The organism is Mycobacterium sp. BMJ-28 (genome assembly GCF_054404835.1).
This window is the reverse complement of sequence record NZ_CM136783.1, coordinates 6233366-6290153: the sequence shown is the minus strand read 5'-3', so window position 1 is coordinate 6290153 and position 56788 is coordinate 6233366. Positions and strand designations below refer to the sequence as shown.

At 67.6% G+C, this 56788-nt stretch carries 56 protein-coding genes (2 of these 56 cut by a window edge); 34 read left to right on the top strand and 22 right to left on the bottom strand.

The genetic code is table 11. From position 1 onward, the window contains the following. Positions 1-506, bottom strand: partial view of a cutinase family protein gene (locus tag ACXPWS_RS31050; RefSeq protein WP_458710324.1) — the 5' portion only. Its footprint begins 223 nt before the window's first position; only the first 506 of its 729 coding nucleotides appear in the window; it begins with the start codon at positions 504-506; its stop codon lies beyond the left edge, outside the window. 91 nt (positions 507-597) lie between these two features. Then, positions 598-3132, bottom strand: coding sequence for a DEAD/DEAH box helicase (locus ACXPWS_RS31045; RefSeq protein WP_458710323.1), 2535 nt, complete (start codon positions 3130-3132; stop codon positions 598-600). A gap of 63 nt (positions 3133-3195) precedes the next feature. Between ACXPWS_RS31045 and ACXPWS_RS31040 the strand changes: the two genes are divergently transcribed. Next, on the top strand, positions 3196-5070 hold the full coding sequence (locus tag ACXPWS_RS31040) for a serine/threonine-protein kinase (RefSeq protein WP_458710322.1): 1875 nt from the start codon (positions 3196-3198) through the stop codon (positions 5068-5070). Positions 5071-5090: 20 nt separating this feature from the next. After that, complete coding sequence (locus ACXPWS_RS31035; RefSeq protein WP_458710321.1) at positions 5091-6311, top strand: DUF7373 family lipoprotein; 1221 nt, start codon at positions 5091-5093, stop codon at positions 6309-6311. 18 nt (positions 6312-6329) lie between these two features. On the opposite strand, the gene ACXPWS_RS31030 is transcribed toward ACXPWS_RS31035, so the two are convergent. From ACXPWS_RS31030 to ACXPWS_RS31020, 3 genes are all read right to left on the bottom strand, one after another. Next, positions 6330-7541 (bottom strand): acyl-CoA dehydrogenase family protein, encoded by a 1212-nt coding sequence (locus ACXPWS_RS31030; protein ID WP_458710320.1) that lies wholly within the window; start codon positions 7539-7541, stop codon positions 6330-6332. Positions 7542-7566: 25 nt separating this feature from the next. Beyond that, positions 7567-8178, bottom strand: coding sequence for a TetR/AcrR family transcriptional regulator (locus ACXPWS_RS31025; RefSeq protein ID WP_458710319.1), 612 nt, complete (start codon positions 8176-8178; stop codon positions 7567-7569). A 70-nt stretch (positions 8179-8248) separates the two neighbouring features. After that, the gene (locus ACXPWS_RS31020) at positions 8249-9133 is read right to left on the bottom strand and encodes a hypothetical protein (RefSeq protein ID WP_458710318.1); all 885 of its coding nucleotides are present in this window, start codon (positions 9131-9133) and stop codon (positions 8249-8251) included. A gap of 195 nt (positions 9134-9328) precedes the next feature. Between ACXPWS_RS31020 and ACXPWS_RS31015 the strand changes: the two genes are divergently transcribed. The 9 genes from ACXPWS_RS31015 (at position 9329) to ACXPWS_RS30975 (ending at position 16004) form a co-directional block, all read left to right on the top strand. Continuing rightward, a complete protein-coding gene (locus tag ACXPWS_RS31015; protein WP_458710317.1) occupies positions 9329-9949 on the top strand; it encodes a DUF3159 domain-containing protein in 621 nt (206 codons plus the stop codon). A 54-nt stretch (positions 9950-10003) separates the two neighbouring features. Next, positions 10004-11005, top strand: coding sequence for an AAA family ATPase (locus ACXPWS_RS31010; protein ID WP_458710316.1), 1002 nt, complete (start codon positions 10004-10006; stop codon positions 11003-11005). 16 nt (positions 11006-11021) lie between these two features. Continuing rightward, positions 11022-11894 (top strand): DUF58 domain-containing protein, encoded by an 873-nt coding sequence (locus ACXPWS_RS31005; RefSeq protein ID WP_458710315.1) that lies wholly within the window; start codon positions 11022-11024, stop codon positions 11892-11894. 13 nt (positions 11895-11907) lie between these two features. Beyond that, positions 11908-12357 (top strand): hypothetical protein, encoded by a 450-nt coding sequence (locus ACXPWS_RS31000; RefSeq protein WP_458710314.1) that lies wholly within the window; start codon positions 11908-11910, stop codon positions 12355-12357. Then, positions 12348-13307, top strand: coding sequence for a hypothetical protein (locus ACXPWS_RS30995; protein ID WP_458710313.1), 960 nt, complete (start codon positions 12348-12350; stop codon positions 13305-13307). Before ACXPWS_RS31000 ends, ACXPWS_RS30995 begins: the two co-directional genes overlap by 10 nt. After that, a complete protein-coding gene (locus ACXPWS_RS30990; RefSeq protein WP_458710312.1) occupies positions 13304-14206 on the top strand; it encodes a vWA domain-containing protein in 903 nt (300 codons plus the stop codon). Before ACXPWS_RS30995 ends, ACXPWS_RS30990 begins: the two co-directional genes overlap by 4 nt. Then, positions 14203-14889 (top strand): hypothetical protein, encoded by a 687-nt coding sequence (locus ACXPWS_RS30985; protein ID WP_458710311.1) that lies wholly within the window; start codon positions 14203-14205, stop codon positions 14887-14889. Before ACXPWS_RS30990 ends, ACXPWS_RS30985 begins: the two co-directional genes overlap by 4 nt. Before the next feature lie 118 nt (positions 14890-15007). Continuing rightward, positions 15008-15568, top strand: a complete 561-nt coding sequence (locus ACXPWS_RS30980; RefSeq protein WP_458710310.1) for a hypothetical protein — start codon at positions 15008-15010, stop codon at positions 15566-15568. 34 nt (positions 15569-15602) lie between these two features. Further along, on the top strand, positions 15603-16004 hold the full coding sequence (locus tag ACXPWS_RS30975) for a hypothetical protein (protein ID WP_458710309.1): 402 nt from the start codon (positions 15603-15605) through the stop codon (positions 16002-16004). Here ACXPWS_RS30975 and ACXPWS_RS30970 read toward each other — a convergent pair. Further along, positions 15990-16541, bottom strand: coding sequence for a chorismate mutase (locus tag ACXPWS_RS30970; protein WP_458710308.1), 552 nt, complete (start codon positions 16539-16541; stop codon positions 15990-15992). The genes ACXPWS_RS30975 and ACXPWS_RS30970 overlap by 15 nt on opposite strands. 4 nt (positions 16542-16545) lie before the next feature. Further along, positions 16546-17136, bottom strand: coding sequence for a TetR/AcrR family transcriptional regulator (locus ACXPWS_RS30965; RefSeq protein ID WP_458710307.1), 591 nt, complete (start codon positions 17134-17136; stop codon positions 16546-16548). A 177-nt stretch (positions 17137-17313) separates the two neighbouring features. Between ACXPWS_RS30965 and ACXPWS_RS30960 the strand changes: the two genes are divergently transcribed. From ACXPWS_RS30960 to ACXPWS_RS30935, 6 genes are all read left to right on the top strand, one after another. Then, positions 17314-17745, top strand: a complete 432-nt coding sequence (locus ACXPWS_RS30960) for an MmpS family transport accessory protein (protein ID WP_458710306.1) — start codon at positions 17314-17316, stop codon at positions 17743-17745. Beyond that, positions 17742-20648 carry an MMPL/RND family transporter gene (locus ACXPWS_RS30955; RefSeq protein ID WP_458710305.1) on the top strand — a complete coding sequence of 969 codons (2907 nt, stop codon included), beginning with the start codon at positions 17742-17744 and terminating at the stop codon, positions 20646-20648. Before ACXPWS_RS30960 ends, ACXPWS_RS30955 begins: the two co-directional genes overlap by 4 nt. Then, on the top strand, positions 20645-21004 hold the full coding sequence (locus tag ACXPWS_RS30950; RefSeq protein ID WP_458710304.1) for a DUF732 domain-containing protein: 360 nt from the start codon (positions 20645-20647) through the stop codon (positions 21002-21004). Before ACXPWS_RS30955 ends, ACXPWS_RS30950 begins: the two co-directional genes overlap by 4 nt. An 11-nt stretch (positions 21005-21015) precedes the next feature. Then, complete coding sequence (locus ACXPWS_RS30945) at positions 21016-21477, top strand: DUF5078 domain-containing protein (RefSeq protein WP_458709925.1); 462 nt, start codon at positions 21016-21018, stop codon at positions 21475-21477. A gap of 146 nt (positions 21478-21623) precedes the next feature. Further along, on the top strand, positions 21624-22838 hold the full coding sequence (locus ACXPWS_RS30940; protein WP_458713765.1) for an MCE family protein: 1215 nt from the start codon (positions 21624-21626) through the stop codon (positions 22836-22838). A 26-nt stretch (positions 22839-22864) separates the two neighbouring features. Next, a complete protein-coding gene (locus ACXPWS_RS30935; protein WP_458710303.1) occupies positions 22865-23449 on the top strand; it encodes a hypothetical protein in 585 nt (194 codons plus the stop codon). Here the strand turns inward: ACXPWS_RS30935 and ACXPWS_RS30930 are convergent. Next, the gene (locus ACXPWS_RS30930) at positions 23446-25284 is read right to left on the bottom strand and encodes an NAD(P)-binding domain-containing protein (protein WP_458710302.1); all 1839 of its coding nucleotides are present in this window, start codon (positions 25282-25284) and stop codon (positions 23446-23448) included. The genes ACXPWS_RS30935 and ACXPWS_RS30930 overlap by 4 nt on opposite strands. Positions 25285-25423: 139 nt before the next feature. On the opposite strand from ACXPWS_RS30930, the gene ACXPWS_RS30925 reads away from it, so the two are divergent. The 3 genes from ACXPWS_RS30925 to ACXPWS_RS30915 are packed head-to-tail and all read left to right on the top strand — an operon-like array spanning position 25424 to position 28621. Further along, on the top strand, positions 25424-26470 hold the full coding sequence (locus ACXPWS_RS30925) for a 2,3-butanediol dehydrogenase (RefSeq protein WP_458710301.1): 1047 nt from the start codon (positions 25424-25426) through the stop codon (positions 26468-26470). Positions 26471-26481: 11 nt separating this feature from the next. Further along, a complete protein-coding gene (locus ACXPWS_RS30920; protein ID WP_458710300.1) occupies positions 26482-27294 on the top strand; it encodes an acetoin reductase in 813 nt (270 codons plus the stop codon). 46 nt (positions 27295-27340) lie between these two features. Further along, positions 27341-28621: a GAF domain-containing protein gene (locus tag ACXPWS_RS30915; protein WP_458710299.1), complete on the top strand. Its 1281-nt coding sequence runs from the start codon at positions 27341-27343 to the stop codon at positions 28619-28621. 7 nt (positions 28622-28628) lie between these two features. Here the strand turns inward: ACXPWS_RS30915 and ACXPWS_RS30910 are convergent, their stop codons facing one another. The 3 genes from ACXPWS_RS30910 to ACXPWS_RS30900 form a co-directional block, all read right to left on the bottom strand. Further along, positions 28629-29435, bottom strand: coding sequence for a serine hydrolase (locus tag ACXPWS_RS30910; RefSeq protein WP_458713764.1), 807 nt, complete (start codon positions 29433-29435; stop codon positions 28629-28631). A gap of 61 nt (positions 29436-29496) precedes the next feature. Next, the gene (ygiD, locus tag ACXPWS_RS30905; protein WP_458710298.1) at positions 29497-30282 is read right to left on the bottom strand and encodes a 4,5-DOPA-extradiol-dioxygenase; all 786 of its coding nucleotides are present in this window, start codon (positions 30280-30282) and stop codon (positions 29497-29499) included. Continuing rightward, entirely contained in the window at positions 30279-30917 is a 639-nt protein-coding gene (locus tag ACXPWS_RS30900) for a TetR/AcrR family transcriptional regulator (protein WP_458710297.1), read from the bottom strand. The genes ygiD and ACXPWS_RS30900 overlap by 4 nt, the downstream gene beginning before the upstream one ends. Positions 30918-31047: 130 nt before the next feature. Between ACXPWS_RS30900 and ACXPWS_RS30895 the strand changes: the two genes are divergently transcribed. From ACXPWS_RS30895 to ACXPWS_RS30880, 4 genes are all read left to right on the top strand, one after another. After that, positions 31048-32337 carry a cytochrome P450 gene (locus tag ACXPWS_RS30895; RefSeq protein WP_458710296.1) on the top strand — a complete coding sequence of 430 codons (1290 nt, stop codon included), beginning with the start codon at positions 31048-31050 and terminating at the stop codon, positions 32335-32337. Continuing rightward, positions 32334-32525, top strand: coding sequence for a ferredoxin (locus tag ACXPWS_RS30890; RefSeq protein ID WP_458710295.1), 192 nt, complete (start codon positions 32334-32336; stop codon positions 32523-32525). Before ACXPWS_RS30895 ends, ACXPWS_RS30890 begins: the two co-directional genes overlap by 4 nt. A 10-nt stretch (positions 32526-32535) precedes the next feature. Then, complete coding sequence (locus tag ACXPWS_RS30885; protein ID WP_458710294.1) at positions 32536-33390, top strand: SDR family NAD(P)-dependent oxidoreductase; 855 nt, start codon at positions 32536-32538, stop codon at positions 33388-33390. A 96-nt stretch (positions 33391-33486) separates the two neighbouring features. After that, positions 33487-34833 carry an FAD-dependent oxidoreductase gene (locus tag ACXPWS_RS30880; RefSeq protein WP_458710293.1) on the top strand — a complete coding sequence of 449 codons (1347 nt, stop codon included), beginning with the start codon at positions 33487-33489 and terminating at the stop codon, positions 34831-34833. Here the strand turns inward: ACXPWS_RS30880 and ACXPWS_RS30875 are convergent. Together ACXPWS_RS30875 and ACXPWS_RS30870 are read right to left on the bottom strand one after the other, a co-directional pair. Beyond that, the gene (locus tag ACXPWS_RS30875; RefSeq protein WP_458710292.1) at positions 34830-36062 is read right to left on the bottom strand and encodes an HNH endonuclease signature motif containing protein; all 1233 of its coding nucleotides are present in this window, start codon (positions 36060-36062) and stop codon (positions 34830-34832) included. The two genes, ACXPWS_RS30880 and ACXPWS_RS30875, sit on opposite strands and share 4 nt — an antisense overlap. A gap of 37 nt (positions 36063-36099) precedes the next feature. Continuing rightward, positions 36100-36861, bottom strand: coding sequence for an alpha/beta hydrolase family protein (locus ACXPWS_RS30870; RefSeq protein WP_458710291.1), 762 nt, complete (start codon positions 36859-36861; stop codon positions 36100-36102). A 77-nt stretch (positions 36862-36938) separates the two neighbouring features. Between ACXPWS_RS30870 and ACXPWS_RS30865 the strand changes: the two genes are divergently transcribed. Beyond that, positions 36939-37820 carry a mycobacterial-type methylenetetrahydrofolate reductase gene (locus ACXPWS_RS30865; RefSeq protein WP_458713763.1) on the top strand — a complete coding sequence of 294 codons (882 nt, stop codon included), beginning with the start codon at positions 36939-36941 and terminating at the stop codon, positions 37818-37820. A 7-nt stretch (positions 37821-37827) separates the two neighbouring features. Here ACXPWS_RS30865 and ACXPWS_RS30860 read toward each other — a convergent pair whose 3' ends face one another. Beyond that, entirely contained in the window at positions 37828-38304 is a 477-nt protein-coding gene (locus ACXPWS_RS30860) for a hypothetical protein (protein ID WP_458710290.1), read from the bottom strand. 103 nt (positions 38305-38407) lie between these two features. On the opposite strand from ACXPWS_RS30860, the gene hrpA reads away from it, so the two are divergent. Beyond that, complete coding sequence (hrpA, locus tag ACXPWS_RS30855) at positions 38408-42307, top strand: ATP-dependent RNA helicase HrpA (protein WP_458713762.1); 3900 nt, start codon at positions 38408-38410, stop codon at positions 42305-42307. Here the strand turns inward: hrpA and ACXPWS_RS30850 are convergent. Together ACXPWS_RS30850 and ACXPWS_RS30845 are read right to left on the bottom strand one after the other, a co-directional pair. Next, positions 42304-43119 (bottom strand): thioesterase family protein, encoded by an 816-nt coding sequence (locus ACXPWS_RS30850; RefSeq protein WP_458710289.1) that lies wholly within the window; start codon positions 43117-43119, stop codon positions 42304-42306. The genes hrpA and ACXPWS_RS30850 overlap by 4 nt on opposite strands. A 30-nt stretch (positions 43120-43149) precedes the next feature. After that, the gene (locus tag ACXPWS_RS30845; RefSeq protein WP_458710288.1) at positions 43150-43593 is read right to left on the bottom strand and encodes a DUF4383 domain-containing protein; all 444 of its coding nucleotides are present in this window, start codon (positions 43591-43593) and stop codon (positions 43150-43152) included. A 108-nt stretch (positions 43594-43701) separates the two neighbouring features. Between ACXPWS_RS30845 and ACXPWS_RS30840 the strand changes: the two genes are divergently transcribed. Further along, on the top strand, positions 43702-44811 hold the full coding sequence (locus ACXPWS_RS30840; RefSeq protein ID WP_458710287.1) for an FAD-dependent oxidoreductase: 1110 nt from the start codon (positions 43702-43704) through the stop codon (positions 44809-44811). A 7-nt stretch (positions 44812-44818) separates the two neighbouring features. On the opposite strand, the gene ACXPWS_RS30835 is transcribed toward ACXPWS_RS30840, so the two are convergent. Genes ACXPWS_RS30835 through ACXPWS_RS30810 form a run of 6 tightly spaced genes read right to left on the bottom strand, consistent with a single transcriptional unit; the run spans position 44819 to position 51130 of the window. Beyond that, positions 44819-45589 carry a DeoR/GlpR family DNA-binding transcription regulator gene (locus tag ACXPWS_RS30835; protein ID WP_458710286.1) on the bottom strand — a complete coding sequence of 257 codons (771 nt, stop codon included), beginning with the start codon at positions 45587-45589 and terminating at the stop codon, positions 44819-44821. A 4-nt stretch (positions 45590-45593) separates the two neighbouring features. Continuing rightward, a complete protein-coding gene (gene pdxA, locus ACXPWS_RS30830; protein ID WP_458710285.1) occupies positions 45594-46604 on the bottom strand; it encodes a 4-hydroxythreonine-4-phosphate dehydrogenase PdxA in 1011 nt (336 codons plus the stop codon). Continuing rightward, on the bottom strand, positions 46601-47701 hold the full coding sequence (locus ACXPWS_RS30825) for a four-carbon acid sugar kinase family protein (protein WP_458710284.1): 1101 nt from the start codon (positions 47699-47701) through the stop codon (positions 46601-46603). The genes pdxA and ACXPWS_RS30825 overlap by 4 nt, the downstream gene beginning before the upstream one ends. Beyond that, entirely contained in the window at positions 47698-48387 is a 690-nt protein-coding gene (locus tag ACXPWS_RS30820; RefSeq protein WP_458710283.1) for an SDR family NAD(P)-dependent oxidoreductase, read from the bottom strand. The genes ACXPWS_RS30825 and ACXPWS_RS30820 overlap by 4 nt, the downstream gene beginning before the upstream one ends. Beyond that, positions 48372-49547, bottom strand: a complete 1176-nt coding sequence (locus ACXPWS_RS30815) for a sialidase family protein (protein ID WP_458710282.1) — start codon at positions 49545-49547, stop codon at positions 48372-48374. The genes ACXPWS_RS30820 and ACXPWS_RS30815 overlap by 16 nt, the downstream gene beginning before the upstream one ends. Further along, on the bottom strand, positions 49547-51130 hold the full coding sequence (locus tag ACXPWS_RS30810; protein ID WP_458710281.1) for an ABC transporter substrate-binding protein: 1584 nt from the start codon (positions 51128-51130) through the stop codon (positions 49547-49549). The genes ACXPWS_RS30815 and ACXPWS_RS30810 overlap by 1 nt, the downstream gene beginning before the upstream one ends. Positions 51131-51349: 219 nt before the next feature. Between ACXPWS_RS30810 and ACXPWS_RS30805 the strand changes: the two genes are divergently transcribed. The 7 genes from ACXPWS_RS30805 to ACXPWS_RS30775 form a co-directional block, all read left to right on the top strand. Then, on the top strand, positions 51350-52285 hold the full coding sequence (locus ACXPWS_RS30805; protein ID WP_458713761.1) for an ABC transporter permease: 936 nt from the start codon (positions 51350-51352) through the stop codon (positions 52283-52285). Beyond that, entirely contained in the window at positions 52282-53223 is a 942-nt protein-coding gene (locus ACXPWS_RS30800) for an ABC transporter permease (protein WP_458710280.1), read from the top strand. Before ACXPWS_RS30805 ends, ACXPWS_RS30800 begins: the two co-directional genes overlap by 4 nt. Position 53224: 1 nt before the next feature. Continuing rightward, positions 53225-54037, top strand: a complete 813-nt coding sequence (locus ACXPWS_RS30795; RefSeq protein WP_458710279.1) for an ABC transporter ATP-binding protein — start codon at positions 53225-53227, stop codon at positions 54035-54037. Continuing rightward, the gene (locus ACXPWS_RS30790; protein ID WP_458710278.1) at positions 54034-54864 is read left to right on the top strand and encodes an ATP-binding cassette domain-containing protein; all 831 of its coding nucleotides are present in this window, start codon (positions 54034-54036) and stop codon (positions 54862-54864) included. Before ACXPWS_RS30795 ends, ACXPWS_RS30790 begins: the two co-directional genes overlap by 4 nt. Then, the gene (locus ACXPWS_RS30785) at positions 54864-55820 is read left to right on the top strand and encodes an aldo/keto reductase (protein WP_458710277.1); all 957 of its coding nucleotides are present in this window, start codon (positions 54864-54866) and stop codon (positions 55818-55820) included. Before ACXPWS_RS30790 ends, ACXPWS_RS30785 begins: the two co-directional genes overlap by 1 nt. A gap of 7 nt (positions 55821-55827) precedes the next feature. Then, positions 55828-56592 (top strand): HpcH/HpaI aldolase family protein, encoded by a 765-nt coding sequence (locus tag ACXPWS_RS30780; protein ID WP_458710276.1) that lies wholly within the window; start codon positions 55828-55830, stop codon positions 56590-56592. A gap of 65 nt (positions 56593-56657) precedes the next feature. Then, positions 56658-56788 carry the start of a CaiB/BaiF CoA transferase family protein gene (locus ACXPWS_RS30775; protein ID WP_458710275.1) on the top strand. The gene runs 1090 nt beyond the window's last position, so 131 of the gene's 1221 nt are visible here — the first part of the coding sequence; the start codon lies at positions 56658-56660; the stop codon falls past the right edge of the window.

The window sequence follows — 56788 nt, the reverse complement described above, 5'->3', positions numbered from 1 at the left end:
TAGATCATCTGCAGGAACCCGCTGGACGGCTTGCCGAACAGTGCCACGGCGGCGACCTTGTCGGCGACGTCGGCGGGCATCGGGCCGCTGAGACCCGGCGGAAGCGCGAAGCCCTGCGGCACGGCGTCGGCCGTGATGTACGCGGCCACCGCGGCACCCTGGGAGTAGCCGCCGAGCACGATCTTGGTGTTCGGGCAGGCCGCCGTCGTGGCGCGGACCTTGTTACTGGCGTCGATGACACCGTCTGCGGCGGTGGCGAAGTCCAGCGACGCCGGGTAGTTCACCGCATACTCGTCCACCGACTTGCCCGGCGCCTTCGCCCGCACCGAATCCACGAACGCCCGCCCGACGGTGCCCACGCCCGCCGGTTCGAACGTCCCGCGCGCGAACACCACCTGGACGTCCGGACACGGATCTGCCACAGCCTGACCCGCGGTCACCAGCGAACCCGCCGCCACGAACACCGCCGACGCCGCAACACCCATCCAACGATCAATCTGATTCATCACAACCGCCTAAATATGTCCCCGACCCGCGGTGGCGCCGGTGCCCCGCGATAAGCACGGTGCGTATACCCAGGAACCGCACCTCTGAATCTCAGTCGAGACGGCCGGCCCCAGTCATCCGCACCACCGGTGATCCTTCCTCATCCGATGCGCCGAGGTCCACCTCGATATCGAAACCCCAGTCGTGGTCGCCGGCCGGATCATCCAGAATCTGGCGGACCCGCCACGTTCCGGGTTGCCGGTCGAAGATCAGCATGGCCGGGCCGCGCGCGTCCGCGCCGGTGCCCACCTCGTCGTGCTCGGCGAAATACGCCGCACCGGCGTCGGCCCAGCGTTGCGCCGGCCAGCCCGAGCCGGCGTCCAGGGCGCCGAGGTCGGCCCACCGCTGCCGGGCGAACAGCTCGACCCGCCGGAACAACGCGTTGCGCACCATCGCCGTGAACGCGCGCTCATTGGCGGTCAGGGCCCGCACCGGCACCGTCACCGGGACCGCCTCGGGCTGATCGCCGCTGGTGAGCAGTTCCCACTCGTCGAGCAGGCTCGAATCGACTTGGCGGACAAGCTCTCCCAGCCACTCGACGATATCGCTGAGCTCCTCGGTGCGGGCCGCAACCGGAACCCCGGAGCGCAGCGCCTTGAACGTGTCCGACAGATAACGCAGCACGGCTCCCTCCGAGCGGGTCAGGCCGTACTCGCTGACGAACTCGCGGAACGTGTGTGCCCGCTCCCACATCTCACGCACCACCGATTTGGGGGACAGCTTCCCGTCGGCGGCCCACGGATTCGTGCGCAGGTACACCTCGAAGGTGTACTCCAACATCTCCTGCAATGGCTTGGGGTAGGTCACCTCGTCGAGCAGTTCGATGCGTTCGTCGTACTCGATACCGTCGGCCTTCATCTGCGCGACGGCCTCGCCGCGGGCCTTGTTCAGCTGCGCGGCCAGGATCTGGCGAGGATCCTCCAGCGTCGCCTCGATCACCGAAACCACGTCCAGCGCATAGGTCGGGGCTTCGGTGTCCAAGACATCCACTGCGGCCAGCGCGAAGGTGGACAACGGTTGGTTGAGCGCGAAGTCGGGCGGCAGGTCCACGGTGAGCCGGTATCGGCGGCCGTCGGGTTCCGATTCGGGAAGCCGTTCCAGGATGCCGGCCTGCAGCAGGGACCGCGCGATGCCGACCGCCTCCAGGATGAGCTTGAGCTGGCGTTTGCGCGGCTCATGGTTGTCGGTGAGCAGCCGTCGCATCGCGATGAACGGGTCGCCGGGCCGGTCGACGACGTCCAGGACCATCGCCGTGGACACCCGCATGTGGCTGGTCAACGGTTCGGGGGTGGCCTGCACCAGCCGCTCCATGGTCGACTCGCTCCACGGCACCATGCCCTCGGGCACCTTGCGGCGCACCAGTTTCCGCCGCTTCTTCGGATCGTCGGCAACCTTGGCGAACTGCTTGAGGTTCTCCACTTCGTGGTCGGGTGCCTGCACCACGACGGTGCCCGCGGTGTCGTACCCGGCGCGCCCGGCCCGGCCGGCGATCTGGTGGAACTCACGGGCGTTGAGCAGCCGGGTGCGGGTGCCGTCGTATTTGGACAGCGCGGTGAACACCACCGTCCGGATCGGCACGTTGATGCCGACACCGAGGGTGTCGGTCCCGCAGATGATCTTGAGCAGGCCGGCCTGGGCCAGCTGTTCGACGAGGCGCCGGTACTTGGGCAGCATGCCCGCGTGATGGACCCCGATTCCGTGGCGCACCAGGCGGGACAGCGTGCTGCCGAAGGCCGTGGAGAAACGGAACGCACCGATATGCGTGGCGATCGCGGCCTTCTCCTCCTTGCTGCACACGTTGACACTCATCAGCGCCTGGGCCCGTTCCAGTGCCGAAGCCTGGGTGAAGTGCACGACGTAGATCGGTGCCTGTTTGGTGTCCAACAGGTCGCCGATGGTTTCGTGCATCGGTGTGGTGGCGTAGGAGTAGAACAGCGGCACCGGACGCTGCGCTCCGGCCACCAGTGCCGTCGGCCGGCCGGTGCGGCGGGCCAGATCGTCGCGCAGGAAGGTGACGTCGCCGAGGGTGGCCGACATCAGCAGGAACTGGGCGCGCCGCAGTTCCAGCAGCGGTACCTGCCACGCCCATCCGCGGTCGGGGTCACCGTAGAAGTGGAACTCGTCCATCACCACCAGCCCGATATCCGCGGCCGCCCCTTCGCGCAGCGCGACATTGGCCAGCACCTCGGCGGTGCACGCGATGATCGGCGCACCCGCATTCACGGCCGCGTCACCGGTCAGCATGCCGACATTGGCCGCGCCGAACACATCGCACAACGCGAAGAATCTCTCGCTGACCAGCGCTTTGATCGGGGCGGTGTAGTAGCTGCGACGATCCGCGGCCAAGGCGGCGTACAGCGCGCCGGTGGCCACCAGCGACTTACCGGACCCGGTGGGCGTGGCCAGCACCACGTTGGCGCCACTGACCAGTTCGATCAGCGCCTCTTCCTGTGCCGGGTACAGCGGGGTGCCGCAGCGCTGGGCCCAATCGGCGAACGAGACGAACAGTTCGTCGGGGTCGGCACCGAGCGCCCGCAACGCGGACAGGTCGGTGGGGTCCTCGAGCAGGGCGGGGGCGGTGGTCATGTCCCGTCCAGCCTGCCTGACAGACGTGGCACGCCTGCACGACGGGTCGCATACGATTTGCCCGTGTCGCTCACCGAGGGCCAGGTCTTTGCCGGGTACACCATCCGGCGACTGCTGGGCGCCGGCGGCATGGGCAGCGTGTATCTCGCCGACCATCCGCGGCTGCCGCGCCAGGACGCGGTGAAGGTACTGGCCGCAACGCTGACCACCGATCCGGAATACGGTCCGCGGTTCCGGCGCGAGGCGGACCTGGTGTCCACCCTGTCGCATCCCAACATCCTCGGCGTCTACGACCGCGGCGAGGTCGATGGCCAGCTGTGGATCTCGATGGTCTACGTGGCGGGCACCGACGCATCCCACCTGTTGCGCGATCACTACCCGAACGGGATGCCGGCGCACGTCGCGTTGCCGATCATCTCCGCCGTCGCCTCGGCGCTGGACTATGCGCATCAGCGTGGGCTGCTGCACCGAGATATTAAGCCCGCCAACATCTTGCTCGAATCCGACACCTCGCGGATCTACCTGGCGGACTTCGGCATCGCCCGGCCGATGGACGACTCGACGAAGCTGACCGCGACGAACATGGCGGTCGGCACCGTGGCCTACGCGGCACCGGAGCAACTCCGCGGTGATCCGATGGACGGGCGAACCGACCAATACGCGCTGGCGTGCACCGCATTTCATCTGCTGACCGGCACCACACCGTATGCCGACACCAACCCGGCGGTGGTGATCACCAAACACGTCACCGCGCCCGCCCCCTCGCTGGGTGAGCGCCGCCCGGAACTGCGCGGGCTGGATCCCGTCCTGGCCAGGGCGATGGCCAAGACCCGGGAGGCCCGGTACCCGAGCTGCCAGGAGTTCGCGAACGCGCTGCAGTACCAGTTGGCCGCGCCGGCCGAAGACTTCCGCAGCCACCCGACGCTGGCCGCCACGCCGCCGCCACAGCTCGCGAAACCACCTGCGGCCAAGCGGAAACCGGGTGCCAAGACGGTGCTCGCGGTGCTCGTGGCGCTCGCCGTGCTACTGGGTGCCGGCGTGTTCGCCGGCGTGCGGTTGCTGGCCGGCGACAAGGCACCCACCGCGGCGCCGCCCACCACCGCGGCCCCTGCAGCAATGGCCACCGGGGCCGGCTTCACCGGCCTGTACCGGGCCGACTACGGCCCGGGCACCGACCTGGAGGGCAATCCGATCCCGGGTGCGCCCGCGATGACGGGCACCTGGGATGTGCGCTCGGCGTGCACATCGGGCGGCTGCCGCGGGAACGCCACCTACGTCGGCAACAGCGGCATCGTGCTGGTCTCGGACCTGACCTTCGATCAGGTCGCCGGCGACTGGGTGGCCGTGGCCACCGGCTCGGTGCAGTGCAACGACATGACCACCGAAGCCTGGGTGGTGTTCACGCTGACCCCGCAGCCCGACGGCACCCTGACCGGGGAGACCATCCGGGCCGCAGCCAACGGGTGCAGCAGCAACAAACGAACGGTGACGTTCACCCACACCGGCGAGAACGAACGCAGCCGGGTACCCGACCCCGCCACCCTGCCCGCGCGCACCACGTCGCCGGCCACCGCGCTGCACGGGCGGTATCACGAGTCGATCGTGTACACCCACGGCGGATTCGCGCCGGGCTCACCCGATCTGCAGGCGCGCACCTACTGCCTGCGTACCGGTGACCGGTGCATCAGCCTGCTGCACGCGATGGACGGCGTCGTGACGCTGGTGTTCGCCGACGGCAAGTGGACCCGCAACGAGGCGGGAATGGTGCCGTGCGCCCAGGGCGGCACCACGAATGTCAAGATCACCGCCGAGTACCCGATGCCCGCCGACCTCCAGGATCCGATCCCGGTGCTCAACGGCCACGGCCAGAACATCTCGACCGGCAGCGAATGCCAAGGTGGGGAATTCACCGACAAGTTCGTCCGCACCGGGGACTAGCGCGCTAGGGTCGGAACGCAATGACTACCTCAGATGCGTTGCGGCGCATGACCAAGCACGCGCTGGTCATTGCCAGCGTTGGCATTCTTTCGGCATGTGCGCACACCAGCGACACCCCGGTGTCTTCCAGTTCGGTTGCGGCGCCCACGGCTTCGGCGCCGCCGATCGTCAGCCCCACCCTGCTCGACGTCGGCAACTACCCGACGACACCGCGGCCCCCGCTGGGTAACGCCGGATCCACCGAGGCCGGTGTCGCGGCAGACGCCAGGCGGATGGCCGAGTTCGTGATCGGGCCGTGGGACGTGGACAAGACCCTGATCAATCCGTATCTGAACGCGTATTACATCCTCACCAACCCACTGCTGCTGGCCCAGCTCGGGCCCGAAGCCATCGCCGCGGCCGCCCAGGAGCACGGTTTCGTCAACGGCTTCGCGTCCGCGCGCAACGCGGATCAGGCCGTGCTGGTGAACGCCGTGCTCCGGTTCCCGGACCCGGCGGCCGCTACTGCCGCCGCGACGGCAATGGCCGGTGCCGCCGCCGCCAGCCCGATCGGCGGCACCCGGCCCGAACACACACCGATCCCCGGCCACCCCGAGGCCGCCGCCGTCAGCTACCCGTTCACCCCGCACGGATCGGATCACCCGTGGTCGGTGGTGCGCTCGTTCAGCCCGCACGGAACGTTCGTGTTCATGCAACTGGCTCAACACTCCGGCGGTCTGGACGCCGCCACCGGCCTTGTCGCCACGGCCATCGACACGCAGGGCCCGGCCATCGACGGGTTCACCCCGGCGGATATGTCGGCCTTCGCCGAGGTGCCGCTGGACCCGACCGGCCTGCTGTCCCGCACCGTGCCGCTGACCGGCGATATCACGCCGAGCAAGAACGCCGTGTATCCGGCCAAGGGCGCGATGCACTTTCAGACCGATCCGGTGTCGTCCAAGACGCTGTTCTCCGATACCGGCGTGAGTGCGGTCGCGATGGGCAAGGCCAACGTGTACCAGGCCCGTGAACCTCTGACGGCGCTGATGATCACCAACGGTTTCAACACCGAGGTGTTGTCGGAGGGGGCGAAACCGGCCGACCCGGTGCCCGCCCTGCCCGAGAGTCATTGCGCCGCGCGGGAGAAGAGTTTCTATTGCGTGGCGCCCGCCGGCAAGTACGCGATCGAGGCCAACGGGGTGGCGCTGCCGGATGTGCAGCAGCTGGTGGCAGCCCAATACGTGTTGCTCACGGCGAAGTGAGCGCCGGGTTTTCGGGGTCTAGCGGATCGCCAGCCCGGTGATCGCACGCGAGATCACCAGGCGCTGAATCTCACTGGTGCCTTCGAAGATGGTGAAGATCTTGGCGTCGCGATGCATGCGCTCCACCGGGTAGTCCCGCGTGTAGCCGTTGCCGCCGAGGATCTGGATGGCCTCGTCGGTGACGTACACCGCGGTCTCACTGGCGACCAGCTTGGCCATCGACCCCTCGGCACTGTCGAAGGCCTGGTTGTTGCGGGCCATCCAGCCGGCCCGCCAGACCAGCAGGCGGGCCGCGTCGATCCGGCATTTCATATCCGCCAGCTTGAACGCGACGGCCTGGAACTCACCGATCTTGCGGCCGAACTGCTCGCGCTGGCTGGCGTAGTCGAGGGCGTATTCGTAGGCGGCGCGGGCCACGCCGACGGCCATCGCGCCGACGGTCGGGCGGGTGCGTTCGAAAGTCTTCATCGCGGCCTGGCCGCCGGCGGAGGCGCCGGACTTGACTCGGGCCACCCGTTCCTCGAACTTCTCCCGCCCGCCCAGGATCATGTCCTCGGGCAGCCGGACGTTGTCCAGCACCACCTCGGCGGTGTGCGAGGCCCGGATGCCGTGCTTCTTGAATTTCTGGCCCTGGGTCAGGCCGTGGATGCCCGGCGGGATGATGAAGGTGGCTTGTCCGCGCGAACCCAGTTCGGGATACACGGAGGCGACCACGATGTGCACGTTGGCGATACCGCCGTTGGTGGCCCAGGTTTTGGTGCCGTTGAGCACCCACTCCCGGGTGGCCTCGTCGTAGCGGGCCCGGGTCCGGATGGCGCCGACGTCGGAGCCGGCGTCGGGCTCGGAGGAGCAGAACGCGCCCAGTTGCGGTTCGCCGGGGGTGCCGAACATCGCAGGCAGCCATTGGCCGATCTGTTCGGGAGTTCCGTTGCCCGCCAACGCCGCGGCTGCCAGCCCGGTGCCCAAGATGGACAGCGCGATACCGGCATCGCCCCAGAACAGTTCTTCGAAGACGGTGATGAAGCCAAGACCGGTCGGCTCGGCGGCCTGGGTGCCGAAGAACTCGGGCGAGTACAGCCCGACCTTGGCGGCCTCGGCGATGATCGGCCACGGGGTCTCTTCGCGCTCGTCCCACTCGGCGGCGGCGGGGCGCACCACCTCGGCGGCGAATTGGTGCACCCAGTCGCGCACCTCGATGACGTCATCGGACAGTTGCAGTGAGAATGTCATGGTGACTCCTGAATTAGGTTGTCGCTCAAGGTTTCTTGGGGATGGTGTGGCGTTCGAGCATGCTGGTGATCTGGTCGACCCAGGCTTCGAAATACCGGTCGTCGTCGACATTGCCTGGGGTCCGGTTGGTCAGGGCGCGCAGTGTGGAGAAGTAGCTCAGTGAGGCGATCGCCACGGCGGCCGCCGCCTCGGGATCGGGGATCTGGGTGCGCCCGGATGCGTTGGACCGGGTGAGCTCCTCGGCGAACCGCGCATAGGCGTTGTCGGTGATGATCTGCCAGGTCTTCTCGTCGAGGTCGCCGAGTTCATCGGGCTCGCGGAGCATCACCCGCAGCAGTTCCTCACTTTCGGTGAGGTTGCCCCAGATGAGTTGGCCCGCCGTCCGCACCGAGGCCACCACGCCTTGTGGTTCGCCCGAGTCGTACTGCTCACGGGCGGTCACGATCTTCTCGATGCGGCTGGTCACCGCCGCTTCCAGGAGGGCGCGTTTGGAACTGAAGTGCTTGTAGAGCGCACCGGAACCGGGTGCCAGTCCGGCCGCCTGCTGAATATCGGCCACCGACGTCGCCGCATAGCCCTTCGCCGCAAAGAGTTGCAGCGCGGTGGCCATGAGTTGATCGCGACGGGAGGCGGTCACGAGGTGAGAGAGTACTCACTCACCTCGTGACCGGCAAATCGACCACGGTGGGCACCGCCGGCAGCTGCGGCTAGATCGTGCCGGCCGGGAACATGGTCTTGACGGCCTGGGTGATGGTGTCGCGCGCGGCGGCGGCGTCATCGGCTTCCAGCGAGCTGATCACCATCACGTAGCGGTGATCGGGCCCGATCGCACCGGTGGACACGTGCAACTGATTGGCGCCGTTCCAGCAGCAGAACCAGCCCTGCTTGACCGCAACCGGCTCGGCATACAGTCCGTCGGGGATGCCGAACCGTTGCGGGTAGCCGTCGGTCCCCGTCGCGGTGGATTGCGCCAGGTCGCCGATGATGACGCCGGCCTGTTCGGGCGGCAGGCCGCCGCTGCCGTCCAACAACTTGGCGTAGTAGCGGACCAGATCGGTTGCGGTGCTCAGCGTGACATCCCAGTGTCCGTTGGGCGGGGCCGTGGTACCGGTCAACCCGTACCGGGACACGACCCGGGAGATGACGGCGTTGCGGCCGCTGCGTTCCCAGAAGGTCTGGGCCGCACCGTCATCCGAGGAGCGCAGCATGATGTCCAGTGAGCTGCGATCGGCAGGCGACAGTTGCGTCTTGCCCTGCGACTCCTGCAGCAGCAGATCATCGGCGATGAACAGCTTGGCCACGGACGCGATCGGGAATGGTCTGTTGGCTCCGTTGGTGACGACTTGGCCGGTGTCGCGGTCGAGCACCACGGCCTCGATGTTGGCGCCGGAGGCGGCCGCGGTGGCGGTGGCTTGACGGACGCGGGCGTCGAGTCCGTCGAACGGCGCCCCGGACTGGTTGGGTGGGGATTGCGGCGCGGGCCGGGCAACCTGCGGTGCACCCCATGCCATGGCCGCGCCACCGTTCACCAGCAAGGCCGCGCAGACGACGGCCATGCAGCTGACCGCCCGTTTCGGCAGATGTCGACGCATGAATCTCCTTCGTGCTGGTCCCGAACCAGGGGAGTGGGGCAACGCTGCGCCCAACCTCACCCTATTTGTTGGATACGGACCGCATCTAACAGGACTTTCGCCAGGCGGGCAGCGCGGACCGGGCTGGGCTTCGCGCCGGCTACGTATTGCTCGGGAGAAGTGGGACCACGAGCATGCCCCGTACCCTCGGTGGGTATGACGGACACCGGATCCCCGGCCACCGCGCTGCTGGCCCGTGCAGGCGGGGTACGCGGGCTCATCCACACTGCACTGCCGGTCACCGTGTTCGCCGCGACGTCCGCGCTGGCGGGACTCGTGTCCGCCGTCATCGCCGCTGTCGTGGTCGCGATGGTGATCCTGGCCTGGCAATTGGTGCGCCGGGAATCCACTCGTCCCGCGCTCTTCGGATTCGCCGGGGTACTGCTGTGCGCCGGGCTCGCGTTCGTCACCGGCGAAGCCAAGGACTTCTACCTCCCCGGCATCTGGATGTACCTGGGGATGGCCGTCGCGTTCACGGTATCGGTGCTCATCCGCCGCCCGCTGGTCGGCGTCGTGTGGGCCCGCGTCACCGGCCGCGACGACAGCTGGCGCAGGAACCGGCGGGCCCGGCTGGCTTTCGACACCGTCACCGTGGTGATGGCGCTGGTCTCCTGGACCCGCTTCCTCGTCCAGTACCACCTGTACGACACCGACCAGGCCGAACTGCTCGCGCTCGCCAGGGTCGCCATGGGCTGGCCCGTGTTCCTCGTCACCTCCTCGCTCATCTACCTGTCGATCCGCACCGCGATCAGGGCGGTACCGCGCCCGGCCGACTGACGTCAGCAACGTCGGGCGGGCTTGAAGTGCGTGCCGGGCGGGTATCAGACCGGGATGACGACGGCGGGCGTGCGGCTCAGTGATCGCGATTTGGCCGACGCCCAGCACCTCGTCGGGGCGGTGGCCGCGGCGTTCTCGGCGAAGGTGGTCGGCCAGGACCATTTGCGTGAGTCGATCCTGCTCGGCCTGCTCGCCGGTGGTCACCTGCTGGTCGAGAGCGTGCCCGGACTGGCAAAGACCACGGCGGCCCGCGTCGTCGCCGAGTCCATCCACGGCAGCTTCCGGCGCATCCAGTGCACCCCGGACCTGCTGCCCAGCGACATCATCGGCACCCAGATCTACGACGCGGCCGCCAACACCTTCGTCACCCAGCTCGGGCCGGTGCACACCAATATCGTGCTGCTCGACGAGATCAACCGCTCCAGCGCCAAGACGCAGAGCGCGATGCTGGAGGCGATGGAGGAACGGCAGACCACCATCGCCGGCGTGGAGTACCCGATCCCGGAGCCGTTTCTGGTCATCGCCACCCAGAACCCGGTGGACCAGGAGGGTACCTACCCGCTGTCGGAAGCCCAGACCGACCGCTTCATGCTCAAGGAGATCGTGCGCTACCCGACGGTCGAGGATGAAGTCGAGATCATCACCCGGATGGACACCGGGTTGTACGAGAAGGACCACCGCACCGCCGCGGTGGTCGGCGCCAACGACATCCGCCATGTCCAGCAACTGGTCGGCGCGGTGCACCTGGACCGGGCCCTGGTGCGCTACGCCAGCACTCTGGTGGCCGTGACCAGATCGCCGGAAGGTCAACTGCCCGCGAACATGTCGCGCCTGATCGAATACGGAGCCAGCCCGCGCGCCACCATCGCCTTCTGTCGGACGGCACGGGCGCTGGCGGTGCTGCAGGGCCGAGGCCATGTGGTTCCCGAAGACATCGCCCACGTGGCCCACCGGGTGCTCCGGCACCGCCTGATTCTCGGCTTCGAGGCGGCCAGTGCCAGGATCACTCCCGATTCGGTGATCGACGCGGTGCTGCGCGCCGTCCGGGTGCCCTGACCCGCCGGGGCCGACGATGGGTCAGCATTTGGACCGCGCCAGAGCGCATTTCGGTCGCGACGCCGGTGACCTGCTCGACGGGGGCCGCTACGCGTTGGTGCACACCCGCAGTCTGGAACTCGATGATCTGCGCCCGTACGTACCCGGCGACGACGTGCGCGACATCGACTGGAAGGCGACGGCTCGGTCGGGTCACACGCTGATCAAACGGTTCGTCTCGGAAAAGCATCACAAGATTCTGGTGGTCGCCGACACCGGCCGCAACGTCACCGCGCTGGCTCCCTCGGGTGAGCTCAAACGCGAGGTGGCGGTGAACCTGATCGGTGCGGTCGGCCTGATCACCTTGCCGAGGTCCGATCAGATCGGGATGGTGCTCGGGGATGCCCGAGGCTGTGTCGACATCCGGCTGCGCCGCGGTGAGACGCACATCGAGTATCTCCTGCACCGCTACCACCAGCACAGCACGACCCAACCTGCGGCCAGTGATGTTGCGGTGCAGCTGAATTGGGTGGCGCGGCACTATCGGCACCGGCTGCTGCTGGTGGTGGTGGCCGATGAGCCCGACCCGCATCCGCAACTCGGGGAGGTGTTGACCCGGCTGACCGCCCGCCATGACGTGATGTGGGCGATGGTGTCCGATATGCCCGCGGTGTCCGCCGGAGATAACGAGATCGCCGGCTTCGACATCGCGGACGGACGATACGTGGTCAGTGGCGCCGAACTGGGCGCCGGTGTGGTGGCGGCCTACCGGGACTCCGAACAGCGGCGGCGGCAAGAGGTCTCGGACTTTCTCACTTCACACGCCGTCGTGCATACGGATTTCGCGGGTAGTGCCGGAATCAGAACGGGATTGGCCACCATGACGGGGGTGTACGCCCGTGCCCGATGATCTGCTCCGGTTCGTGAGCGAGCCCGCGCCGTATACCCAACTCTGGATGTGGATCGGCGGGCTCTGCCTGGTCATCCTGATCGTCTGGTACGCCGCGATTTTCGTCCTCACGTCGCCCGGCCGTCGGCTGCCTGATGTGCCGGTCCTGTCCGCAGCGCGCGATCAGCTGATCAAGCGGCGCTGCACGCATGCCATCAACGTGATCGCGCAGCGTTATCGTCGCGGTGAACTGGCCGCGGCGCCCGCCGGTGCCGCCGTCAGCGGGGAACTGCGCAGCTTTCTGCATCGCATCACCGGGTTGCGGGCCGAATACATGCAACTGGGGGCGATCGCGGACAGTGAACTGGCCCCTGCCGCAGGGGTATTGGCCGACCTCGTCGACGCGCAGTTCAATGCCGGCTCGGTCGTGGACATCGGTGATGTGAGTGCGCGGGCGCAGGAACTGGTGCGCGAATGGACCTGAGATGGTGGCTGGTGGCGATCGCGGGGTGCGTGGCCCTGGCGGTCGGCATTGCCGCGGCAGCCCTGTGGCCGACCGACGGGCGCCGCGAGCTGCGTCCCCTGGCCAACACCGCACGCCTGACCCGCCTACCGGAGTATCGCCGGGCGGTCCGGATGCGGTCGATCTGGCTGACGGTCAGCACCCTGTTGCTCGTCGCCGGGGTCATCGCCGCGGTGCTTGCCGCCGCCCGGCCCACCGGTCTGCCGTCGGCGGCCAACGGGCGCCTCGCGCGGCCGGCCCAGGACATCATGGTCTGTACGGGTGCCCCGGCCACCGATCCCGCGGTGGCCGCGGTCCTCGGGTACTTCGCCGAACACGCCCCCACCCTGGCGGCCGAACGGATCGGGCTGACGTCGGCGAACCGGCGGGTCATCCCGCTGACCCGCGACTATCAGTACGCCGCAGCGCAATTCGCTGACGTGGCGCGGCCGCGCGGTGGCAGGCGGCTGACCGCCGACGTCTCCTATGCCGACTATGCCGGCGGCCTGGCGGACGTGCTCGCGATGTGCCTGACCGGTTTTCCGCACTTCGATGCGGCGGCCGGGGCGCCCCGGTCGCTCATCTACGTGGGACCGGGCAATCTGCGCGCCGCCGAGGACCCACGGCCGCAACTGTTCAGCACCGACCGGGTGCGCGAACTCGCCACCGGGGGTTCGATTCAGGTGAACGCACTCGTCTCGGGGCACGACGGCGGTGCCGTCGACCAGCTCGTGCGGGCCACCGGCGGGCGGTCCCACCCAGCGGACGGCGACACGGCGGCACATCTGGCCGACATCCTGGCCCACCCGCCGCCGGCGTCGGGCGCGTCCGGTGACGTGGCGACGCGCACCCTCGAATCACCGGACATCCCACTGGTGCTGGCGCTGCTGGCGGCGGCAGGCCTGCTGGTGTGGCGGGTGGTGCGCCGGTGACCTTCCTGCCCGTCGTCAATCCCCTCGCACTGACCGTCGCGACCGCAGTGATCGTGTGGTGCGGTGTCGCCGCACTGCTGCGCATCCGGGCCGCCGGCCGGCCGGCCGGAGCGCTCTGGCGATGGGGCGGGATATTCGCCGCGGCGCTGCTGCTGGCGCTGGCCTGCTGGCGTCCGGTTCTCGGCGCGGACATGCAGGCGCGACCGGTAGGGGACGGTGCACCTAGTGTGTTCGTGGTGCTGGATCGGTCCGCGGACATGCGGACCCAGATCGACGCGGCGCGCGCCGACATCGATACCCTGATCGACCGCTATCCCGATGCCAGGTTCGCACTCATCTCGTTCGCGGCCGAGCCCGCACTGGAATGGCCGCTGTCGCAGGACTCCTGGAGCCTGCGTCCGGCGCTGGCCGCGATCAGGCCCTATGCCGAAACCCCGGACATGGCGGCGCAGGTCAATGCCGGGGCGGCGGCGACGGTGCTGCGCTACCAACTGATCAGTGCCCGCCAGCAGTACCCTCGCGCCCGGAATCTGGTCTACTACCTCGGCGCCGGGGCGCCCGGATCACCCGCTGCGGCACGCGCCTTCGACCTTCCGGCCGGGTCGGTGAACGGCGGTGCGGTGCTCGGCTACGGCACCGCCGGCGTCGATACGCTGCAGCGGATCGCCGGCCAGATCGGCGTGCCCTATATCGCGCGGGCGGACGGTGCGCCGTTGGAGTCCGCGCTGCCCGCCGACCGGGACGATCGGCGCGAGGCGCCGGCCGTCAACGACGCCCGGATCACCGAGATGTACTGGGCCCCCGCGGCCATCGCCGCCGGGCTGCTGCTCGCCGAACTGTTCGTCGTGTTGCGCGAGTTCCGCCGAACCCGGTCCGTCGACGTGGACGTCCCGCGATGAACGCGACGAGACGCAGGCTGCTGCTGTGGTCGGCACCCCTTGCGGTGTTGGTGATCATCCTGATGCTGAAGTCGATCTCGGTCGGCATGCTGGGTGATTCGGCCGGGCGCCACTTCGAGAAGGGGGATGCCGACGGGCTGCGCACGGACGTATCGGCGCTCGGGGTGCTGAACATCCTGGAGCCGGAGAAGGCACGTTTCGCCGATGGCGACCTGGCGGTGCTGGAGGGCCGTCTCGATGACGCCGACGAACGTTTCTCGGCCGCGCTTGCCGGCACCGAAGCGGGGGCCTCCTGCCCGGTGCGGATCAACCTCGCGCTGGTGCGTGAAACACTCGGCGACCGCGCGGCAGGGGTGTTCGACGCCGAAACCGCCGCACGGCACTACCGCAGCGCCCTGGATGCGGTCCGGCAGGCACCGGACGGCTGCTTCGCGGGAAACGCCGACCCCGACCCGGACCGACGCCTGGTGCGTGCTTCGGCGGCCACCCGGCTGGAGGACAAACTGAGCGCCCTGGCCACGTCGCCGCCCCCGCCGCAACCGCCGGCGGTCACCGCCCCGTCGGCACCGGCACCTGTGGGTGCGCCGGCACCCGCAGTGCAGAATCCCGCCCTGCGGTTGGACCCCGGGGCCGGCGACCCGCTGGAACGGCTGCAACAGATCCTGCGCGATGCACGCGGCTAGCGGTGATTCGCGCGCTTGGACTGCACAAGCCCGGTTGTGTTGCGGGGACTTAACGATTCGGTTGTGGCTCGGTGTTGACGCTCGCGCAATTACCTGCGCCGTGGTCAGGTGGAAAGTGATGTCTATGAACAGGGTTTCCGTTATCCGCCTGACCGCGTCCGCCGGCGCGGGTTTGACGCTGCTGGCCGCCGCGGCGGGATTGTCCGGGGTGGCCGGCGCCGCGCCCACCAGCGACAGCCAGGGGTACGTCGATTCCACCGCCCGGTGCAGCTCTCCGGCCGTCGCGGTCCTGTTCGGCAGCACATCGAGCGCACGCATCGCGATCTGTAAGGACTCCGGTGGGGGCTACGAATACCGCGGTGTGCGGGTGCGTGACGGCGCCAAGCTCGTCCTCGATGCCGTCGCCTCGAACGGCGGGTACGTGGCGAAGAGTGACGGCGTCACCTACACCGTCACCCCGAACGGTCTGAAGGTGAGCACCGGCGGCACCGTCATCCGCAACGAGCCACTGACCGATGTGCACGAACCGCAGGGCGCGCTGGCCACTTCCACGTCAACGAGCGAAACCACGACGAGCGGAACCACCACGACGACGGTGACCGCGACGGCCACACCGACCACACCGACGTCGACCACGCCGCTGCCGCCGCCGTTGCCCGCCGAAGTCGGCTCCCGCTGACCCCTTGCTTATTGGCAACGGTTACCATTAAGGGATGACCGTTGCTCGGCGATGGCTGCTGCGCGTCCCCGACCTCGATGAAATCCGCAGTGGCGCCTTCAGTCTGACTGTGCCGCTCGTCGACGACGTGATCCAGATCGGGCTTGGTGGCCGGTACCGAACCGGCACCATCGAGGTGTGCAAGAGCCCGTCGGCGCTCCTCGTCTCCCGAACCGACGGGCACCCCCTGCAGGCGCAGATCCTGCGCGACGATGCGCGGGTCACGGTGCTGCGGGCGCCGGTGCCCGAACTCCGGCTCAGGCGGGTTCGGACCGGTTTGTGGCGGACGGCCGGTGCGGTGCCCGTCGGGCAGGTGGCGGATCTGGAACGGCTGATCCGCACCATCGCGAATTTCGGTCTCGCCAAGCAGGACGGGCCGGCGCTAGCCGCAGTATGAGTGGGTGGCGAAGGTCAGCGCGGTTCGGTAGTCCGGGTCCAGTCCGTACGTCACGGCCGCATTGTCTTGCGCATCGCGCAGTGCCGCGGTGCACGCCGGCGAGTGCAGCAGATCCCACTGCGCGGCGAGCTCGTCGACGATCGTGGTGTTCAAGGTGTCGATGCGCGACCGCGACGACGACAGATCGGGGGCCGCGGTCGGCGCCCCGGCCGGATCGAGTTTCCATTCCGCGAACCGGCGGTACTCGACGGCTTCGGTGGCGTGCACCTGGTCCCCGAAGATGCGGGTGACGTAGTCGGCGTCGATGCCGCGGGTGTGGGCGGTCGCTGCCACCGAGGAGAGCACCTGCTGGACGCGTGCCGGATCCTCGATGTCCCCGTGGGTGATCCACTTGACCGCGGCGACGGGGTCGGCGGTCTGCAGTCGTTGCGCGGCGGCGGACACCAGCGCATCCAGGGCGCTCGGCGCCGCGTGGGCGGTGGTGGGAGCAAGGCAGACGGCCACCACGGCCGCCCCGATCGCGCGCCACGTCCGCATCCGGTCAGCTCCGGACCGCGCCGGTACCGGGTTCGGCGGCGACCAGCAGCAGGCGCTGCGCACGGTCGAGCAGGATGCGGTGCAGATCGGTGTCGGAGATGTCGCTGAGGTGCGGCTCGGTGGTGCTGCCGAAGATGCCCGCGGTGATCATCCCGATCGTCACGCGGGTCTCGACGTCGACGGTGGGACCGATCAGCAGCTCTCGCAGGCGATCGCCGCAAGCTTCGAACTCCTTGTGGGCCCGGACCAGCTCGAGTACCGCGGGGTCGCCGTAGAAGAGTGTGCCGATACGCCGGTGCCTGATCGCCATCTCGACGAAACCGCTGATGGTGGCGTCGCGGCGGGAGTCGGGGCTGGAGATCGTCTCGGCGATCCTCACCAACCGGTCCATATCGTCGAAGACGGGGCGGACGACCGACAGCACGATGTCGTCCTTGGTGTGGAACTGGTAGTAGATGGCGGCCTTGCTGACGCCGAGATGGTCGGCGATCATCTGCAGCGAGGTGCCGTTGACGCCGCGCTCGGCGAACAGATTGAGGGCGGCGTCGAGCACTCGCTCCCGAGCGAAGCCGCGCTGCGCCACTGGTTTGCCCATCCGACCCGCCTTCCTTCGCCGCTTCGGCATGTGACCTGCTGCGCATCTTTGCATGCGCGGTGTGCGCCGTCACAGACTTTGTCGTTCGTCTTGTCCTAACTTAGCCGATTGGCTAATCTCGTCCAGTCGAGTAGCTAGGCTAAGTGTGGCTGTGCACGAATCGGACGGAGTCGGGCGATGAACGTGTTGAAGCGGGTCTGGATACCGCTGATCATCGTGGTGGTGGTCGCTGTTGCATCGTTCACCGTCATGCGGGTGCGCACCTTCTTCGGGACCGGCCCCGGCTACGTGTCCACCGAGAACAGTGCCGCCGATGAGAGCGAGCCGTTCGACCCCAAGGTGGTCAAGTACGAGATCTGGGGCGAGCCGGGAGCGACCGCGAACGTCAACTACATGGATCTCGATGCCAAACCGCAGCGCGCCGACAATGTCGCGCTGCCCTGGACGCTGACGCTGAGTACCACCGCCCCCTCGGTCTTTCCCACCATCTCCGGCCAAGGCGACGGTTCGTCGCTGTCCTGCCGCATCACTGTCGACGACGAAGTCAAAGACGAACGTACCGTCGACGGTGTTGGCGCCCACACCTACTGCTTGGTGAAATCCGCATGAGTGCACCGCACGACGATCCGCCCACCGACGCCTTCAAGGCGACTCCGCATGCCACCGAGAACGAGCGGCGCGGCATCGCGAAATGGGTTCGTACCCTGGCGATTCCGATCATCATCGGCTGGATAGCGGTGGTCGCGCTGCTCAATGTCATCGTGCCGCAGCTCGAAGTGGTCGGGCAGATGAAGGCCGTGTCGATGAGCCCGGAGACGGCGCCGTCGGTGATCTCGATGAAGCGCGTCGGCGAGAACTTCCAGGAGTTCAAGTCCAACAGTTCGGCGATGGTGGTGCTGGAAAGCGACCATCAGCTCGACGACGCGGCGCACAAGTTCTACGACGAGATGATCCAGAAGCTGGAAGCCGACAAGAAGCATGTCGAGCACATCCAGGACATGTGGGGCGATCCGCTGACCGCGGCGGGTGCCCAGAGCGCCGACGGCAAGTCGACGTATGTGCAGGTGTATACCGCCGGTAACCAGGGCGAGTCACTGGCCAACGAATCGATCGACGCGGTGAAGAACGCCGTCGACAGCCTGCAGGCGCCACCCGGGCTGAAGGTCTTCGTCACCGGGCCGGCCGCCATGACGGCCGACCAGCAGATCGCCAGCGACCGCAGCCTCAAGGTGATCGAGGCGCTCACCTTCGCGGTGATCATCGTGATGATGCTGCTGATCTACCGGTCGGTGGTCTCGGTGCTGCTGACGTTGGTGATGGTGGTGCTGGGTCTGGCCGCCACCCGGGGTGCGGTGGCGTTCCTCGGCTATTACGACATCATCGGGTTGTCGACGTTCGCGACGAATCTCTTGGTGACCCTGGCCATTGCCGCGGCGACGGACTACGCGATCTTCCTGATCGGGCGTTATCAGGAAGCCCGCACCAGGGGCATGGACCGCGAGGCGGCCTACTACGACATGTATCACGGCACCGCGCACGTGATCCTGGGCTCGGGTATGACGATCGCCGGCGCGACGTTCTGCCTGCACTTCACCAAGCTGCCCTACTTCCAGTCCCTTGGTATCCCGCTGGCCGTCGGCATGGTGACGCTGGTCTTCTGCGCCCTGACGCTGGGCCCGGCGATCATCACGGTGGCCACCCGGTTCGGAAAGACGCTGGAGCCCAAGCGAAGTGCCCGCATCCGGGGTTGGCGCAAGATCGGCGCCGTCGTGGTGCGCTGGCCCGGACCGATCCTGGTCGCGACGATCGCGCTGTGCCTGGTCGGCTTGGTCGCGCTGCCCGGCTATCAGACCAACTACAACGACCGTAACTATCTGCCCGGCAACCTGCCCGCGGCCGAGGGGTACGCCGCGGCCGACCGGCATTTCAACCAGGCCCGGATGAATCCGGAGTTGCTGCTCATCGAGAGCGATCACGATCTGCGCAATTCGGCGGACTTCCTGGTGATCGACAAGATCGCCAAGGCGGTCTTCCGTACCCCCGGTATCGGGCGGGTGCAGGCCATCACCCGGCCGCAGGGCACCCCGATCGAGCACACCTCGATCCCGTTCCAGATCAGCATGCAGGGCACTTCTCAGAAGATGAACGAGAAGTACCAGCAGGACATGATGGCCAACATGCTCAAGCAGGCCGACGATATGCAGACCACCATCGACAACATGACCAAGATGTCCAACATCACGGTGCAGATGGCGGCCACCACGCATTCGATGGTCACCAAGATGAAGAACATGACCGTCGATGTCGCCGAATTGCGGGACCACATCGCCGATTTCGATGATTTCTTCCGGCCCATCCGCAACTACCTGTACTGGGAACCGCACTGCTTCGACATCCCGTCGTGCTGGGCGATCCGGTCGATCTTCGACACCCTCGACGGCATCGACACCATGACCGACGACATCCAGAACCTGATGCCGGACATGGAACGCCTGGACACCCTGATGCCGCAGATGGTCGCGCTGATGCCGTCGATGATCGCGACGATGAAGAACATGAAGACCTACATGCTGACCATGTATCAGACCCAAAAGGGCATCCAGGATCAGATGTCGGCCATGCAGGACAACTCATCGGCGATGGGCGAGGCCTTCGACGCCGCGAAGAACGACGACTCGTTCTATCTACCGCCGGAGACATTCGACAATGCCGAGTTCAAGAAGGGCATGAAGAACTTCATCTCCCCCGACGGCAAGTCGGTGCGGTTCATCATCAGCCACGACGGCGATCCGATGAGCCCAGAAGGCATCTCACACATCGAGGCGATCAAGATGGCGGCCAAGGAAGCCATCAAGGGCACCCCGCTGGAGGGCTCCAAGATCTACCTGGCCGGGACCGCAGCCACCTTCAAAGACATGCAGGAAGGCGCGAACTGGGATCTGGTCATCGCGGGCATCGCCTCGCTGTGCCTGATCTTCATCATCATGCTGATCATCACCCGGGCCGTGGTCGCCGCGGCGGTGATCGTGGGCACGGTGCTGGTGTCGCTCGGTGCGTCGTTCGGGCTGTCGGTGCTGTTGTGGCAGCACCTGCTCGGCACCCCGCTGCACTGGATGGTGCTGGCGATGTCGGTGATTATCCTGCTGGCGGTCGGCGCGGACTACAACCTGCTGTTGGTGTCGCGGTTCAAAGAGGAGATCCATGCCGGGCTGAACACCGGCATCATCCGGTCCATGGGTGGCACCGGATCGGTGGTCACGTCTGCGGGCCTGGTGTTCGCCTTCACCATGATCTCGATGGCCGTCAGTGAGCTCACCGTGATCGGACAGGTCGGTACCACGATCGGCCTGGGTCTGTTGTTCGACACGTTGATCGTGCGGTCGTTCATGACGCCGTCGATCGCCGCGCTGCTGGGCAAGTGGTTCTGGTGGCCGCAACGGGTCCGCCAGCGCCCGGTGCCGGAGAACTGGCCGGCACCCATCCAGAAGAAGCCCGAGGAGGCTCTGTCATGAAACGTGCAGTGACCGCTGTGATCGCCGGTACGGCAATCTCTCTCGCGGGTGCGGGGGTGGCGCAGGCCGATCCGTCCTATGACCGGGATCCCGACACCAACTTCGCCCACGAGTTGCACACCTACGGCATCTACGGGCAGAAGGACTACAACGCCTGGATCGGCAAACTGGTCTGCAAACGCCTGACCAACAACGTCGACCACAACGCCTTCGACTCCGCCAAATTCATCGGCGCCAACCTCGACCGGCACAACAGCACCGCCCAAAACTGGCAATTCCTGGGCTCCGCACTGAACTACTACTGCCCCGACAAACGCGTCATCCTCGACCAGGTCGCCGCCGACCAACGGCACTGAACGGAGAAATCATGATCCGCAACGCACTGCGCACCGGTATCGCCGCCGCCGCCCTGGCCGGCGCCATCACCACAGGCATCGCCACCTCCGCAGTCTCTTCCGCAGACGCCACCGACGACTACCCCATCCCCAACCGCATCCTCAAAACCCCCTGCACCGCCGAACAGATCATGGCCGCCGCCCGCGACGTCGAACCCGTCTACTACGAGCGCTACATGATCGACTACAACAACAAACCCGCCGGCGACCAACAAGGCACCCAAGACCGCATCCACTGGTTCTTCTCCATGGACTACGCCGGCCGACGCCAATACTCCGAAGACACCGCCACCAACGCCTTCTACGAACAAATGTCCTGGCGCTGGCCCAACTGGGCCAAACTGTTCTTCAACAACAAAGGCGTCGCCGCCCACACCACCGACATCTGCATGAACTACCCAGCAGGCGACATGACCGTCTGGGACTGGCACTGACCCCTGCACTGTTGCCGGCATCACTTTCGACCGGTCATCGCGGCTAGGATCACAGCCACCGCCGTGCGCGGAAAACGCTTGTCCCGTGGTGCAATTGGCCCGTGACAGTACCCGATACCGGCGGTTCCGATCTCGTCGACGGTGATATCGATGAAGGCCCGTTCAACGATGCCAAGGAACCCCCGTACCGGATCGCCGGTGCGGTATTGCTGGCCGTGGTGGTGCTGGTCTTCGGTTTGACCTGGGCGCAGTTCCGTGGGTATTTCGATGAGAAGGCCTCGCTGGTGGTGATGGCCGAGCGGGCCGGGTTGTCGATGGATCCGGGTTCGAAGGTGACGTTCAATGGGGTGCCGATCGGGCGGTTGAAGTCGGCGGGTGTGGTGACCGACGGCGAGGAGTCGCGGGCCAAGCTGCTGTTGGATGTGGAGCCGCAGTATCTGCACATGATTCCGGCGAATGTGGATGCCGAGTTGCGGGCGACGACGGTGTTCGGCAACAAGTACATTTCGTTCATTTCGCCGGCGAATCCGTCCTCGGACAAGTTGAAGCCGGGTGCGACGATCACCGCCAACAGCACCACGACCGAGTTCAATACGTTGTTCGAGACGATCATGGGGATTGCCCAGCAGTTGGATCCGGTGAAGTTGAATCAGACGTTGACCGCGGCGGCGCAGGCGTTGGACGGGTTGGGTGACAAGTTCGGTCAGTCGTTGGTCAATAGCAATGACATTTTGGGTGAGTTGAATGCGCGGATGCCGCAGATCCGTAGGGATACGCGGGGTTTGGCGGATTTGTCGACGGTGTATGCGGGTGCGGCTCCGGATTTGTTCGATGGTTTGAAGAGTGCGGTGACTACGGCGCGGACGTTGAATGCCGAGCGGGGCACGATTGATGCGGCGTTGATGTCGGCGGTGGGGTTCGGTAACAATGCCGGCGATGTGTTCGAGCGTGGTGGTCCGTATCTGGTGCGTGGTGCGCAGGATCTGCTTCCGACGAGCAAGCTGCTGGACTACTACAGCCCGGCACTGCTGTGCACGCTGCGCAATTTCCACGATGTCGCCCCCCGCTTCGCCGACATGCTCGGCGGGAACGGATACTCGCTGGTGCTGGCGGACGAACTCGTCGGCGCCGGCAATGGGTATGTGTTTCCCGACAACCTGCCCAGGGTGAACGCCAGCGGCGGGCCGGAAGGCCGCCCGGGCTGCTGGCAGCCGATCACCCGGGACCTCTGGCCCGCACCGTATCTGGTGATGGACACCGGCGCCAGCATCGCGCCCTACAACCACTTCGAGCTCGGCCAGCCACTGGCGTCGGAGTACGTCTGGGGCCGCCAGGTGGGCGAGCGCACCATCAACCCGTGAACTCCGGCATGGACTAGGTTGACCGGGTGGCTCGTCCCAAACGCTCGAGCGCCACCGCCGTGGCGATCCTGACCCTGATCGGCGCGGTGCTGTGCACCCTGTCGATCGGCGGAGTCCTGCTGTACCCGTATTTCGTGCTGCGGCCGTGGTTTTACCACCCGGTGCCGTTCGGCGTGCCCGGCTTCGTGCTGCTGGCCGTGGCCTGCTGGCTGGGATTCGGCCGCGCGGTGCTGAAATGGGCCGGCGCGGCGGTGTGTCTGTGCATCGGTGCGCTGGTGGGTTTCGTCGGCTGGTTCGCATCGGCGTATGCCAGTCCGATGCACGCGGTGGGCACCTTTCAGGCACCCGATGGCAGCGCGGAAGTGGTGGCCTACCAGAGCACGGCCGGATTCGCACCGGACATGACGTGGGAACTGCGGCTGCACACCCGGCGCGGCCCGCTGTCCCGGGAGAGCGACCTTGGCTGCGTCAACTCGGATGTGATGTCGCTGAACGTCATTCAATGGATCGACCCCCGCACGGTGCGGGTGGGCCTGTCCCAGGGTGGGGTCATCGACATCGTTGTCGATGACCAGGGCAAGCCCAACCGCACCGTCGATGGGGGCTGCTAGCTGAGGTGATGCACCTCCTGCTGGCCGTATACCGGGGTGGGCAGACCTTCGTGGCGGGCCTTGAGTTGCAGCGCCAGGTACAGCGAATAGTGCCGGGACTGATGCAGATTCCCGCCGTGGAACCAGAGGTTCTCCTGTTGGGTCGGCTTCCACATGTTGCGCTGCTCGCCCTCCCACGGTCCGGGATCCTTGGTGGTGTCCGACCCCAGGCCCCACACCTTGCCCACCTTGTCGGCGACGTCCTGGCCGATCAGGTCGGCGGCCCAGCCGTTCATCGAGCCGAAGCCGGTGGCATAGATGACCACATCGGCGGGTAGCTCCGTACCGTCTTTCAGCACAACGGAATTCGCGGTCAGGTGTGATACGTCGCCGTGGGCCAGCTTGATGCTGCCGTCGGCGACCAGCTCGCAGGCGCCGACGTCGATGTAGTAGCCCGAACCGCGGCGCAGGTACTTCATGAACAAACCCGAGCCGTCGTCACCCCAGTCCAGGTCGAACCCCGCGGCCTCCAGGCGCGCATAGAAGTCCTTGTCCCGCTCGCGGATCGCGTCGTAGATCGGAATCTGGAACTGGTGCATGATCCGGTAGGGCAACGACGCGAACGTCAGGTCAGCCTTCTCCGTCGTCATGCCCGCGGCCAGGGCGCGTTCCGAATACAGGTCGCCCAGGCCGAGGTCCATCAACGAATCCGACTTCACGATGTGCGTCGACGAGCGCTGCACCATAGTGACGTCGACGTCGTTCTCGAACAGCGCCTTGCAGATGTCGTGCGCGGAGTTGTTGGCGCCGATCACCACCGCACGCTTGCCGGCGTACTGATCGGGACCGGGATGGTGGCTGGAATGGTGCTGGTCCCCGAGGAACTCGTGCTGCCCGGGGAACGACGGCACATTCGGTTTGCCCGACATGCCGGTGGCCAGCACCAGATGCGCCGGCCGCAGCGTCACCATCTCGCCGTCGCGGTTCACCTCGACGGTCCAGCGCTTGTCCGCCTCGCTGTAGGTGGCCGCCGCACACGTCGTCTTCGACCAGTAGGGCACCTCCATCACCCTGGTGTAGAACTCCAGCCAGTCACCGATCTTGTCCTTGGGGGCGAACACCGGCCAGTTTTGCGGGAACGGCAGATAGGGCAGGTGGTCGTACCACACCGGGTCGTGCAGGCACAGCGACTTGTAGCGCTTGCGCCACTGATCGCCGGGCCGATCGTGGCGGTCGATGACGATGGCGGGCACCCCGAGCTGGCGGAGCCGGGCGCCCAGCGCGATCCCGCCCTGACCGCCACCGACGACCACGACATAGGGCTGTTCGGAGTAGCCCAACGTGAGGTCCTCGTCGAGGCGCTTCTCCGCCCAGGACCGGGTGTCGGGGTCCGATCCGTGCACCGCACCGAGCACCCGGTTGGCGCCCTTGCGCTCCTCATGGCCTTTGAGCTCCTGCAGCGTCGTCAGCAGCGTCCAGGCCTTGTCCTCACCCGACTCGGTCCGCAGCCGCAGGTGTCCCACCCCGCGCCCGACCGCGGTCTCGAACTCGATGAAGGCCGTCGTCACGTCACCGTCCTGGGTGGGGGTCTCGCGGGTGCGGAAGCCGGACGGATCGGTGCCGGACAGCTGAGTCCGCAACATCTGGCCGATGGCGTCGCGCCCCTCCAGGGTCTTGAGGTTCCAGGTGAAGGACACCAGGTCCCGCCAGAAACTGTCGACGGCGAACATTGCGACGGTGCGGTCGATATCGCGGGTGGCCAGGGCGTGCTCGAACTCGGTCAGCCAGGCGTCCACCCGCTCCTGCGGGGACAGAACGGCGGACGGGGCAACGGGAAGGTCAGCGATCTGCGTCATGTGAGCCAGCACACACCCTGGTGCCGCGGGCTCACAAGGGTTGCGAGGGGTTGCAGCCGTCGGCATCGCCGCAGCCCTCGCAGGCCTGCAACCCCCTGCAACTCTTTCGGATGTGTGCCACGCCACATACAACGGTGACATGAAAGCAGCTGTGTACTACGGACCGAACAAGCTCGACGTCACCGAGGTGGCCATCCCGGAGCCCGGTCCCGGCACCGTGCAGATCAAGGTCGGGTTCAACGGCATCTGCGGGACGGACCTGCACGAATACTTCGCCGGCCCGATCTTCGTGCCCACCGAACCGCATCCGCTGACCGGGCAGCAGCTGCCGCTGGTGATGGGCCACGAATTCGCCGGCACCATCACCGCCGTCGGATCCGGGGTGCGGGGCTGGGCCGAGGGTGACCGGGTCGCGGTCGAACCCATCTACCGATGCGGCCACTGCGGCCCCTGCCGAGCGGGCAACTACAACATCTGCGCGCAGATCGGTTTTCACGGCCTGATGTCTGACGGCGGCATGGCCGAATACACGGTCGTGCCCACCGACATGCTGCACAAGCTGCCCGACACCGTCTCCCTGGAACTCGGCGCGCTGGTCGAGCCGATGTCGGTGGCCTATCACGCGGCCACCCTGGGCGAACCGCGTCCCGACGGCACCGCCATGGTGTTCGGTGCGGGCCCGATCGGCATCGGACTGTGGTTCGCCCTGCGCGGCAAGGGGCTGGACGACATCTACGTCGTCGAACCGGCCGTCACTCGGCGTGCCGCGATCGAGGCGCTGGGCGCGCGCACGCTGGACCCGGCCGCGGTCGATGTGCCGGCGTTCATCGCCGATCACACCTCGGGCCGGGGTGCCGACGCCGTCTACGACGCTGCCGGGGTGGCACCCGCGGTGGAAACGGCTCTGGCCTGTGTGGGCGCGCGGCGGCCGATGGTCAGCGTCGCGATCTACGAGAAGCCTTTGACCACACCGCTGTTGCGGTTGGTGATGAACGAATCCCGGATCCAGGGGTCGCTGTGTTACACCGCTGCCGATTTCGAAGCGGTCATCGACCTGATGGCCCGCGGCGCCTACGACACCACCGGTTGGGTGACGGCGATCGGCATCGATGACGTGGTGGACGAGGGATTCGAGGCGCTGCACGCCGGCGCCAAGATGAAGGTCCTCGTCGACCCGGCCAAGTGAAAGGCACTGCTATGACACGCACCATCGATGCGCCGCTACTGGACAAGGTCGCCGTGGTGACCGGCGCGGGCCGCGGAATCGGCCGGGGTATCGCACTCGAGCTGGCCCGGCAGGGGGCGGATATCGCCCTGGTGGACGTCCATCGGGACGGCCTCGACTGCGTAGCCGACGAGATCGCCGAAATCGGGTCGAAAGCAACAACGTTCGTGGCCGACGTCTCGAACCGGGACGAGGTGTTCGCAGCGGTCGCGCACGCCGCCTCCGCTCTCGGCGGCTTCGACGTGATGGTGAACAACGCCGGTATCGCCTTGGTGGGACCGCTCGCGGAGGTGACCCCGCACCAACTCCGCCGCCTGTGGGCCATCAATGTCGACGGCGTGCTGTGGGGGATACAGGCCGCGGTCGCCAAGTTCAAGGAGCTCGGGAACCAGGAGAAGGGCAAGATCAGCAAGATCATCAATGCCTCCTCCATCGCGGGACATGAGGGGTTCGCGATGCTCGGGCCCTACAGCGCCACCAAGTTCGCGGTCCGGGCGCTGACCCAGGCTGCGGCCAAGGAGCACGCCGCCGACGGCATCACCGTCAACGCGTACTGCCCCGGCGTGGTCGGCACGGACATGTGGATCGAGATCGACAAGAGATTCGCCGAACTGACCGGTGCGGCCGAAGGGGAGACGTTCGAGAAGTTCGCGGCGACCATCGCGCTGGGCCGGCCCGAGACGCCTGGCGATGTCGCCGGCTTCGTCGGCTATCTGGCCGGGCCGGGCGCGGACTACATGACCGGGCAGGCCGGGCTGATCGACGGCGGCATGGTGTACCGCTGAGGGGCCCTCGTGACACGGTGTGTGACGGGGAGCACAATCGGTGGTAATGGCCGGTTCGTCGATACCCGAACCCGCGGTCGCGCTCGGTGACGACCCGCGGAGCTACGCCATGTTGCTCTCCGAGGTGTACGACGCCACGATGGCCGGTGCGCGCTCCCCGGCCAAACCGCGCCAGGTCATCGAGGAGTCCTGGAAAAGATTGCTGGGCAGTGGGATTGATCCCGAGCATCACAGCCCACCCGACGTGGACCGCAGTGGCCTTGATTTGCTGAGGCACACCTCCGGGCTGCTGGCGGTGCTCGACGACATCTCCCGCGGCCTGGAATCGGTGCTGGCCGACGGCAACAACATCCTGGTGGTCGCCGACGCGCGCGGGCGGGTGCTGTGGCGGTCCGGGGCGCCCCGGGTGCTCATGCAGGCCGACCGGCTGGGTTTCATCGAGGGCGCCAACTGGGGTGAGACGTCGGTCGGCACCAACGCGATCGGCACCGCACTGGTGTCCAGGCGTGCGGTGCAGATCTTCTCCGCCGAACATTTCCTGCGCAGCCATCACACCTGGACGTGCGCCGGTGCGCCGATCCGGGATCCGCGCACCGGCCATGTGATCGGCGCCGTCGACGTGTCGGGCCCGGTGTCGACGGTGCACCCGACCACCATCGCGCTGGTCGACCTGGTGGCGAGGCTGGCCGAATCCCAGCTGCGGCAGGCGCATGACCGCACGCTGAACCAGTTGCGCGCCGTTGCCGCCCCGATTCTGGCCAGGATGGCCGCCCCGGCGCTCGCCGTGGATGTCGACGGCTGGGTCGCCGCAGTCGGTGCGCTACCCCCGCATCATCGAATCATGCTGCCGCAGAACGTGACAGCAGGCCGCACGTGGCTGCCGGCGCTGGGTTCCTGTGACCTGGAACCGCTCAGCGGTGGCTGGCTGGTCCGCCCGGTCGACGCCGAGGACGGTGCGCCGGCGTCGACCCGGGCGACCTTGGACCTGCGCGATGCCTCCAACCCGACGCTGGAGATGGCCGGCCAGTTCGGGTCATGGCGGCGTGACATCTCACAGCGGCATGCCGAGATCCTGTATGTGCTGGCCACCCGGAGGTCGGGCCGTTCCGCCCCGGAACTGGCCGAGGATCTCTACGGTGACCGCAGTCGGGTGGTCACGGTCAGGGCCGAGATGTCGCGGATCCGAAAGCAATTGATGGGCCTGATCGCCGCGCAGCCCTACCGGTTCGCCGACACCGTGGAGCTGGATGTGCGGTATCCCGACGATATGCGCGGCCTGCTGGCCGCGTCGAACGCACCGGCGATCCGGGCGGCCCGCCCGGGCTGACCGCAGTTCAGCCGAGCAGGATCTGGCTCAGCCGGGTGGTGGTGGCGACGCCGTCGTCATAACCGCCCTGTCCGCCGAGGGCGTTCATCACGGCGAGGGTGAACCGCTGACCCGGTCCGGCGAATCCGACGGAATTGATCACCCAACCGCCCTGCTCCTGTGACCAGCCGTTCTTGTTACCCGGATTCATCGCGGGACCGGCACCCCAGACGCCCCACTGCTGATCGGTACTGACCCGCTGCATCTCGCTCGCGATCGCCGCGGCATCCGAGGAATTCATCTGGCCGAGAATGTAATTCATCAGCCGGTCCAGATCGCTGGCAGTCGACTTCTGAAAACCCCAGTACGGGAACACATCCGAGAACCCCGGCTGTGGCTGCAGTGCGGTGAGGCCGTACCGCGGGAAGTCGGCGTTGAACGCGCGGTGGTCTGGACCGCCGTAACGCGACCACAAGGTGTCGGCGGCGTCGTTGTCCGAATCGCGCAACATCGCGATCATCAGCTGCCGGTCGGCTGCCGAAAGCCGCAGCGCTCCCGCGCGTTCGCGGGTCAGCAGGTCAACCACCATGGCGAGCTTGATGGTGGAGGCGGTCCAGATCATCGAGTCGGCGTTCGGGTTGGCGTAACGCTGTCCGGTGCTGCGGTCGCGCAGCACGTAGCCGACCACGCCGGGGCGCGAGGCCAGGTAGGTGTTCGCCGCGGCGATACGGGACGGCAGGTCGCAATTCTGGTCGTCGCACGCGGCCCGCGCTTGAGGCGCAACGAATCCCGTCAACGAGAACAGGGTGGCTGCGACCACCGCCAGACGAATCATGCGTGCACCCACGCAGCACACGGTATACGTCCATCCACCGGTGGGCGGCCCGGCGCGCCAATCAGCCGGTCTGCGGCTGGGCGGTGTAAGAGGACATGGACAGCGAACCGTAGGTGTACCCGTCGATCAGTCGCGAGGCCGGTGTATCCGATGCCGCGAGCAGCCCGGCGAAGTACAGGGCCGGGATGAAATGGTCGGGGGTGGGCACGGCGGCGGCGTAGTCGCGATGCTCGGTGAGCCGGACCAGGTCGGCCGGGGTCTCGGCGAGCAGTTCCCGGGCGGCGTCGTCGAACCTTGCGGCCCAATCGAATCCGGAATCCGGCGTGCCGGGGTTCATGGCCCGCAGATTGTGCACGATGTTGCCGCTGCCGGCGATCAGGACACCGCGCTCGCGCAGCGGGGCCAGCCGGGCACCCAGGTCGAGGTGGTAGTCCAGCGGCTTCTCGGCGTTGATCGACAGCTGGACGACGGGAATGTCGGCCGCGGGGAAGGCGTGCGCCAACACCGACCAGGTGCCGTGGTCGATGCCCCAGCTGTCCACATCGGCGCCGACCCAGGTGGGTTCGACGACATCGGCGATCTCGCCGGCCAGATCCGGTAAACCCGGTGCCGGATATTGCATTTCGAAGAGTTCGTCCGGGAATCCGTAGAAGTCGTGAATGGTGCGCGGCCGACGCATCGCGGTGACCGCGGTGGCGTTGATGTACCAGTGTGCACTGATCACCAGGATGGCGCGCGGTCGTGGCACTGACGCCCCGAACTGCTGCCAGGACGAGGTGTACCGGTTGCTTTCCAGTGCGTTCATCGGGCTGCCGTGCCCGAAGAAGGCGGCGGGAAGCGTGCTCATGTCTTCAGTCTCCTCCCGTCGTCCGGTTGGTGATGGGTGACGGTCCCCGACGGCTCCGCCGGAGGCGGCAGAACCAACGATTGAACGCGGAAGTACCGCTCGGTGAAGTCCTCCGGATCGAGCGGCTCGCCATCTTCGACCAGCCACTTGATCAACAGCGCGGTGCTGCCGCCGACGTACGTGGTGGTCAGATCCGCGATCGTGGCGGCGCTGACGGTGTCGCCGAACTGTAGGGCCAGACTCTCGTGTGTGATGGGAGACAGGAAGTGGGCGAGCTCGCGGCTCAGCGGCAAGCCGCCGGCGCTCAGTAGCACGGGCCGATAGAACGCCCGGTGCCCGGCGAAGTGCCGGGCGTTGGTCAGCACTCGGGCCCGGCCCCGGGGCAGCGACTCCAGCGCCGGGATCAACTCGCGCCGGACGAGGTCGAGGGCGGTGCCCAGGAGCAGTGCGTCGCGGTCGCCGAACTGCTGGTAGGCGGCCTTTCGGCTGACGTTGGCGGCTTCGGCGATATCGGACATCGTGACTGCGGCGGTGCCGCGCTCCGACACCAGATCGAGGGCGGCTCGCATCAGAACGGCGCGCGTGCGCTGGGCGCGGGGATCGCGGGCCGGTTCCGGGCGAGCGGTGAGAACCATGGCTCGATTATGGGACTTCAGCTCACTAAGTAACAGGTGTTTCCTAGTTCTGTTAGGGTAGCTAGGTAACAGATGTTACCGAGATGCTGACCGTGACCCCTGGGTGGGTCCGGGCCGGAAGGAGTCCACCGTGCCGCCGACGACCCCGAACGTCCTGGAAGACGTGGATTTCTTCCAGGATCCACGCTTGATCGCCGATCCTTATCCGCTGCTCGAAAGCATGCGATCCAGCAACCCCGTACTGCGCGAACCCACTCACGGTGTCCTGGTGGTCACCGGATATGACGAGGTGCACACCGTGGTCAACGACCCCGGGGCGTTCTCGTCGTGCAACTCCACCACCGGACCGGTCCCCGGATTTCCGGTGCCGCTCGACGGACTGGACGGCGCGGTCGTCGGTGCGCTCATCGACGCGCATCGTGATGAGTTGCCCTTCAGCGATCAGCTGCCGTCGATGGATCCGCCGACGCACACCGCGCACCGGTCGCTGCTTGCCCGCCTGATCACCCCGAAGCGGTTGAAGGAGAACGAGGAGTACATCTGGCGATTGGCCGACCAGGTACTCGAACCATACGTGGCCGGCGGTGGCGGCGAGTTCATCAGCAAGGTGGGCAATCCCGTCGCGCTCCTGGTCATCGCGGACCTGCTCGGCGTCCCGCACGAGGACCGTCCCGAGCTCACGGAAAGGCTGACCGGTGACGTGTCCCTGGGCAGCACCGAGGACAGCGTGATGGCGCATGCGCCGCTGGAGTTCCTCTACGAGCGGTTCTCCGACTACATCGAGGAACGCCGCCACGAGCCGCGCGGCGATGTGCTGACCGAGATGGCCCGCGCCACATTTTCCGACGGGTCGACACCGCAGGTGATCGACGTGGTGCGGGTGGCTGCCAATCTGTTCTCGGCGGGTCAGGAAACCACCGTGCGCCTGCTGTCCTCGGCGTTGAAGATCCTGGCCGAGAATGCCGCCTTGCAGGAGCACCTGCGCCGAACTCCGGAGCGCATCCCCGATTTCATCGAGGAGACACTGCGTTTCGAGAGCCCGATCAGGGGTGACTTCCGGCTGGCCCGTGCGACGAAGACGGTGGGTGACGTCGAGATCACGGCCGGTACCACCGTGATGGTCCACTACGGCGCGGCCAATCGCGACCCCCGTCAGTTCGAGAACCCCAACACGTTCGATCTCGACCGGCACAACGCCCGCCGGCACATCGCATTCGGCCGCGGTGTGCACAGCTGCATCGGTGCGCCGCTGGCCCGCGCCGAAGCCAAGGCGGTGGTAGAGCGAATCCTGCGGAACACCAGCGCGATCGAAATCGACACCAACAGGCACGGTGAAGCGGGCAGCCGGCGTTACGACTACTTACCGACGTACATCTTGCGCGGGCTGACCGACCTGCATTTGGTGGTGACATCGGCATGAGGGTCACCGTCGACGACGACGCCTGCGCCGGTCATGGAATCTGCGTCGGGTTGTGCCCGGAAGTGTTCACCCTCACCGGTACCGGTTACGCGGAAGCTGTCCGTGCCGAAGTTCCTGCGCGTGCCGAAGGCGCTGTGGCCGAGGCCGTCTCGCAGTGTCCCGAACGTGCAATCCACACCACATATTGAAAGAGGGATCATGGCAATAGATTTCGACCGCAGCGACCGAACGGCATTCGACCTGTCCGGAAAGGTGGTGGTCATTGTCGGGGGTGGACAGATGCCGGGGCCCAAGCTGGGCAATGGCCGCGCAAGCGCCATCCTGGCCGCACGTCACGGAGCGGAAGTGGTGGCCGTCGACCGCAATGTCGAGGCCGCGCAGGAGACAGTGGATCTGATCACCACTGAGGGCGGGAACGCCTACGCGGTGCACGCCGATGTCGCGGAAGAACAAGAGTGTCAACGGATCTTCGATACCGTGACGCAGCGCAGTGGCCGGGTGGACGGCATGGTCTACAGCGTGGCGATCAACCCGCCGTTCGATCGGCTGAACAACTCGATGACCACCGCCGACTTCGACCGCGGGATCAACGTGAACATGCTCGGCTGCTATTACTGCAACTTGTTCGCCGCTCAGGCGATGGAGAAGAACGACGGTGACACCACCGGGAGCATCGTCAACATCTCGTCGATAGCCAGCATCAAGAACGAACTGGGGCTGAACATCGGCATCATGCCCTACGCGCTGGGCAAGTGCGGCCTGAACTACATCACCGAACTGACCGCGGCCCAATATGCCGGCGCCGGTATCCGGGCCAACACCTTGATGCTGGGACCGATCGACTCGCAGCTCGGCAACACCGATTCGCAGTCGTTGTTCGGCTTCGATCCCGATGAGGTCGATCAGGCGTACCAGGATGTGGTGAAGCTGAAGATGGGCCGGGCCGCGGCGTGGGAGACCGGCTACGCCGTGCTGTACCTCCTGGCTGATGAGTCGCGGTTCATGACAGGTCAGCAGATCCGGCTCGACGGAGGCGCGACCTTGGTGCGCTGAGATCCGCCGGGGTTGTGACGGGGATCTCCGACGTAGGTCTTGCGGTACCGACGTACCAAATTAGGCTGCCCTTACTCAACGTGAGCGAGGTGCTTAGTGCGTGACATCCGCGTGGCGGTGGTCGGGGCAGGCCCGGCCGGAATCTATGCGTCCGACATCCTGACCGGCGAACATCCCGGCGCCCGGGTCGATCTCTTCGACCGGTTGCCCGCCCCGTACGGTCTGGTCCGCTACGGCGTGGCCCCGGACCACCCGCGGATCAAGGAGATCATCAAGGCGTTGCGCCGGGTCTTCACTCGGGACGGGAGCAGGGTCAGATTCATCGGCAACGTGCACTACGGCACCGACGTCACGCTCGCCGAGCTGCGCCGCCACTACGACGCGGTGATCTTCTCCACCGGCGCCCGGGCCGACCGGCCACTGGATATCCCCGGCATCGACCTGCCGGGCAGCTACGGCGCCGCGGACTTCGTGTCCTGGTACGACGGGCACCCCGACGTGCCGCGGACCTGGCCGCTGGAGGCCGAGAGTGTCGCCGTCCTGGGGGCGGGCAATGTGGCGCTCGACATCGCCCGGATGCTGGCCAAGCCCGCCGACGAACAGTTGGTCACCGAGATCCCGGGCAACGTCTACCAGGGCCTGTCCTTGAACAAAGCCACGGACGTGCACGTCTTCGCCCGGCGCGGCCCGGCGCAGATCAAGTTCTCGCCCATGGAATTTCGCGAATTGTCGCATTCGCCCAGCGTCGACGTCATCGTGCATCCGGAGGGCTTCGAGATCGACGAGGCCAGCCAGAAAGCCATCAACTCCACCAAGTCGATCAAGCTCGTCGTCGACACCATGATGAAGTACATGGCCAACGAGGCGACCGGTGCGCCGCACCGCATCCACATCCACCTGTGCCAGGCGCCCGTCGCGGTACTGGGTGACGATCGGGTGCAGGGGCTGCGGACCGAACGCACCGAACTGATCGGCGACGGAACGGTGTGCGGCACAGGCGAATTCACCGACTGGCCGGTGCAGGCCGTTTACCGTGCGGTGGGCTATCTGTCCTCGCACCTGGCCGATCTACCGTTCGACCATCACGCCGGCGTGGTTCCCAACGACGCCGGCCGGGTGCTCGATTCGGACTGGATGGTGGTGGACGCCACCTATGTCACCGGCTGGGTCAAGCGCGGCCCGATCGGGCTGATCGGACACACCAAATCGGATGCGGCCGAGACGGTTGCCAGCCTGCTGGCCGACCTGCCCGGGATCCGGGCACCGGAGGTCGGTGACGCCGACGCCATCCTGGAACACCTGTCCCAGTCCGGTGTCGACTACACCACCTGGGCGGACTGGGAACGCCTGGACGCCCATGAGATCGCACTCGGCGAGCAGCAGGGCCGCGAGCGGGTCAAGGTGGTGCCGCGCGAGGAGATGGTCCGCGCGGGACGCGCCTAGTTGGTCGAGGGTGGTGCTTGGGGTTGGAAGGGTTGGTACCACCACCATTGGGCGCGTTCGCCGGTCGGTCCGGGATAGGGCGCGACATCGGGTGCGGGTGTGGCCGGTGGGTGGGCCAGGGATCCGCGGTGCAAGGTTCGCCCGTTGTTGTCGGTGACGGCGAGTCGGTCGGCGGGTCCGGTGATGTTCAGGGCGCCGCGGTGGTGCAGTCGGTGGTGATGGGGGCAGACCAGCACCAGGTTGGATAGCTCGGTGGGGCCGCCGTCTTCCCAGTGTGTGATGTGGTGGGCATGTAAACCCCGGGTGGCGGCGCAGCCGGGGATCACGCAGCAGCGATCGCGGTGTTCCAGGGCGCGGCGTAGCCGGCGGCTGATCGTGCGGGTGGTGCGTCCGGCCCCGATCGGTCGGCCGCGACGCTGGAACCACACTTCGCAGGTCGCATCACAGGCCAGGAATTGGCGCTCCGCCTCGGTCAGTACCGGGCCCAGATGCAACGCCGCGGTGGACGTGTCGAGGTCGAGGTGCACGACGACGGTGGTGTGCTGGCCGTGCGGGCGCCGCGCCACTTCGGTGTCCCAGCCGGCTTCGACCACACTCATGAACGCATCCACCCGGGTCGGAAACGGGGTGTCCGCGCCAGTGTCTCCGGTGTGGTCGGTGATCAGGCCGTCGTGGTGGGACTGCATGGCCGCATCGAATTTTGCGGCGTCCAGGCGCGGTAACCGGATCCGGTAGGTGGTGTAGTCCGGGCTTTCGCTGGTTTTGGTGACCTCAGGCCCCGGATCAGGCTTGGCTTCCGGTTCATCTCGGGGTGCCAGGTTGATCGCGGTGCGCAACTGGGCGACGGTGGCCGAGGCGGCCAGTTCGGCGTAATGCACATCAGAGCCGTGGGCGCCGCGTTCGGCGATGACCCCGACCTGATCCAACGACAACCGCCCCTCGCGCAGGCCTTCCACGCAGACCGGGAATTCCTCGATGCGGTGTGCGATGGCCACCACCGTCTCCGCGTTGCGGGGGGTGGTACCGGTTTTCCAGGCCACCAACGCCGACAGCGACCGCGCGCCGGTCAACCCCGCCAGGCCCTCGCGCTCCAACGCGGCCACCAGCTCGACCAGCCGCCCGTCGATCGCATTGCGCTGCCCACACAACTCGGCCAGCTCCCCGAACAACACCTCAAGCCGCTCAACAGGACTAGCCTGCGAAGCCAAAGATGCTGCGGCGCTGGACATGACACCATCATCGCATCGGGGTACGACAAGTCGGGCGCTAGTTCGTCCCCAGGTATGCATCCGCCCAGGCGCCGATGATCCGGCCGGCGCGGTGTGCCTGGCCGGGCCCCGTCAGCAGGTGCTCGGATCCCTCCAGGGACACGAAGCTGCGCGGGTGTCGGGCGGTGCGGAAGATGTCGCTGGCGTTCTTGATCCCGACGGTGTTGTCGGTCGGCGAATGCAGGATCAGCAGTGGGAGCTTCAGGCCTTTGATCTTGTCGTGCAGTTTGGCCACCCGGACGTCCTCGACGAAAGCCCGCTTGAGGGTCAACGTCTTACCCCCGACCATCCATTGGCCGCTGCCCTCGGCGAACACCTGCTCAAGGCAGGCGTCGTACTGGTGCTCCACGTGAGCGGGGTCGATCGGGGCGCCCACGGTCACGACCGCGCGCACGCCGGGGCACTCACGGGCCGCGGCCAGCACCGCCGCGCCGCCCCAGGAATGTCCGGCCAGGATGTCGGCGGGGGTGCCCCGCTCAGCCATGAACTTGCATGCCTGCACGACATCGTTGACCTTGGCGGTGAAGGACCCGTCACCCCAGTCGCCTTCGGAGGCGCCCAGCCCGAGCGCATCGAAGCGCAGCATGCCGATCCCGTCGGAGGCCAACTGCTTGCAGATGCGCGCCGCCGCGGGCGAGTCCTTGCCCAGGGTGAACCCGTGCGAGAACACGCCCCAGCCGCGTGCCGGCCCGTCAGGCAGGTCGATCACGCCGGCCAGGGCCGGACCGGTTGCGCTGGGAAAGGTCACCCGTTCAGCCATGGGGGAGGTTTACCACGGTCGGGTGCGTAATCCGTAGGGTGTTGGGCGTGTCACCGAACGAGCCGGACACCACGGCACTGAAGACCATCGCACTGGAACTGGTGCCTCCGAATGTGGAGCGCGGCGCGCAGTACGCCGTCGACGAGGCCCACAAGGTGCTGGCGCTGGCAGCGGAGACGGGTATCGAAGGCCGGTTCGGACACATCATGATCCCGGGCATGATCGACGAGGACGATGACCGTCCGGTCGAGATGAAGCCCAAGATGGACGTCCTCGAGTACTGGTCGCTGATCCAGCCCGAACTGCGCGGTGTGCGCGGGCTCTGCACCCAGGTGACCTCGTTCCTCGGCCAGGACGCGCTGGGACAGCGGCTCACCGAGCTCAGCGGAGCCGGTTTCGACGGCATCGCGTTCGTCGGCGTACCCCGCACCATGAAGGACGGCGAGGGCGAAGGCGTCGCACCCACCGATGCGCTGTCGATCTATGCGAACCTGGTGCCCAACCGCGGTGCGATCTTGATCCCGACCCGTGCGGGCGAGCACGGTCGGTTCGACTTCAAGTGCACGCAGGGCGCGACCTACGGCATGACGCAGCTGCTGTATTCGGATGCCATCGTGGGCTTCCTGACCGATTTCGCCAAGGCCACCGAACACCGGCCCGAGATTCTGCTGTCCTTCGGGTTCGTGCCCAAGATGGAGTCCAAGGTCGGGCTGATCAACTGGCTCATCCAGGATCCCGGCAATCCGGCCGTGGCCGCCGAGCAGCAATTCGTCTCGCGACTGGCCGGTCTGGAGCCCGCCGAGAAGCGCAAGCTGATGCTGGATCTGTACAAACGGGTGATCGACGGCGTCGCCGAGCTGGGATTCCCGCTGAGCGTGCACTTCGAAGTGGCCTACGGGGTGTCGCGGCCGGCCTTCGAGACGTTCGCCGAGATGCTGGCCTACTGGTCGCCGCGCTGAGGCCGGTTCACGCCGCCAAGGCGGGCGTCAGCTGCACCTGCAGCACCGGATCGGTGTCGAGCCGGTGGCGCAGGACGCTCTCGAACTGCCAGATCGACGCCAGGTCGTGATCGAGGCGGCAGTCCACTGCCGTCGCGCAACCGGACGGCGGCGGGCTGTCGGCGATGTGGTCGGCGATGGTGTCCAGCAGAGCCCGCGGCGCGGCCAGGTAATAGCGGGGTTGCGGCAGCGCCACGACGGCCGCGTACAGCAGGCCGTGTTCGGTGATGACGATGTGGGTCGCGGTGACGTGCACCGGGCGGGCCCGCGTCTCGGCCGCCGCCCACTCGGTGGCCGCCAGTCGGCCCTGCATGGCGTGCAGCCGCACATCGTCGGTGAAGAACTTCACGAACTCGGCGGCGCCGATCCGCGGAGACGAGGCAAGATCCGGGTTCAGGCAGGAACTCAGCATCTCACCGAGATAGTCGAACATCCGATCGCTCATCGTGTGCTCCCGTCGGGTCGATACCTCGAGCCTGCACCCGGGCGCTGCCGCGGGTCAACGCCTGCGGCCACCTATCCTTGACCGGGTGTCCGAACTGTCCGAGATGTCCGTCGTCGAGCTGCGCGCCCGCCTCGATGACCTGACGTTCCGGGACGCGGCACGGCTGGGCCGGCGGCTGAAGAATCTGCGCGGCGCCCCGGACGAGCGTCTGCTCGCCCAATTCGCCGCCGCCGAAGGGCTGATCGCCACCCGGCAGGCGGCGGTACCGGAGATCACGTACCCGGACCTGCCGGTCAGTGCCCACCGCGACGAGCTGGCCGCAGCCATCGGCGCACACCAGGTGGTCGTGGTGGCCGGTGCGACGGGCTCGGGCAAGACCACCCAGCTGCCCAAGATCTGCCTGGAACTCGGGCGCGGCATCCGCGGCACCATCGGACACACCCAGCCTCGCCGGCTGGCGGCCCGCACCGTCGCCCAACGCATCGCCGACGAACTGCGCGTCCCGTTGGGCGGTGCGGTGGGCTACACCGTCCGGTTCACCGATCAGGCCGACGATTCGACGTTGGTCAAGCTGATGACCGACGGCATCCTGCTGGCCGAGATCCAACGGGACCGGCGTCTGCTGCGTTACGACACGATCATCATCGACGAGGCGCACGAGCGCAGCCTCAACATCGACTTCCTGCTCGGTTATCTGCGCGAATTACTGCCGCGCAGACCCGATCTGAAGGTCATCGTCACCTCGGCGACGATCGATCCGCAGCGGTTCGCCGCGCACTTCTCCGACGCCCCGATCATCGAGGTGTCGGGCCGGACCTATCCGGTGGAGGTCCGCTACCGCCCCTTGGAAGTCGTGGTGCCCTCCGAAGACGGCGATGACCCCGACGATCCCGATCACGAGATCGTGCGCACCGCTGCGGCGTCGTCCGTGCGTGACCCCACCGAGGCCATCGTCGACGCCGTGGCCGAACTGGCCGCCGAACCGCCCGGCGATGTCCTGGTGTTCCTGTCCGGGGAACGCGAAATCCGGGACACCGCCGAGGCTTTGAACCGCGTCGTCGGCCCGAACACCGAGGTGCTGCCGCTCTACGCCCGGCTGCCCACCGCAGACCAGCAGAAGGTGTTCGCCCCCAGCGGGCGCGGGCGCCGGATCGTGTTGGCCACCAACGTCGCCGAAACCTCTTTGACGGTCCCCGGGATCCGGTACGTCGTCGACCCCGGCACCGCGCGCATCTCCCGGTACAGCCGGCGCACCAAGGTGCAGCGGCTGCCCATCGAACCGATCTCGCAGGCGTCGGCCGACCAGCGGGCCGGCCGGTCCGGCCGCACCGCCCCCGGCGTCTGCATCCGGCTGTACTCGGAACAGGATTTCCAGAGCCGCCCGCGGTACACCGACCCGGAGATCCTGCGCACCAACCTGGCCGCCGTCATCCTGCAGATGGCCGCCCTGGGCCTCGGCGATATCGAACAGTTCCCGTTCTTGGACCCACCAGAGGCACGCAGCATCCGCGACGGCATCGGGTTGCTGCAGGAACTGAATGCCTTCGACGATGCCGGTGAGCTCACCGACGTCGGGCGCCGGCTGGCCCGGCTGCCGCTGGATCCCCGGATCGGCCGGATGATCCTGGCCGCCGACGCGGAGGGCTGCGTGCGCGAGGTGCTGGTGCTCGCCGCGGCGCTGTCCATCCCGGACCCGCGGGAGCGGCCGGCCGACCGCGAGGAGGCGGCCCGGAGCAAACACGCCAGGTTCGCCGACGAGCATTCGGACTTCGTGTCGTATCTGAACCTGTGGGCGTACCTGCGCGAGCAGCGAAAGGAGCGGTCCGGCAGTGCCTTTCGCCGGATGTGCCGGGAGGAGTTTCTGCACTACCTGCGGATCAGGGAATGGCAGGACCTGGCCGGCCAGCTGCGGAGCATTGCCCGCGATATCGGCATCCACGAATCCGACCAAGAGGCCGACCCGGCCAGTATCCACGCCGCACTCGCCGCCGGCCTGCTGTCGCATGTCGGGCTTCGCGACGACGCGAAAGGACGCGACTCCAGGGATTTCCAGGGTGCGCGCAACTCGAAGTTCGTGCTGGCGCCCGGCTCGGTGCTGACCAAGAAGCCACCGCGCTGGATCGTGGTCGCCGACCTGGTCGAGACCAGCCGGCTGTTCGGCCGGACCGCGGCCCGAATCGACCCGGAGACGCTGGAACGCGTTGGCGCGCACCTGGTTGCACGCACCTACAGTGAACCGCACTGGGATGCCGCCCGCGGCGCGGTGATGGCCTATGAGCGGGTCACCCTCTATGGCCTGCCGTTGGTTCCGCGCCGGCGGGTCGGCTACGCCACCGTGGACCCCGTCGTCGCGCGGGAGTTGTTCATCCGGCACGCCCTGGTCGACGGCGACTGGCAGACCCGGCACCACTTCTTCCGGGACAACGCGGCGCTGCGCGCCGAATTGGCGGAGATGGAGGAGCGATCACGCAGGCGAGATCTGCTGATCACCGATGACGAGATCTACGCCCTCTACGACGCGCGGGTGCCCGCCGAGGCGGTGTCGGCACGGCATTTCGACGCCTGGTGGAAGAAGCAGCGGCACCGGACACCGGATCTGCTCACCTTCACCCGCAACGAACTGCTGCGGGTCGACGACTCCGCCGACCACCCGGACGCCTGGCGGACCGACGATCTCGAGCTGCCGCTGACCTACCGATTCGAACCCGGCGCCGCCGACGACGGCGTCACCGTGCACGTGCCGGTGCAGGTGCTGGCCCGCCTCGGTGGGGACGGATTCGCCTGGCAGGTACCGGCACTGCGGGAGGAACTGATCACCGCACTGATCAAGTCGCTACCCAAGGACCTGCGCCGCAGCTTCGTGCCTGCGCCCGATACCGCCCGCGCGGTGCTGCCCGCCCTGGATCCCGGATCCGGATCGGTGCTCGACGCGTTGCAGCGCGAGCTACGCAGGATCAGCGGAATCCTGGTGCCGATCGAGGCCTTCGACCTGACCAAGGTGCCTCAGCATCTACGCGTCACCTTCGCCGTGCAGGGCGACGACGGCACCGAAGTGGCTCGCGGCAAAGACCTCGGCTCGCTCAAGGAAAATCTGGCCGCGCCGATCCAGCAGGCCGTCACCGCGGCCGTCGCCGGTGACTGGGAGCGCGGCGGGCTGACCGCGTGGCCGGCCGATCTCGACGAGCTGCCGCGCACGGTCGAACGCGTCATCGGCGGGCACAACGTGCGCGGCTATCCGGCATTTGTGGACCGGGGCAACGCGGTGGACATCCGGGTTTTCGCGTCGGCCGCCGAACAGCGGGCCGCGATGGGTCCGGGATTACGGCGACTGTTGCGGTGCAGCGTGCCATCGCCGGCCAAGGCGATCGAGCGTGGCCTGGATACCCGGACTCGATTGTCGCTCAACGCGAATCCGGATGGATCGCTGGCCGCGCTGCTGGACGATTGCACCGATGCCGCAGTGGATGCGCTGGCCCGCACCCCGGTGTGGAACGCGACGGAGTTCGCCGCGCTCAAGGGCCGGGTGGCCCAGGAACTGGGCGCCATGACCCGGGGCATCGTGAACCGGGCGGTGAAAGTGCTCACGGCGTTCCACGAGGTGCAGGTGGCCCTGCCCGACAAGCCCGCTCCGGTGCAGGCGGCCGCCATCGCCGATATCCGGGCGCAGTTGGACCGGCTGCTGCCCAACGGGTTCGTCACGAACGCCGGTGCGGGACGGCTCGGCGATCTGGTCCGGTACGTCACCGCCATCGGTCGCCGGCTGGAACGGCTGGCGCAGACCCCGGCCGCCGATGCCGAGCGGATGGCCCGCGTGCATGCCGTCGAGGACGCTTATGACACTGTGGTGCAGGCCATTTCACCGGCCAGGGCGCGGGGCGACGATGTCCGCGACATCGCCTGGCAGATCGAGGAATTGCGAGTGAGCCTATGGGCGCAACAACTCGGCACACCCCGCCCGGTGAGCGAACAGCGGATCTACAAGGCGATCGACGCGATCGGCTAGCGGCCCGGGCGCTTGCGTACCAGCTGGGCCTGTTGGATGGCCGCGATCGGACCGGATTCGTCGAACAGGGTGCCGACCGAGGTGCCGACACCGTCGGCGCCGTAACTCGTTTCGGCGCGGATCCCGAACCAGTCGCCGTCGGGCACCCGGTGGATGTGCACCGTCAGGTCGGTGTTCAGGAAGGTCCACGTCGTCAGGTCCATCCGAGACCCCATCCCGTTGGCGATATCGGCGACGCAGAACAGTCGTTGCAGCGCGCTGGCCGCTTCGCCCTTGACGAGGTCGACCTTGGACCGCACCCAGCATTCGGCGGGGACGCTGTTGAGCACATCGTTGACCCAGTGCCAGTCCAGAGTGTCGATATAGGTCGGGCCCAGGTCCGGGTTCACCGGCCGGGGATAGGTCGCCGTCCGCGGCACCAGCGGCGCAGTCGGGGTGAACACCAGCCCGGAGGTGTCGTGTTCCTGGAAACGCCAGGCGCGGGCCTCGGCTACGGGGCGTGGCGTGCCGCCCGGGCCCAGCGCCAGCATCTCTGCCGTGACCAGTTCGATCTTGGTGCCGGCACGCGTCACCTCGGCGCGCAGCCACAGTGGTCCGGCCACCGGGACCGGACCGAGCAGATCGACCACCACCCTGGACAGCCGGGCGTCGGCGCGGGGAGCGCAGCGCTCCAGGCTCCGGACCAACAGCGCCGACACCGGCGCCGCATTCTGCATCTCGGCACCCCAGGTGCTGATCACGTGGTCGGATGCGTGGAACCGCTCCCCGGCCGGATCGGCGTCGTCGACGAGCTCGTAGTAGGCATCGGTCACGCGCTTACGTTACACATAGGCGCATATATGTCACTGCCGGCGCAGATCGGCCAGGCTGTTGCGCAACCCGCCGTCGAGCCGGATCTGGATGGCGGCGACGGCGGCCATGATCGCAGCGGTGACGAAGTGCACGACCGCGTCGGTGATGTTGTTCGGAAAGGTGAAGACGTAGGCCACCTGATGGGAAAACAGGGCCCAGACGCCGGGCAGGCCGCCGGCCACCGCCGCGGCCAGCAGATACAGCACCGCCCAGGATTTGCGCCAGCAGAACACCAGGCCGGGACCGAACAGCGCGAGGCCGGCGACCGCATGCCAGCCGTTGTAATCCATCCCGAGAATCTGCACGGTCGGCGCTCCGGGGCCGGTGGCGAAGCTGGGTTCGGCGATGAATCCGGCGATCGCCTGCGCGAGGTGCACCACCGCGATGACGAGCAGGCCCCACTGGGCGAAGCTCCAACGACTGGTACGGGCCATCTCCTACTCCCTGTAGTAGATCGGTGAGTTCGACGGTATGACGCCGTCCGCACCACGTCAATGGTGGGTGCGCCGCTTTTGCGGGTGCGAGCCGCTAGCGTGCCCGTCATGGAACGCCGACGTGTGGTGATCGCTGGGCTCGGGGACACCGGCGTGCTCACCGCCATCAAACTGGCGCGGGAATTCGACGTCGTGGGCATCTCGGCGAAGCCGGGCCTGGTCAGCGGGCAGGAACTCGGGATGCGGGTGGCGCGGCCCGACGACTGGGCGCGCGACTACTGGATCGGGTTCGAGCGGTTCCGCGGTCTGGACCGGGTACGCACCGTGCACGGGGTGCTCACGGGGGTGGATCTGACGACGCGCACCGTGAGCGTCGATCGTGCCGGAACGGCACAACAGGAGCCTTTCGACGCGCTGGTCATCTCCACCGGTGTGGCGAACGGCTTTTGGCGCCAACCCGGCTGGCAGAACGACCAGGAGATCGGGCAGGAACTGCGGTCGGCGCACGAGCGGCTGGCCGGTGCGGAATCGATCGCGGTGATCGGGGGTGGCGCCGCGGCGGTGAGCGCCGCGGCCAATCTGGCGACGGCGCTGCCCGGGGCCGGCATCGCGCTGTACTACCCCGGCGAACATGCTCTGCCCCAGCATCATTGGCGGGTGTGGCGCCGCGTCGAGCAGCGGCTCAGGCAGGCCGGTGTCGCGTTGCGCCCCGGCCACCGAGCGGTGATACCGGTCGGGTTCGGCTGCGACAGCATCACCGCCGAGCCGGTGCACTGGTCCACCGGACAGTCACCGGTCAGCGCGGACGCCGTCCTGTGGGCGATCGGCAAGGTCCGGCCCAACACCGGATGGCTGCCTGCCGACCTGCTCGATGAGCACGGATTCGTCCGGGTGACACCGCAATTGCAGGCCCCCGGACACCCCGGTGTGTTCGCGGTGGGCGATGTCGCGGCCACCGACCCGTTACGCGCCTCGGCGCGCAGTCGTGCCGACGGGCTGGTCGCGCGCAATGTCAGCGCCTACCTCGCCGGTGGCCGGATGCGGGCGTACCGCGCGCCATCGGCCCGCTGGGGTTCGGTGCTCGGAGCCCAGCACGACGGCCTCGAGGTGTTCGCCCCGACCGGGCGGGCGTTCAAGTTCCCCGCCTGGTCCATCGACCGGGTGCTGCAACCGTGGATCGTTCGCCGCGGCATCTACCGCGGGGTGCGGGACCGGTAGCGCCCGGTCAGTGCGCGCGCTGAGTGGCGATGCCCGCGGCCCGGAACGGCCCGAGTTGCGCCTCGGTGGCGGATTCATCGGTGATCAGGGTGGCGCCGGGCGGAATCGGCGCCCAGGCGTGAAACGGTCGCTGGCCGAGCTTGGCGGCGTGGGCCAGCACGTAGACGGTCCCGGCCCGTTCGATCATCAACTCCTTGAGCCGGGTCTGCTCCAGTTCGGCCTCGCAGATGCCCAGTTCGGCGTGCACGGCGTCGGCACCGAGGAAGGCCCGGTCGAAGGTCATGCGGCCCAACGCGGCCTCCGCCAGCGGTCCGACGAACCCCTGACTCAGATGCCGCAGCGTGCCACCGATGCATTCGACGCGGACATCGTCGGCGTCGGCGAGTTCTTCCAGCGCGCTCAGGCCCGCAGTCACGACGGTCAAACGGGGTATCTCGCAGAGGAATTCGCCCATCGCGCCAACCGTGGTGCCGGCGTCGAGCAGGATGGTCTCGCCCGGACGGACCTGGCCGGCCGCCCACTGCGCGATTTGGCGTTTGGCGGCATAGCCCTCCAGGGCGCGTTGCCGGAACGAGGACTCGGGCTGCGGGTCCAGGGCGATGGCGCCGCCGTAGGTCCGGGCGATGAGCCCCTCCTCGGTGAGCTGGCCCAGGTCCCGGCGGATGGTCGACGCCGTGACGCCGAACTGGGCGGACAGTTCGTCCACACTGGCCAGCCCACTGGACCGCGCGAGCCGCACAATCTCGGCCCGGCGGGCCTGCGACCCACGTACCGGCAAATCCCTATCCTTTGACAGTTGTTGTGCTGCTTGCCAATTCGGCGGCCTGCCGAAGTGCTTCGACCATACTACCGGGCTCGGCGATGCCCTTGCCCGCGATGTCGAAAGCGGTACCGTGATCCACCGAGGTGCGGATCACCGGAAGGCCGACGGTGATGTTGACGCCGGCCTCGATTCCGAGCACCTTCACCGGGCCGTGTCCCTGGTCGTGGTACATGGCCACGATCAGGTCGTAGTCGCCGCGGCCGGCCAGGAAGAACGCCGTGTCGGCGGGCAGCGGACCGTGCACGTCGATACCCTCGGCGGCCAACTTCTGCACCGCGGGAATGATCTTCTGCTCCTCTTCGCCATAGCCGAACAACCCGTTCTCCCCGGCGTGCGGGTTGATACCGCACACCCCGATCTTCGGGTCGGAGACGCCCGACCGGACCAGGGCCTCATGACCGCGGCGAATGGTGCGTTCCACCAAGCCCGGCTCGATGCGCCGCACCGCGTCCAGCAGGCCGATGTGGGTGGTGACGTGGATGACCTTGAGCTTGGGGGTGGACAGCATCATCGACACCTCCTCGGTACCGGTGAGGTGGGCGAGCAGTTCGGTATGGCCGGGGAAGATGTGTCCGGCCGCGTGCAGTGCCTCCTTGTTCAGCGGCGCAGTACAGATCGCCTGGACCTCCCCGCGCACCGCGAGTTCGCTTGCCACCCGGATGTATTCGTAGGCGGCGTGCCCGGCGACCGCCGACAGCCGGCCCCACGGCAGATCGGCGGGCAGCAGGTCCAGATCGATGACGTTGATCCGCCCCGGAACCTGCTCTGCTGCAGCGACTGTCGGCACGGTGACGATATCGACCGCGATGCCCAGGATGGCGGCGGCCTGGGTCAGGCGTTTCGCGTCGCCGATGACGACGGGATTGCAGAAGGCCTGGGTGGCCTCGTCCAGCAGGGCGGGAACGATCACCTCGGGGCCGATGCCGGCACCGTCGCCCATGGTCACGGCGACAACGGGATGTCCTGTCATGAATTGTCCTTCAGTTGGGGTTGGACATGCTGGGGACTGGCCAGGTAGTCGGCGATGGCGGCCAGGCTGTTGCCGTCGCCGAAACTGCCCGGACGGGTGGCGACGCTGCGCCCGTCGGATGCGACCGACACGACCGCACCGTGGTGCACCTCGTGGACGGGCCGCAGGTCGGTCAGACCGAGGGCGTCGATGACCGCGCGGGCGGTTTCCCCTCCGGTCAGGATCAGGTCAGGGTGATGGCCGCGGAGGCCGTCGGCGATCAGACGCCCCAGCGCGCGGGACAGGTCGCGGGCCCGCTCCGGCCGGATCGGACCACCGACGGTCACCACCACCGGTCCGTCGGCCAGTGCGGTGCCGACGGCGGCGGGATCGGCGGTGGCCCCCAACAGGGCACCGGCCGCCAGGACGACGTGGTGGACACCGCGCGCCACCAGGTGGTTCACCTGGTCGGCGGCGTGCGGGTCCGCGGTTCCCACCACGGCGAGCAGGCCGGGAGACGGTCGCCGGTACGCAGGCGCCGGATCGGCCGCGGGCAGGGTCCGGGCGAGAGCGGCGGCCAGCGCCGAGGTGCCGACCAGCTGGGTCCCGGCGGCGGCGGATCGGATGACGGCGTCCAGGTCCGCGTCGGTGGCGGCATCGCACACGGTCACGTCCGGACCGAACAGCTCGAGGACCGACGGGGGTGGCGCGCCGGCCTCGGCGGCCCAGGCGCCGGTGCGATGCAAGGGCACGCCATCGAGGTGCAACACGCCGCCGACGACGGTGCGGTTGAGCGCGGGCAGGGCGGCCGCGACGAGCACCGGGCCGCGTTCGGTCAGCGCGTCGACCTCGGCACGGATATTGCCCCGTAACAACGAGTCGATCTTCTTGAACACCAGGGCTTCCGGTGCCGATTCGGTGAGCGCGGCACGCTGAGCCGATCGGGCCGCCTGGGCGGTCATGGTGCGGGTGTTCAGATCGAGCACGGTGACACCGGCCGGGATCGGCGGGCCCGGCGCCAGCCGCAGCGTGACCGGGATCCCGCGGCCGTGGAAGGCCGCGGCGGTCTCTGCTGCCCCGGACAGATCGTCGGCGAAGACGGTGACCACGGTGTTCACAGGGAGGCTCCCGCGCATTGCACGATGGCCTGGCCGGTGATGCTGCGGCCGTCGGGGCCGAGCAGGAACGCGATGAGGCCGGCCACCTCGGCGGGGTCGATGAAGCGGCCCAGCGGCGGCAGTGTGGGTGGGGTGTGCGCGCGGGCCGGATCGGCCAGCATGGGGGTGTCGGTGGGGCCGGGGGCGACGACATTCACGGTGATCCCGCGGCCGGCCAGCTCGGCGGCCCAGGATCGGGCCATCCCGGTCAGCGCGGATTTCGTTGCCACATATTGGCTTTTGCCGGCATTGCCTGTCATGGTGCGGCTACCCACCAGCACCACCCGGGCGCCGTCGGTCAGCTTCGCCGTCAGGGCGTTGACGAGCACCTCGGCGGCGCCCACGTGGATGCGCCACATCCGCAGTCCGTGTTCGTGATCGAGTTCGCCCAGCGGCGCGGAGTACTGCAGACCCGCCGCGTGCACGACGGCGTCGATCCGGCCGGCGGCCAGCGCCCAGGCCCGCACGGCGGGGAAGTCCCCGAGGTCGAGCGAAACGGGGATGAAGTTGTGGTGCTGGATATCCGGGGCTCGCCGGCTCACCCCGACGACCTGCCAGCCGTCGTCGAGCAACCGGCGCGCCGTGGCGGCACCGATCCCGGAGCTGGCACCGGTGACCACCGCGATCGGCGTCACGTCCCGATCCATGGCGGTCTCACCTCGACGTATTCGATGGCCTGCCGGAACCGGGTGAACGCGATGTGCAGGGTGTCACCGGTGGCGGTGATGCTCGGGTACGAGTACTCCCGATTGCGCCCGTCCCGGGAATTGTTGGACAGGCAGTAACCGTCCCCGGTCTCGATGTCGCGGCGCACCGGCCAGGTCACGCCGCCGTCGTGCGACAGCGCCAGCGTCATCGGTGCCCGCGGGGCGCCCCAGAATGCGGTGTGGCCGTCCCCGCTTTCGGTGACCTGCGATTCGGTGACCGGCGCGGGGCCGTCTGCGGCCAGACCGTCATCGTCGATCTCGTCGTAGAGCGAGGTGCGTCGTGCGGTGGCATCGGCGGCGCTGGATTCGTTGAACACCAGCGCAAGTCGATCGCCGGGCAGCACCACGAACTGGATCGACGAATTGTTGTTGGGCAGTTCGGTGGGTGCGGGCGGCGACCAGGTGTCGCCGTCGTCGGTGGACACGCTTCGGTAGATGAAATCTGCCTTGCGGCTGCGATACAGCGCCACCAGGGTGCCGTCGGCGAGCCGCCCGATGTTCATGTGTACGCAGCCGGTGCTGTCGGGCACCACCACTAGGCGCCAGGACCGGCCGTCGTCATCGGAGATCATCACGCTGCTGTAGTCGCGGTCGCCCACCCAGCGCTGCCCAGGGATGCGCACACAGTGGAAGATCGGCAGCAACAATCGCCCACCGGGTAACCGGACCAGCGGCTGGCGAACGAACACCCCGCCGGCATCGGTTTCCGGCAGCAGCACACCGGTTTCGCCCCAGCTGCGTCCGCCGTCGGTGGAGATGCGGCGCAGCACACGTGCGGTGTCCTGGTTGCCGGCGTGCTGAGATGTCCACAGTAGCCACAGCTGACGTGAATCGTGCACGTGCAGAACCGGATTCTGCTCGGATCGGGTCGGGTCGTCGGACAGCTGAACCGGACTGGACCACACGCCGTCGTCGAGCCGGGAGAACCACACGCTGATATCCGGCACCCCCTCCTGGGTGCCGGCGAACCATACGCAGCCCAGCGCCCCGTCGGGCAACACGGCGAGATTGGCGGCGTGGTTCTGCACCCGCGGTGCGGGCAGCAGGGCGTCGCGGCGGCCCGGCTCACCGGTGGCCGTGACGATACCGTCGGTGTGCATCATTGCCCCTTCAGGGCAACATTGGCCAGGTCGTAGGAGTTGGTGGGGCGCAGCGCGATTCCGTCGATCCGGTGCCGACGGCCCAGCACGGCCTTCGGGACGAACGACCACAGCATCGGGCAGGTCTTCCAGATGTCGTGCTGCGCCGTGGCGAGCAGTGCGGCGCGCTTGCCTGCATCGGGCTCCTCCGATGCCCGGCTGATCTGCGCGGTGATGTCCGGGAACAGGTAACCGTGGTAGGTGTCGCGCGTCTTCTCCTTCTCCTCGGTACCCGCGTACATGCCCTGCATGATGGTCAACGCCAGCCCGGTGGGACTGGGGAAGCCGTTGCCCAGGACATCCCAGTCGCCGGCGCGGCCCTGGCGCCATTGCGCAATGTCACCGCCGGGTTCGAACTGCCGCAGGGTGGCCCGCACACCGACCGCCGACAGCATCTGCACCACCGATTCCATGACGTCGGTGTCGGCGGCGAATTCACCGCTCTCCCAGATGATCTTCAGCGGTAGGTTGCGCAACCCGAGGGCGTCGAGCTCGTGCCGGGCGCGGTCCGGGTCGTAACTGTACTCACCGGTCTCGACGGCGCCGTCCAGGCTGAGCGGGGTGACCCCCTTGGACGCGGTGGCCGAGTTCTGCAGCACATTGTCGATCAGGGACTTGCCGTCGATCGCATACGTGAGTGCGCGCCGGACCCGGACGTCGGCGGTCGGGGCGCCGGGGGCCTTACGGAAGTTGTAGAACAACTGATTGAGCCGCACGCCGTCGGCGTGATCGACTGCCACACCGGACAATCCGTCGAGCTGATCGGTGGAGTCAGGGGTGATGGAATCGATGACGTCGACCTCACCGCTGCGCAATGCCACCACGCGGCTGGATTCGTCGGGGATGAACCGGACCCGCACCGACTCGACGGTGGGGCGTGGGCCCCAATAGTTCGTATTGCGTTCCAGGCTGTAATTGCCCAGCCCGCGGTCGGCGGCGGTGACGATGAAGGGGCCCGAACCCAGGCCGCCCTGCAGATCCTCGGGACGGTTGGCCGCGGCGGGGGTGATGAGGATGTTCGACATCAGGTAGTCGAGCACGGGGACCGGGTGCTGGGTCTCGAGGGTGAAGCTGGTCGCATCGATCTTCTGGACGGTCGGCCACTCGGGGAAGAACCCGCCGACGAACCCGCCGTGCACTTGGCTGTACATCTGCAGCGCGGTGGCGACATCCTCGACCTGCACCGGGGAACCGTCGGAATACCTGATGCCGCGGCGCAGCCGGACGAACCACCGGGTCGGGGAAGTGAGCGTGAACTCCTCGGCGAGCACCAACCTGGGGCGCAGCTGGTGATCGATCTCGGTGAGGGCCTGGCGTACGGCGCGCTGCACCGTCAGCGCCGCGTCGTACTGCAGGAGTTTGTTGTCCAGCGTCGTCATGGACCGGTTCATCGCCAGGCTGATGGTGGTGGGGCCCGGCCGGCCGGTGGGGGTGGCGCACCCGGCGGCGGCGGATCCGACGGCCAGGCCCGCGCTCAGCAGCACTCCGGACCGGAGCAGGTTGCGGCGCGAAAACTGCCGGTCGAGAAGGGGTTTGGTCATCATCGACCCTCCGGACGAAATGCTGCTGTGACGGCTGACACAGCTGAACTCTACCCTGATCTGCGCAGAACGCGCAAGAAAAGAACGATACTTGCGCATAACGCGCAGGAATGGCATTGTGAGCTGAGTAACAACCCCCGTCATTCGGCGAAGGACGTCACGATGACCCACCAGCTCGACGCTCCGGTCCAGCGGCCCAACCGCCGCTGGTTCACCGCAGCCATGCCGCGATACATCATCCGGCGTCTCGGGCAGAGCCTGCTCACCGTATTCCTCACCCTCACCACGGTGTTCGTCCTGATCCGGCTGGCACCGGGTGACCCGGCCGACGCCATCGCCGGGCCACTGGCCACCACCGAGGATCTGGCCCGCATCCGCGCCGACCTCGGGCTCGACGAATCGGTGTTTATCCAATACCTGCGCTACCTGCAGGGGCTACTGCACCTCGACCTGGGAACCTCGTACTCGTTCCAGGCGCCGGCGCTCGACGTGGTGCTCGGCCGGCTGCCCTACACCATCACGCTGTCGGTGGCGGCGATCCTGCTGACCACCCTGATCGCCCTGCCGCTGGGTGTCTGGATGGCCCGGCGCGCCGACACCCGCCGCGAACTGGCCGCCAATGCCGTCACCATCACTGGGCAGTCGATGCCCGACTTCTGGACCGGATTGATGCTCATCACGTTGTTCGCCGTGTTGGTCCCGGTGTTCCCCGCGGCGGGCTTCACCACCTGGTCGAGCCTGGTGCTGCCGACCGTCACCATCGCCGTGCTTCAGGTAGCGCTGATCTCGCGGATGGTGCGCCGGGAGATGGTGGGCGCCTTCAACTCTCCCTACATCACCGTGGGCCGTGCCCGAGGCGTGTCCGAACACGAACTGATCTGGCGCTACGCCATGCGGAACTCGGCGATACCGGTGCTCACCGCGTTGGGCACCCGTTTCGCCTCGATGCTCAACGGCGTCGTCGTGGTGGAGGTGGTGTTCGCCTGGCCCGGGGTCGGCTCCCTGGTGGTGCGCGCGCTGGAAACCCGCGACTACCCGCTGATCCAGGCCACCGTCCTGGTGACCGCCGTGCTGGCGGTGCTGGTCCAGCTGGTCGTCGATCTCTGCTATCCGGTGCTGGACCCCAGGGTGCGGCTCGGGAAGGGAAGTGGCAAATGAGCACCACCACCTACGACGCGCCCGCGCAGCCGCGTCCGTCGGCGGTCACCCCCCGCGATATCGCTCGCGCCGGCGCCACCCGGCGCGCCCGCGACAGCAGGGTCAAGATCTGGATCGGCAGCATCGCCGCCCTGGTCGTGATCCTGCCGGTGGCGTTCGCCCGGATCCTGCCGGTCCCGTCACCGGATGTCACCGACCTGGCTGCCCGGCGGATACCGCCGCTGACCGGCGGGCACCTGTTCGGCACCGACCAGCTGGGCCGTGACCTGCTGGCCAGGGTGCTCTATGGCGGACAGGTATCCCTGGTCATCGGGGTGCTCGCAGTGGTGGTCTCGGGCCTGATCGGCCTGACCCTCGGAGCGATCGCCGGCTATCGCGGTGGGTGGGCCGACACCGTCGTCAGCCGGCTGCTGGAGGCGCAGCTGTCCCTGCCGCTGCTGATGATGCTGCTGCTGGTGGTCGCGCTGTTCGGCCCGTCCATCCCCGTCATCACGTTCGTCATCGCGATCGCCCAGTGGCCCGAAATCGCCCGTCTGACAAGGTCTCTGACCCTGGTCGAGCGGGAGAAACCCTATGTCGCGGCGGCTCATGTGCTCGGGCTCGGGCGCACCGCCATCCTGTTGCGCCACATCGTGCCCAACATCATCAAGCAGGTCTCGCTGGTGGTACTGCTGCTGCTCGCCCAGGCGGTGTTGCTGGAAAGCGCCCTGAGCTATCTCGGGGCCGGACCTCAGCGCCCGTTCGCCACCTGGGGCCGCATCATCTCCGACGGGCAGGACTACGTCACCACCTCGTGGTGGCTGGTCACCCTGCCGGGGCTGGCCATCGCGCTGTTGGTGGTCGGGGTCAACCTGCTCGGCGACGGCCTGCGCGACAGTGCCGGACGCTCCAAAACCGGTGTACTGAGCCGGTTCACGCTTCACCGAAAGGTCCGTTGAGATGACCAACCTGCTCTGTGTCGACGAGCTGCAGATCGAGCTGATCACCGCCGCGGGCGTCATCCGCGCGGTGGACGGCGTCTCGTTTTGTATCGAGGCCGGTGAAACGGTCACCATCATCGGCGAATCCGGGTCCGGAAAATCCACCACCGCAATGGGAATCCTCGGCCTGCTACCGACCGACCTGGCGGTGCTCTCCGGAACGGTGACCTTCGGTGACCGGTCGATCCTCGGTGACGAACGCGCGTTGTGCGCGGTGCGCGGACGCCATATCGCCCTGATCCCGCAGGACCCGATGACGGCACTGAGCCCGGTGCACACCATCGGTGCCCAGCTGGGCGACGCCATCCGGCACAGCGGTGTCACCGGGCGCGCCCGCCGCCGCGACCGCGCGGTGGAACTGCTTGAACAGGTGAAGATTTCGCGTCCGGTAGAACAGCTGGCCAAGTACCCGCACCAACTCTCCGGCGGTCAGTTGCAGCGGGTCCTGATCGCCGCCGCGCTGGCCGCAGGGCCGGAGTTGATCATCGCCGACGAGCCGACCAGCGCACTCGATGTCACGGTGCAGGCCAGCATTCTGGACCTGCTGCTGGAACTGCAGGAGCGCACCGGTATCGGCATGCTGTTGATCACCCATGACCTGGGGGTGGCCCGGCTGATGTCGGACCGCATCTTCGTGATGCGTGACGGGCGGTTCGTCGAGGGCGGGACCGCCGAGGAACTGCTGCGCGCACCGCAGACCGAATACACGAAGCGTCTGCTGGCCGCGGTGCCGCGGCTGGACGGACCGGCCAAGATCGGAGTCTCGGCATGACCGGCGCACTGCTCGCGGTGCAGGATCTCGTGGTCGAATACCCAGTGGGGCACCATGTTTTCCGTGCACTCGACTCGATCAGCTTCACCGTCGCGAAGGGCAGCACCCTCGCCGTCGTCGGCGAGTCGGGTTGTGGAAAGTCGACGCTGGCCAAAGCGATCGTCCGGCTGCTCACCCCGACCTCCGGCCGGATCATGTTCGACGGCGTCGATATCGCGGCCCTGTCGGAGCGGGCCATGCGTCCGCTGCGGTCCCGCATCCAGATGGTGTTCCAGGATCCGTACGGATCGCTGGATCCGCACCTGAACGCCGTCGACATCGTCGGTGAACCGTTGCGGTTGCAGGGCATCCGCAGCCGGACGGCACGTGAGACCCGTGCCGCCGAATTGATCGACCGGGTCGGTTTGCCGACATCGGCGCTGCACCGCAAACCCGCCGAGTTCTCCGGCGGGCAACGCCAACGTATCGGCATCGCCCGCGCGCTGGCCAGTGATCCCGAATTGCTGGTCTGCGATGAGGCCACCAGCGCGCTGGACGTGTCGGTGCAGGCACAGGTGCTCGAGCTGCTGCGCGAGATCAAACGAGACACCGGCCTGACCTACCTGTTCATCACCCACAATCTCGGGGTGGTCCGCGAGATCAGCGACACCATCATCGTGATGCGGGGCGGTGTCATCGTCGAACAGGGCGTCAGTGCCGACGTGCTCGCCGACCCGCAGCAGCCCTACACCCGCGCCCTGCGTGCGGCGGCCCTGGACCCGAGCACCATGGTCGGTATCAAACCGCGCAACGTCTTGTGCACCAAACAGGAACAGGGAGTCGCCTAGTGTCCGATCTGCAGCTGTCCCCACTCATCTTGGGCACCATGACATTCGGCGACACCGTGGACGCCGCGGGCGCGCAGGAGATGCTCGAGGTGGCGCTGGATGCGGGTATCAATCACGTCGACACCGCCAACGGCTACGCCGGCGGGCAGACCGAACGCATCCTGGGCGACCTGCTCAAGGGCCGTCGCGACCGCGTCACCCTGGCGACCAAGGCCGGTATGCCGCACCCCGACGCCGGTGAGCATTCGCCGTTGTCGGCCCAGGGCTTGCGCGCCAGCGTCGAGGGCAGCCTGGCGCGGCTGGGCACCGACCACGTCGAACTGTTCTATCTGCATCAGCCCGACCGCGCCGCGCCGCTGGCCGAAACCCTGACCACCGTCGCCGACCTGGTGCACGAAGGCAAGATCGGTGCACTGGGGGTGTCCAATTTCGCGGCCTGGCAGATCGGCGAGATCAACCACACCGCCGATGAAGTCGGCGCGCCGCGGCCCGTCGTCGCGCAGCAACTCTACAATCTGCTGGCCCGCCGGATCGAGGACGAGTACGCCGAATTCGCTTCTGTCACCGGCTTGATCACCATGGTGTACAACCCGCTCGGCGGCGGGTTGCTCACCGGCAGGCACCGCTTCGACGCCGATCCCGCCGACGGCCGGTTCGGTACCTCGCGGCTGGCCCAGATGTACAAACAGCGGTACTGGAACACGGCGATCTTCGAGGCCGTGGAGGCGCTGTCGACGATCGCGGAGAAGGCCGGCATCCCGCTGACCGAGCTGGCGCTACGCTGGCTGTTGTCCAAACCGGCCACCGGTCCGATCCTGCTGGGCGGATCGAAAGTCGGTCACCTGCAAGCCAATATCGCCGTGCTGGGCAGGGGACCGCTGCCGGCCGACGTCATCGAGGCCTGCGACGACGTCGGTGCGGCCCTGCGCGGCCCGATGCCCAACTACAACCGATAGGTCGATGATGAGCGCACACGAATTCGCCGCCCGGCTACGCCGGCGGGAGCGGATCCTGGGGTACTGGTCGGTGCTGGACTGCCCGGTCGCACACGAATGGGTGGCCCACGTCGGCTGGGACTACCTGGCATTGGACCTGCAGCACGGTCTGATCGGGTACAGCGGGATGGTGGCCGGTCTGACCGCGATCGACGCCGCCGGCGGCCCGGTGGGGCTGGTCCGGGTCGAGGCCAACAATCCGACGCCGATCGGCCGGGCCCTGGACGCCGGGGCGGCCGGGGTGATCGTCCCGTTGATCAATACCCCCGAGGAGGCCGCCGCCGCGGTGTCGGCGGCGACTTACCCGCCCAACGGCATCCGGTCCTACGGGCCGATGCGGGCTCAACTGCGCATCGGCCCGCTACCGGCGGAGGCGGACCGGGACACCGTGGTGCTGGCCATGATCGAGACACCGCAGGGCCTGGCCAATGTGGCCGAGATCTGCGCGGTGCCCGGACTCGACGGTGTCTACGTCGGCCCGTCGGATCTGCGGCTGGCCGTCGGGGGTGCGCATTTCAACGACCCGGCCGTGGCCGACGAATTCGAGGCGGCGGTGACGCGGGTCCGCGAGGCCGCCGCGGCCGCGGGACTGGCGGCGGGCATCCACACCGCCGACGGCGCGACCGCGGCCCGGCGCCTGGCCGAGGGATTCACCTTCGCCTCGGTGGCTTCCGACGTCACCCACCTCAGGGCCGCGTCGGCCGCGCACCTCAAGGATGCGCTCGGCGGGTAGCCGGCCGGTCCCTACCGTCGCTAATACGGTACGGTCGCCAGTAGATCGGCGGAAAAGGGGCCCGGATGAGCAAGGTCATGCAGGGCGTGCGCGTCCTGGAGGTAGCGCAGTTCACCTTCGTCCCCGCCGCGGGAGCAATCCTGGCGGACTGGGGTGCCGACGTCATCAAGGTGGAGCACCCGGTTCGCGGCGACAC

Bases quoted from the DNA above. Each gene is read 5' to 3' on its own strand.
- ACXPWS_RS31045 (WP_458710323.1), bottom strand. From the start codon at position 3,132: ATGACCACCGCCCCCGCCCTGCTCGAGGACCCCACCGACCTGTCCGCG.
- ACXPWS_RS31035 (WP_458710321.1), top strand. From the start codon at position 5,091: ATGACTACCTCAGATGCGTTGCGGCGCATGACCAAGCACGCGCTGGTC.
- ACXPWS_RS31030 (WP_458710320.1), bottom strand. From the start codon at position 7,541: ATGACATTCTCACTGCAACTGTCCGATGACGTCATCGAGGTGCGCGAC.
- ACXPWS_RS31020 (WP_458710318.1), bottom strand. From the start codon at position 9,133: ATGCGTCGACATCTGCCGAAACGGGCGGTCAGCTGCATGGCCGTCGTC.
- ACXPWS_RS31015 (WP_458710317.1), top strand. From the start codon at position 9,329: ATGACGGACACCGGATCCCCGGCCACCGCGCTGCTGGCCCGTGCAGGC.
- ACXPWS_RS31010 (WP_458710316.1), top strand. From the start codon at position 10,004: ATGACGACGGCGGGCGTGCGGCTCAGTGATCGCGATTTGGCCGACGCC.
- ACXPWS_RS31005 (WP_458710315.1), top strand. From the start codon at position 11,022: ATGGGTCAGCATTTGGACCGCGCCAGAGCGCATTTCGGTCGCGACGCC.
- ACXPWS_RS30995 (WP_458710313.1), top strand. From the start codon at position 12,348: ATGGACCTGAGATGGTGGCTGGTGGCGATCGCGGGGTGCGTGGCCCTG.
- ACXPWS_RS30985 (WP_458710311.1), top strand. From the start codon at position 14,203: ATGAACGCGACGAGACGCAGGCTGCTGCTGTGGTCGGCACCCCTTGCG.
- ACXPWS_RS30980 (WP_458710310.1), top strand. From the start codon at position 15,008: ATGTCTATGAACAGGGTTTCCGTTATCCGCCTGACCGCGTCCGCCGGC.
- ACXPWS_RS30975 (WP_458710309.1), top strand. From the start codon at position 15,603: ATGACCGTTGCTCGGCGATGGCTGCTGCGCGTCCCCGACCTCGATGAA.
- ACXPWS_RS30970 (WP_458710308.1), bottom strand. From the start codon at position 16,541: ATGCGGACGTGGCGCGCGATCGGGGCGGCCGTGGTGGCCGTCTGCCTT.
- ACXPWS_RS30965 (WP_458710307.1), bottom strand. From the start codon at position 17,136: ATGGGCAAACCAGTGGCGCAGCGCGGCTTCGCTCGGGAGCGAGTGCTC.
- ACXPWS_RS30960 (WP_458710306.1), top strand. From the start codon at position 17,314: ATGAACGTGTTGAAGCGGGTCTGGATACCGCTGATCATCGTGGTGGTG.
- ACXPWS_RS30955 (WP_458710305.1), top strand. From the start codon at position 17,742: ATGAGTGCACCGCACGACGATCCGCCCACCGACGCCTTCAAGGCGACT.
- ACXPWS_RS30950 (WP_458710304.1), top strand. From the start codon at position 20,645: ATGAAACGTGCAGTGACCGCTGTGATCGCCGGTACGGCAATCTCTCTC.
- ACXPWS_RS30945 (WP_458709925.1), top strand. From the start codon at position 21,016: ATGATCCGCAACGCACTGCGCACCGGTATCGCCGCCGCCGCCCTGGCC.
- ACXPWS_RS30930 (WP_458710302.1), bottom strand. From the start codon at position 25,284: ATGACGCAGATCGCTGACCTTCCCGTTGCCCCGTCCGCCGTTCTGTCC.
- ACXPWS_RS30925 (WP_458710301.1), top strand. From the start codon at position 25,424: ATGAAAGCAGCTGTGTACTACGGACCGAACAAGCTCGACGTCACCGAG.
- ACXPWS_RS30920 (WP_458710300.1), top strand. From the start codon at position 26,482: ATGACACGCACCATCGATGCGCCGCTACTGGACAAGGTCGCCGTGGTG.
- ACXPWS_RS30915 (WP_458710299.1), top strand. From the start codon at position 27,341: ATGGCCGGTTCGTCGATACCCGAACCCGCGGTCGCGCTCGGTGACGAC.
- ACXPWS_RS30910 (WP_458713764.1), bottom strand. From the start codon at position 29,435: ATGATTCGTCTGGCGGTGGTCGCAGCCACCCTGTTCTCGTTGACGGGA.
- ygiD (WP_458710298.1), bottom strand. From the start codon at position 30,282: ATGAGCACGCTTCCCGCCGCCTTCTTCGGGCACGGCAGCCCGATGAAC.
- ACXPWS_RS30900 (WP_458710297.1), bottom strand. From the start codon at position 30,917: ATGGTTCTCACCGCTCGCCCGGAACCGGCCCGCGATCCCCGCGCCCAG.
- ACXPWS_RS30890 (WP_458710295.1), top strand. From the start codon at position 32,334: ATGAGGGTCACCGTCGACGACGACGCCTGCGCCGGTCATGGAATCTGC.
- ACXPWS_RS30885 (WP_458710294.1), top strand. From the start codon at position 32,536: ATGGCAATAGATTTCGACCGCAGCGACCGAACGGCATTCGACCTGTCC.
- ACXPWS_RS30875 (WP_458710292.1), bottom strand. From the start codon at position 36,062: ATGTCCAGCGCCGCAGCATCTTTGGCTTCGCAGGCTAGTCCTGTTGAG.
- ACXPWS_RS30870 (WP_458710291.1), bottom strand. From the start codon at position 36,861: ATGGCTGAACGGGTGACCTTTCCCAGCGCAACCGGTCCGGCCCTGGCC.
- ACXPWS_RS30860 (WP_458710290.1), bottom strand. From the start codon at position 38,304: ATGAGCGATCGGATGTTCGACTATCTCGGTGAGATGCTGAGTTCCTGC.
- hrpA (WP_458713762.1), top strand. From the start codon at position 38,408: ATGTCCGTCGTCGAGCTGCGCGCCCGCCTCGATGACCTGACGTTCCGG.
- ACXPWS_RS30845 (WP_458710288.1), bottom strand. From the start codon at position 43,593: ATGGCCCGTACCAGTCGTTGGAGCTTCGCCCAGTGGGGCCTGCTCGTC.
- ACXPWS_RS30840 (WP_458710287.1), top strand. From the start codon at position 43,702: ATGGAACGCCGACGTGTGGTGATCGCTGGGCTCGGGGACACCGGCGTG.
- pdxA (WP_458710285.1), bottom strand. From the start codon at position 46,604: ATGACAGGACATCCCGTTGTCGCCGTGACCATGGGCGACGGTGCCGGC.
- ACXPWS_RS30820 (WP_458710283.1), bottom strand. From the start codon at position 48,387: ATGGATCGGGACGTGACGCCGATCGCGGTGGTCACCGGTGCCAGCTCC.
- ACXPWS_RS30815 (WP_458710282.1), bottom strand. From the start codon at position 49,547: ATGCACACCGACGGTATCGTCACGGCCACCGGTGAGCCGGGCCGCCGC.
- ACXPWS_RS30810 (WP_458710281.1), bottom strand. From the start codon at position 51,130: ATGATGACCAAACCCCTTCTCGACCGGCAGTTTTCGCGCCGCAACCTG.
- ACXPWS_RS30805 (WP_458713761.1), top strand. From the start codon at position 51,350: ATGCCGCGATACATCATCCGGCGTCTCGGGCAGAGCCTGCTCACCGTA.
- ACXPWS_RS30800 (WP_458710280.1), top strand. From the start codon at position 52,282: ATGAGCACCACCACCTACGACGCGCCCGCGCAGCCGCGTCCGTCGGCG.
- ACXPWS_RS30795 (WP_458710279.1), top strand. From the start codon at position 53,225: ATGACCAACCTGCTCTGTGTCGACGAGCTGCAGATCGAGCTGATCACC.
- ACXPWS_RS30790 (WP_458710278.1), top strand. From the start codon at position 54,034: ATGACCGGCGCACTGCTCGCGGTGCAGGATCTCGTGGTCGAATACCCA.
- ACXPWS_RS30780 (WP_458710276.1), top strand. From the start codon at position 55,828: ATGAGCGCACACGAATTCGCCGCCCGGCTACGCCGGCGGGAGCGGATC.